The following is a 40,888-nucleotide window of genomic DNA, read 5'->3' as shown; positions in this document are numbered from 1 at the left end:
CCCGCCCCGCCCCGGGGGCGCGCCCCCGCACACCCCACCTACCCCCCCGTGTGGGCGGCCGCGTTTACCCACCCGCGGGCGCCCTCGGTCTGGGGCCCCGTGGTCGCGGCCGGGAGTCACACCCTGCGCCTCTCCCTCGCCGCGCTGCCCTACGTACGGGACCACTGCGTGTACCTGCAGCCCGACGGCTGGCCGGAGGATTCCGACCGGTTCCCCGTCGTGCCCATGACGACCATGCTGGAGCTGGCGGCCGAGGCCGCGCTGCGCGACGCACCGCCCGGCCTGGCCGTCATCGGCTACGAACGGGTACGGGCCCTGCGCTGGCTCCCCGTGGAGCCGGCCCTCGACCTGGAGGTCACCGTCCGGCCCGCCGGACCGGGCCGGGTGCGCGTCACCCTGGGGGAGTACGCCGACGTGTTCGTGCTGCTCGGCGAGCGGTACGAGCCGCTGCCGGGCCCCGATCCCACCCCGCTGAGCGATCCGGGGCCGGCTCCGGTCAGTGCCGAGGCCCTCTACCGGGACCGGTGGATGTTCCACGGCCCCCGCTTCGCCGGGGTGCACGAGGTGCGGGCCGTCGCCGCGGACGGCATCCGCGGTGTGCTGCGGGCGCTGCCCGACCCCGGGGCGCTGCTCGATGCCGCCGGGCAGCTCTTCGGTCACTGGATGCAGCTGAGGCTGCCCGTGGACCGGCTGGTGTTCCCGGCCACGGTGGACACCATTCGCTTCTCGGGGCCGCCGCCCGCCCCGTACGAGCTCGTCGAGGCCACGGCCCGGATCCGCGAGGTCCGCGATGTCACCGTGCGCGGTGACATCGAGCTGCTGCGGGCCGACGGCCGGGTGTGGGCCCGGATCGACGGCTGGACGTACCGCCGCTTCGGCGCCGACGAGCGGGTCTGGCCGATGAAGTTCACCCCGGAGGTCTGCGGCATCGGCGAACCCCGCCCCGAGGGCTGGTGCCTGGCCCGGCGCCGCTGGACCGACCCCGCCTCGCAGGAGCTGGTCATGCGCCGCTACCTCGGCGCCGACGAGCGCACGGCCTACGAGCGGCTGGCGCCGCGTGCCCGGGCGCCCTGGCTGCTGGGCCGGATCGCGGCCAAGGACGCGCTGCGCCACCTGCTCTGGGACGCCGGAGCCGGGCCGGTCTTCCCCGCCGAGGTGCCCATCGGAAACGACCCGGCCGGGCGGCCCCTCGCCGGGGGAGCGCTGGCCGGGGGAGTCCGGCTGACGATCGCCCACAAGGACCGGATCGCCGTCGCCCTCGCCCACCCGCACCTTCCGGTCGGCATCGACGTGGAACAGGTGACCACCGACCCGGACGCGCTGATCCGCATCGCCCTGGCACCGGGCGAACTCGGCCTCGCCGAGCGGCTGGCGGCCCGGGAGGGCACCGGACTGCCGGCCGCGCTCACCGCTCTCTGGTGCGCCAAGGAGGCGGCCGCCAAGGCCGCCGGAACCGGACTCGGAGGCCGCCCGCGCGACTGGCGGACCAGCGGCGACCCGGACTCCGGCGAACTGCGCGTGCTCTCCCCGGACGGGCACCCGTACCCGGTCCGCACCACCATGCTCACGGCCGCGCCACTCGGCCACCCCGGCCACCGGGATCAGCCAGATCACGCAGATCACCCAGATCACGCAGACCGCTCCGGTCACGTCGTCGCCTGGACCGACCGGCCCGCGACTCCGTCCTCCCCCGTCCCCTTCCACCTCACGGAGACCAGTCATGGCAGCTGACATCCTCGCCGAGATCACGAGCATGCTCGTGGAGATCGTCGGCGACGAGCACCTCCTCGCGGACGAGGTCACGATGAAGACGACGTTCAACGAGGACCTCGCCCTGGAGAGCATCGAGTTCGTCGCCCTCGCCGAGCTCCTCCACCACCGCTACGGCGCCGGCGTCGACCTGATGGGCTTCCTGTCCGAGAAGGACATGGACGGCATCCTCGCCATGTCCGTGGGCGAACTCGTCACGCACATCGGCCGGATCACCCACGCCTCCCTGAGCGCCCATGCCTCCCGCACCCCCACCTCCCTCACCCGGGCCCGCACCTCCCTCACCCGAGCCCCGGCGGGAACCCCCGCCGCGACCGGATCGGACGGCTGAGCCCGCCATGGCCTTCGTTCCCGCGGGCACCGTCCGCTTCCACGTCCAGCAACTCCCGGCCACCGCACACGCGGACGGCCCCGACGCCTCCGACCGCCCCGTGGTGGTGTTCCTGCACGGGCTGGTCGTCGACAACCTCTCCTCCTTCTACTGCCCCCTGGCCGTCCCGGTGGCCCGGGCCGGGCACGAGGTGGTCCTCTATGACCTGCGCGGCCACGGCCGTACCGAGCGGCCGGCCACCGGCTACGACAGCCGCACCGCCGTGCGGGACCTCTTCGACCTGCTCGGTGCCCTCGGCCTCGGGCGCCGCCCGGTGCACCTGGTCGGCAACAGCTACGGCGGAACCCTGGCGCTGCACGCCGCCCTGGCCCGGCCCGACCTCGTCGCCGGGCTCACCCTGCTCGAACCCCCGCTCAGCGGGGCCTGGGTGGACAACATGGTGGACACCCTGTCGGCCGCCGCCCTCGGCCTGGAGGACAGCGCGGTACCCGCCGAACTGCTCACCCTGCGGCTGCGCAAGGCGGCCAACCTCACGGCCATCGCCGACGACCTGCTCAACCGCACCACCCTCATCGACGACATCGCGGCGAGCCGCACCTTCACCCCCGCCGACTACGCCGGACTGCGCTGCCCGGTCCTGATCGTCTGCGGCGAGCACTCCGAACTGGTCCCGGGCGCCCTGGAACTGGCCCGCCACGCCCCGCGCGTCACCGCCGTCGAGATCCTGCCGGGCCTCGGGCACGACGTGCTGAAGGAGAGCAGCGGTGCACTGCGGGCGGCCGTACTCGCCCACCTCGACACCACGGCCATGGCGGGAGCACTGGTCCGATGAGGGTGCTCTTCACGGTGCCGCCGCTCGCGGGGCACATCAATCCGACCGTGGCGGTCGGCGCCGAACTGGCCGCCCGCGGACACGAGGTCGCCTGGACCGGCCCGCCCGGGGCCCTGTCCCGGCTGCTCCCCGAGCACGCCCGGATCCTGTCCGCCGGCGCCGAAGCGGGCGGCGACTACGCCCTGTTGCACACCCGCTGGCGCGATCTGCGCGGGGTCGGGGCGCTGCGGTTCCTCTGGGAGGAGGCACTGGTCCCACTGGCCAGGGCGATGCTCCCCGGTGTGGTCCGGGCGGTCGGGACCTTCCGGCCGGACGTGCTCGTCGCCGATCAGCAGGCCCTGGCCGGACCGGTGGCCGCGCGACGGCTCGGGGTGCCCTGGGCGACCTCCGCCAGCACCTCGGCGGAACTCACCCTCCCCTTCGCGGACTTCCCGAAGGTCGGGGAGTGGGTGGCCGCGCAGATCGCCGGACTGCTCGCGGAGTGCGGGGGTGATCCCGGACCGGCCGCGGACCCGTGGGACCCCCGGTTCTCCGAACGGCTGGTCCTGGTCTTCTCCAGCCGCGAACTGGTCGGAGGGGAGCGGAAGTTCCCGCCGCACTACGCCTTCGTCGGCCCGGCCTTCGGGGCCCGGCCGCCCGCTCCCCGCTTCCCCTGGGAACGGCTGGACCCGGAGCGGCGACGGGTGCTCGTCTCGCTGGGAACCCTCAACCAGGAGGCCGGGGGCCGGTTCTACGGCGCCGTCCTGGGAGCCGCCGAACGCCTCGACGCAGACGTCCAGTTGGTCCTGACGGCCCCGGCTCCGCTGGTCGGGGCGGTTCCCGGGAACGTACTGCTGCGCGACAGCGTCCCGCAGCTGGAGCTCCTGCGCCACCTGGACGCGGTCGTCTGCCACGGCGGCCACAACACCGTGTGCGAGACCCTCGCGCACGGGCTGCCGCTGGTGGTCGCCCCGATCCGCGACGACCAGCCGATCGTCGCCCGGCAGGTCGTGGAGGCCGGCGCCGGGGTACGGGTGCGGTTCGGCCGGACCCGGGCCGAGGAACTGCGCGACGCGCTGACGGCCGTCCTGGACGAACCCGGCCACCGCAGAGGTGCCCGGCGGATCCAGGCCTCATTCGCCGCGGCCGGCGGCGCCGCCGCCGCGGCCGACCGGTTGGAGGAACTCCTGTGACGCGCTCCCCGCTCCCTTTCCGTGCCCGGAGCCCCCGTGCCCTGCCCCCGCTCCCGTCCGGCGGCCGGTGGACCTCCGCCCTCCTGCTCGCCGCCCTCGGCGCCGGCACCGTACGCACCGCCCGCCGGCTGCGCGCGGTCCCGGTGCTGCGCACGGTCGCTCCCGCGGACTCCGGGCTGCCGCGCGCCGCGGGCTGGCGGCTGCTCACCGCGGGCGGGGTCGAGGCCGACGCGGCCACCTTCCTCGCCGCCTGCGCGCACGCCGACCGGGAGGGGCTGCGGGTACTGGACCTGCTCCCCGGTGACCTGCCCACCGAGCGGGTGCTCGGTCTGCTGCGCATGGTCGACCCGGCCGGCTACCGGCAGGACCGGCTCGGCGAGGGGCGCGGGGCCGGGTTCGCCGTGCTCGTCGCCGAGGAGGTGCTCGCCCGGGCCGGGGTGGACCCGGCGGGCCCGGACGCCACTCCGGCGGACCTCATGGCCGTCACCCGGCGCGTGAAGGAGTACGCCGCCGACGCCACGGGACTGGCCATCGCACCCACCCTGAGCTGCGGACCGCTCGCCGGCGCGGGCGGACCGGCACGGGCGGCCGAACTACGGGCCCAGGGACTGCCGCCCGGGGCACTCGCCGCCGCCCAGCTCGCCGGACTGGCCCTCCTGGCCGGAGTCGCCCTGCGCCAGGGCCGGTGGGGGGCCGCCGCCGCGGGGCTGTACTGGCTCCAGCCCTCCCTCGCCCTCGGCCGCCCCGGCGCGCCCCTGCGCCCCGGCGACCTCGCCCGGGCCACGGCCGCCCGTCCCGTACGCTCCCTCGGCGCGGCCGTGCGCACGGCCGCCGCGACGGCCCGTACGGCCCGACCCGGTGCCGCCGTACCGGCGAACAGCCCGGCCGCCGCACCCGGCACGACGGCGCGGACCGGCAAGGCGACGGAAACGACGGGCCGGGCAGAAGCAGCCCGCGCAGAGTCCGTCCGCGCAGAGTCCGCCCGCGCCGAGTCCGTCCGGGCGTACCGGGCCGACCTGGCCGCCGGGACCGACCGGTTCCTCGAACCGCGCCGGCCGGACTGCCCCTGGTGCGGCTCCGGGCAACTGACCGTCCGGGTCCGGGTGCCCGATCTGCTCCAGGGCAAGCCCGGCCGGTTCACCCTGGAACAGTGCGGGGCCTGCGGGCACGTGTTCCAGAACCCCCGGCTCTCCCCGGAGGGGCTGGAGTTCTATTACCGCGACTTCTACGACGGCCGCGGCGGCGAGGGCGCCGCCACCGTCTTCGGCCGCCTCGGCGCCGTCTACCGGGCCCGGGCCGAGATGCTCCGCCCGCACACCGACCCCGTGTCCTGGCTCGACGTCGGCACCGGACACGGCCACTTCTGCAACGCGGCCCGCACCGTCTGGCCCGACACCCGCTTCGACGGCCTGGACATGGGCGACGGGGTCCGCGAGGCCGAGCGGCGCGGCTGGGTGGAGACGGGACACCAGGGCCAGTTCCCGGAGTTCGCGGTGAAACTGGCGGGCCAGTACGAGGTCGTCAGCATGTACCACTACCTGGAGCACACCCGCGACCCGCTCGCGGAACTGGACACGGCGGCCGCCGTCCTCGCCCCCGGCGGCCACCTCGCCATCGAACTCCCCGACCCCGAGTCGCGGATGGCCAAGCTGCTCGGACCGGCCTGGCTGCCCTGGTTCCAGCCGCAGCACCAGCACCTGATCCCCTCCTCCAACCTGCGCGAGGCGCTGGCCGACCGGGGCTTCACCGTCCTCGCCGAGGAGCACGGGCCGGCCCACCAGGGCAACGACTTCTTCGGTGCGGTGGCCCTGACCGCGACCCGGCTGGCCCCCGACCCGGACCGGCCCTGGGGTCCCCCGGCCACCACCGCCCGGCGCGCCCTCACCGGCGCCGTACGGCTGGCCTCGCTGCCCTGCTTCGCCGCCGCGGCGGTGCTCGACGGGCTGCGCACCGCCGCGGCTCGCCACACGGACGGCGGCAACGCCTACCGCATGCTGGCCCGCAAGGACGAGCGGTGACGGGCCCCGGCGCACAGACCGGCCCGCCCCCGGCGGAGGCCGGTATCGCCGGAGCCGGCCCCGCCACATCAGGCCCTGCCGCATCCGGCCCCGCCACATCAGGCCCTGCCACATCCGGCCCCGCCGCATCCGGCCCCGCGGCACCCGCCGGAGGCGACCTCGCCCGCCGGGCCACCGCGGACCCGCTCTTCCGCCTGGTCGCCTACGCCCTGGAGGCGGCCCACGGCCGGCCCCCGGCCGCCGTCTGGAGCGCCCCGTACGCCTTCCACCTGGGCTCCCCGGGTCTCGTCGCGGCAGCCGGCTGGCCCGTGGCGGCCGCGGCGGCCCCGCGCACCGACGGCCTGGTCCGCCTCAGCTCCCTGGCCCACCCGGCGGATGCCTGCGACCTGCCGCTGACCCTGACCGGGCCGCCGCCCGACACCCCGGACTGGGCCGCCCGCCCGTACGCCCTGCTGCGCGCGCTGGCCCGGGCCGGGTACGGCCGGGGCGGGACGGACCTGCACGTGCAGGGCTCCCTCACCCCGGCCGCCGGGCTGGCTACCGAGGAGGCCGCCGACTGTGCGGTGGCGCTCGCGTTGGCCGACGTCCACACGCCGGCGGGCGAGGACCCGGACCGGGCGCGCCTGGCCCGGCTGATGGCGGAAGCGCTGCCCGAGGGCGACGACCCGCTGCGCCGGGGCGCCCTCTTCGCCCGGCCGGGCCGGGCCCTGCTGCTCGGCCACGGCACGCCCCGGCCGGAGTCCCGGCGACAGCGGCAGCGGTACGTGGTCTTCGACCCCGCCGGGTCCGGCTCCCGCCTGGTGCTGCTCGCCCTGCGGCCGGGCCCCGACGGCACGCAGGACCGTATGGCCGACCTGGCCCGGGCCGTCGGGTGCGCCCGCCGGGCCGGAGCCCTGAGCGCCTGGCCGCCCGGGCAGCGGCCCGGGCGGAGCGTCCTGGTCCTGCTTCCCGCCGCCCGGCTGACGGCGGTCCGGGCGGCGGTCGCGGAGGACTTCCGCGACCGGGGGCTGCCGGTGCCCCGGTTCCTGAACATCACCGTGGCCGGCGCGGCCCGCCGCGAGGCCTGAGGCCGCGCCCCGAATCCTGACCCCGACCCCGACCCGAGCACCACACCACTCATCCCGAGGAGGAACCACCGATGCCCCTGCCCCTGCCCCTGAGCCCCCCGACAACAGAGAACGCGAGCGGGACCGCTCGCGCGAGACACCGGCTCCACCGCTCCGCCCTGGTCGCCGGCCTCGGCGCCCTCGGACTGCTGGGCGCCTTCACCGTCGCCAACTCCCAGGCGGCCGAGGGTGGTTCGGCGGCGTCTGCGGCCGCGGCCGCCCTGCCCGCGTACGACCACGTGGTCGTCGTCGTGTACGAGAACAAGCAGTACGGCGAGATCATGGGCAGCGCCAACGCCCCGTACATCAACCAGCTCGCGGGCGGCGGCGCGAGCCTGACCGGCATGAAGGCGCTCACCCACCCCAGTCAGCCGAACTACTTCAACCTCTTCTCCGGCGCCACCCAGGGCATCACAGGGGACGGCTGCTACACCCCGCAGTCGATGACCGCCGCCAACCTCGGCCAGGAACTGATCGCGGCCGGCAAGACCTTCACGACGTACAACGAGGACCTGCCCAGCGAGGGTTCCACGGCCTGCACCAACGGCCAGTACGCCCAGAAGCACAACCCGTGGTTCGCCTTCAAGAACGTGCCGCTCAACACCGGCAAGACCTGGGCGCAGTTCCCGCAGAACAACTTCGCGGCGCTGCCGAACCTGTCCTTCGTCGTCCCCAACCAGTGCAACGACATGCACTCCTGCTCGGTCGGCACGGGCGACACCTGGACGAAGAACAACATCGACGCCTACGCGCAGTGGGCGAAGGCCAACAACAGCCTGCTGGTCCTGACCTGGGACGAGGACAACTACCTCGGCTCCAACCAGATCGCCACCGTCTTCTACGGGGCGAACGTCAAGACGGGCACCTACGCCACCGCCTTCAACCACCACCACCTGCTGCGCACCTTCGAGGACCTGTTCGGCACGGCGACGCACGCCGGCAACGCCGCCAACGTCCAGCCGATCACCGAGGTGTTCGGCTCCACGACCCCCACCCCGACCCCGTCGCCCACCCCGACACCCACACCCACGCCGACGCCCACTCCCACATCCACGCCCGGTGATCTGAAGCTGGCCAACCCCGGCCCGCAAAGCTGCAAGTTCAACCAGAACTGCACCATCCAGCTCACCACCACCGGCGGGAACCCCCCCGTCCGCTACACCGCCACCGGACTCCCCTGGGGCCTCACCCTCGACACCGCCACCGGCCGCATCACCGGCAAACCCTGGGCCACCGGAACGATCCAGATCACCGCCACCGCCACCGACACCACCCCGACCACCGCCACCACCACCTTCCCCCTCACCCTCACCTGGTTCTGAAGGAGGCACCCGTGTACCTGTCGACCAGCCGTGCGGCGGACATCGCCGCAGACCCTGCGGCTCCGAAGGGCCCCCTGCGGGCCGTCCCCGGCACGGTGCTCGCCCTCGGCATGGTCAGCCTGGTCACGGATGTCTCCGCGGAGATGGTCACCGCCGTCCTGCCGCTGTACCTGGTGGTCGGACTCGGGATGTCCCCGCTCGCCTTCGGCGCCCTGGACGGGCTGAACCAGGGCGCCACCGCACTGCTGCGCCTCGTGGGCGGACGCGTCTCGGACCGCACGCAGCGCCGCAAGCTCGTCGCGGGCACCGGCTACGCGATCTCCGCCGTCTGCAAGGCGGCCCTGCTCGCGGTCACCACGCCCTGGTCGGTGGCGGCGGTGCTCGCCGCCGACCGGACCGGCAAGGGCCTGCGCACCGCCCCGCGCGATGCGCTGATCTCGCTGTCCTGCCCGCCGGGGGAGCACGGCCGCGCCTTCGGCGTGCACCGCGCGCTGGACACGGCCGGGGCCCTGCTGGGGCCGCTGGCCGCCTTCGGGGTGCTGTGGGTGGCGGTGGACGGATACGCGGCCGTCTTCACCGTGAGCTGCTGCCTCGCGGTGCTGGGGGTGCTGGTCCTGGCCCTGTTCGTACGGGAGAGCCCCGCGCCCGCACCGGCGGCCGGGACGCCTTCGGCCCGGAGCCTGCTGCGGATCCCGGGCCTGCGGCGGCTCTGCCTCACCGCCGCCGCGCTCGGCCTCTTCACCGTGGGGGACGCCTTCCTCTACCTGCTGCTCCAGCGGCGCCTGGACCTGCCGGCCGCCTGGTTCCCGCTGCTGCCGGTCGGCACCGCGGCCGTGTTCCTGCTCGCAGCCGTGCCCGTGGGACGCCTCGCCGACCGGCTGGGCCGCCACCGGGTCTTCCTCGGCGGCCACCTGCTGCTGCTCGGCGCCTGTCTGCTGCTCCTGGCTCCGGTACCGCCCGGGCCCCCGCTCGTGTTCGGCGTGCTGGGCCTGCTCGGCCTGTTCTACGCGGCCACCGACGGGGTGCTGATGGCCGCCGCCGGGCCGCTGCTGCCCCCGGGGCTGCGCACCACCGGGCTGGCGGTGCTCCAGACGGCGCAGGCCCTGGCGCGGTTCGCGGGCTCCCTGCTCTTCGGCGCCGCCTGGACGCTGTGGGGCCCGGGCCCGGCGCTGGCCGCGGCGGCTGGCGGACTGCTGCTGGCCCTGACCGCCACGACCCTGACCGCCAGGACCCCGGCCGCCACGACCCCGGCCGCCCGGAAGGGGAGCTGACGAGGTCAGGCCTTGACCCCGCTCGGCTGCGGCTCCTTCGCGGCCCGCTGCCGCAGGGCGTCCTCGTCGGTGTCCGCGTCGTAGGAGATCAGCTTCGGCAGCAGGGCGGCCAGCACCGCCACCGAGGCCACGCAGGCGAGCCCGCCGCTCCAGAAGGCCGGGCGGGTACCGGTCCAGCCGGCCATCGTGCCCGCGCGGACCTGGCCCAGCTGCGGGCCGACGGTGTACGAGAGCACCTCGATGCCCGCCAGCCGGCCCCGCAGCTCCTCGGGGATCGTCTGGTTCCAGATCGTGGCGCGCCCCAGCCCGCTGAGCATGTCGCCCGCGCCGGCCACCGCGAGGCACAGGAGCACCAGCCAGATGTTCCCCGACCAGCCGGCGGCCGCGATGGCCAGGCCCCACACCCCCGCGCCGCACACCACCAGCAGCCCGTGCCGGCGTACCCGCGAGGCCCAGCCGCTGGTCAGCCCCAGCAGGAGCGAGCCCACCGCGCCCCCCGCGTACATCAGCCCCAGCGCCCACACGGCGTCGAGTTCGTCCGCGAGGAAGGGGAGGATGGCGTTCGGGAAGGCGAAGAACATCGCCGCCAGGTCCACGGCGTACGTGCCGAGCAGCACGGGCCGGCTCCACGCGTACCGGGCCCCCTCGGCGATCCCGCGCAGCGAGGGCCGCTCGGCGTCCCGCGCGGGCGGGGCCGGACGCAGCCGCAGGCACAGCAGCACCGAGACGAAGAACCCCGTCACGGTGACCGCGTACGCGGGCGCGTACCCGGCGTAGGCCACGACCAGCCCGGCCACCGCGGGCCCCGCGATGGCCCCGAGCTGGTAGCGCAGCCCGTTCAGCGCGGCGGCGGCGGTCAGCTGGTCGTGCGGCACGATCCGCGCCATGAGGGAGTCCATGGCCGGCCGCTGCAGGCCGGTCAGCGCCGATACGCAGGCCGCGACCACGTACAGCGGCCACAGCAGGGGAGTGGGCAGGGCCGAGTTCACCAGGAGCACCAGGGCGAGCACCCCGAGCCCGGCCTCGGTCAGCAGGATCAGCCGCCGCCGGTCCACGGCGTCGGCGAGGGCGCCGCCGTAGAGCCCGAAGACCACCAGCGGGAGCAGCTCCACCGCGCCCATCGCACCGACCGCGAGCGGCGAGTCCGTCAGGTGCTTGATCTGCAGCGGAAGCGCGATCATGGCCATGAAGGAGCCGAAGTAGGTGACCGTGCCCTGGTAGAAGAGCAGCCGGAAATCGGGGCTCGACCGCAACGGGGACAGGTCGGGCAGTACGGAGGCGAAACGGGATCTGCTCACGAGGGGCCATCGTCGGCGCCCGCCCCTCCCCGGGCAACCGAATTTCGGTCCCGCCCGGGCCGGGCAAGAGCGACTCGCGACCGCCGCCCGATCCTGCACAATCGGCGGATGAGCGATGAAGACCCCTACCTCTGGCTGGAAGACGTGACCGGCGAGGCCGCCCTCTCCTGGGTGCGCGAGCGCAACGAAGAAACGGTGTCCGCGCTCGCCTCGGACCCCGGGTTCAAGGTGCTGGAATCGGAGGTCCGCGAGGTCCTCGACGACGACGGCAGGATCCCGTACACGACCCGGCGGGGACGCCACCTCTACAACTTCTGGCAGGACGCCGACCACGTACGCGGTCTGTGGCGGCGCACCACGCTGGAGGAGTACCGCAAGGACCGGCCCGACTGGGAGCCGGTCCTGGACCTGGACGCGCTCGCCGAGGCCGAGGGCGAGAAGTGGGCCTGGGCGGGCAGCGCCGTGCTGGCCCCCGATCACCGCCACGCCCTGGTGATGCTGTCCAGGGACGGCGCGGACGCCTGCGTGGTGCGCGAATTCGACCTGGAGGAGCGGGAGTTCGTCGCCGGAGGCTTCGAAGTCGCCGAGGCCAAGACCCGGATCGGCTGGATCGACCGGGACCGGGTCTGGATCGGCACGGACTTCGGCCCCGGCTCCATGTCCGCGTCCGGCTACCCCCTCCAGGTCCGCCGGTGGCGCCGCGGCACCCCCCTCGCGGAGGCGGAACCGGTCTACGAGGGCAGGCCGACGGACCTGTCCGCCTCCGGCTGGCACGATGACACCCCCGGTTTCGAACGGGACTTCGTCCACCGCCAGATCGACTTCTGGCAGGCGGAACTGCTCCTCCTCCCCGGAGACGGAACCGGGGATCCGGCTGCCGCGCCCGAGAAGATCGACGTCCCCGACGACGCCGGGGCCTCCGTCCACCGCGAGTGGCTGATCGTCGCGCCGAAGTCCCCGTGGCTCGGCCACGTCGCGGGCAGCCTGCTCGCCTTCGACTTCGAGGCCTTCCGGGCGGGCGCGCGGGAGGCGGCGGTGCTCTTCACCCCGGACGAGCACACGGCCCTCGCGGGCTGGAGCTGGACCCGCCACCACCTGATCCTCACCACCAGCGCCGACGTCTCCTCCCGGCTGGAGATCCTGACCCCCGGGCCGGGCCCCGACGGCTGGAGCCGCACCCCGCTGTCCGGGGTTCCGCCGCTGTCCACGGCCTCCGTCACCGGAACCGACCCGGACGTGAGCGACGAGTTCTTCCTGAACGTCGCGGGCCACCTCCAGCCCTCCACCCTCTACCGGGGTACCGCCCCGGCCGGCGCCGACGAGACCGTCAAGCAGGGCCCGGCCCTGTTCGACACCGCCGGCCTCACGGTCCACCAGCACTTCGCGCGCTCCGCGGACGGCACGCGGGTCCCGTACTTCGTCGTCGGCCCCGAGGACCGCACCGGCCCCGGCCCCACCCTGCTGTACGGCTACGGCGGCTTCGAGATCTCCATGGTCCCCGGCTACAGCGCGGTCACCGGCCGCGCCTGGCTGGCGCGCGGCGGCACCTACGTGGTGGCGGGCATCCGGGGCGGCCACGAGTACGGGCCGCAGTGGCACAAGGCCGCACTCGGTGCGAACCGGGTCCGGGCCTACGAGGACTTCGCGGCCGTGGCCCGGGACCTCATCGCCCGGGACGTCACCACCCCCGCCCAGCTCGGCATCGAAGGCGGCAGCAACGGCGGCCTCCTCATGGGCGCGATGCTCACCCGCGACCCCGAGCTGTTCGGCGCGGTCGTCGCCCACGTGCCGCTGATGGACATGCTCCGCTTCCACAAGCTGCTCGCCGGGGCCAGCTGGACCGCCGAGTACGGGGACCCCGACAACCCGGCCGACCGGCCCCACCTGGAGCGGATCTCCCCGTACCACCAGGTCCGGACCGACGGGTCCCCGTACCCGCCGCTGCTCCTGCTGACCTCGACCCGCGACGACCGCGTCCACCCCGGGCACGCCCGCAAGATGGCCGCCCGGCTGCGGGAGGCGGGACACCCCGTGCTCTTCCACGAGCACCTCGGCGGCGGCCACTCCGGCGCCACCGACCACGGCCAGACCGCCTTCAACGAAGCGCTGGTCCATACCTTCCTGTGGGACCGGCTGACCCCGAAGAGGTGACCGCGCGGGCTCCGGCCCGGCGGGTGAGCGGGTGCACGCGGCCCGGGACCAGGTACGTCACCTGATCCCGGGCCGCGCCGCGTTCCCGGGAGGACCTGCGCGGGTCAGGCCCCGCGCAGGGAAGCGACCCGGTTCTCGATCGCGGTGATCAGCGCCTCGACCCTGGCCTCGAAGATCTGCTCGTCCGTGACCTCGGCCAGCCGGGAGCCGAGCCGGGCGATGTGGGGGAAGCCCGCCGGGTCGACCAGGCGGTACTCGCGGTTCCACGAGGACTCGTCGGCGGCCCGGACCTCCGGGTCGAACAGCAGGTAGGCGGCGCGCTGGCCGACGTAGGCCAGGAGGGAGTCGCCGACCATCCGGTAGTGGACGGCCGCCTCCGCCCCGTCGAGGCCGGCCTCCGTCACCGCGCCCAGGATCAGCTCCACGACCCGGAACTCGTTGGGCCTGCGGGTGGTCCGGCTGGCCATGGTCGAGCCGACCACCGGGTACCGGAGCGCGACTTCGAGGGAGCCGTCGGCGAGCGCCCGCAGCCGGTCCTTCCAGTCGAGCCCCTCGGGGATGCTGTCGAGCACCTCGCCGAGCGTGCGGTCGGCGACCGACAGCAGCAGCTCGTCCTTGTCGCGGAAGTGCCGGTAGATCGCGGTCGGGTCGGCGCCGAGCTCCTCGCCGAGGCGCCGCACGGTGAAGGCGTCCTCGCTGCCGCGAGCCGCGATGCGCAGGCTCGCTTCGATGATCGCGTCGGGTGTGAGCTGGCTGCCCGCGCGCTTGGACCGGGCGGGTGTGTCGGATGACTTCGGCATGGTGGGGCCAGTGTAACGATGTGGAACAGAGCCAGCGCAACACCGTTGACAACATTGTTGCGCTCCCGTTCACTCCTCCTCAACGAACCAGCCGTGCGGGCCTCACCCGCCGAGCCGAAGGATGCGTCGATGGGCAACACCAGGCAGCCGACCGGGCAGCGTGCCGACATCGTCTTCGTAGGGGGACGGGTCTTCACCGGCACCTCACCCACCCCGATCGACGCCGACGTCGCCGTCGCGGGCGGCCGGATCATCGCCGTGGCCGACGCGGCCGCCGTCCGCTCGCTCGCGGACGCCGACACCGAGGTCGTCGACCTCGCGGGAGGACTCCTCGTCCCCGGATTCCAGGACGCCCACGTGCACCCCGCGGTGGCCGGCGTCCAGATGCTCGGCTGCGACCTCAGCGAGGAACGCACCATCGAGGGCTACCTCGCGGTGGTCGCGGAATTCGCCGGGGCCCACCCCGGCGCGGCCTGGATCCGCGGCGGCGGCTGGTCGATGGACGTCTTCCCCGGCGGCACGCCGACCCGCGCCATGCTCGACGCGGTGGTCCCGGACCGCCCCGTCCTGCTCACCAACCGGGACGGCCACGGTGCCTGGGTCAACACCAGGGCGCTCGACGTCGCCGGCGTCGACCGCACCACCCCCGATCCGGCCGACGGCCGGATCGAACGGGAGGAGGACGGCAGCCCGGCCGGCACCCTCCAGGAGGGCGCCGTGGAACTGGTGGCCCGCCACGTGCCCATCGCGACCCCGGACGAGGCGCTCGCCGGGCTCCTCGCCGCACAGGAGCACCTCTTCTCCCTCGGCGTCACCAGCTGGCAGGACGCCATGATCGGCTCCTTCCCCGGCAACCCCGACAACTACGGCGTCTACCTGCGCGCCGCCCGCGAGGGCTCCCTGCGCGCCCGCGTCGTCGGCGCCCTGTGGTGGGACCGCGAACGCGGCCTGGAACAGATACCGGACATCGAGGAGCGCCGCCGCACCGGACGGGTCGGCCGCTTCAACGCCACCAGCGTCAAGATGATGCAGGACGGCATCGCCGAGAACTTCACCGCCGGCATGCTGGAGCCCTACCTCGACGGCTGCGGCTGCGCCACCAACAACTCCGGCCTCAGCTTCATCGACCCGAAGGTGCTCACCGCGGCCGTGGCCCTGCTCGACCGCGCGGGCTTCCAGATCCACTTCCACGCACTCGGCGACCGGGCCGTGCGCGAGGTGCTCGACGCCCTCGCCGAAGCCCGCGAGGCCAACGGGACCAACGACAACCGCCACCACCTCGCCCACCTCCAGGTCGTCCACCCGGACGACATCGCCCGCTTCGCGAGCCTGGACGCGGCCGCCAACATCCAGGCCCTGTGGGCCGCCCACGAACCGCAGATGGACGAGCTCACGATCCCCTTCCTCGGACCGGAACGGGCCCGCCTCCAGTACCCGTTCGGCGACCTCCAGCGCGCCGGAGCCCGCCTCGTCGCGGGCAGCGACTGGTCGGTCAGCAGCCCCAACCCGCTGTGGGGCATCCACGTCGCCGTCAACCGCTCCGTACCCGACGAGGCCCCCAATGCCGCCGAGACCTTCGAACCGGCGCCGCCGTTCTTCCCCGAGCAGGCGCTCACCCTCTCCCAGGCGCTCACCGCCTACACCGCCGGCAGCGCGTGGGTGAACCACCTCGACGAGGTCAGCGGCACCGTCGAGGAGGGCAAGTACGCGGACCTCGTCGTCCTCGACCGCGACCCCTTCGCGCACCCCCCGCTGGAGATCGCCGACACCCGCGTGCTGCGCACGTACATCGACGGCGAACTGGTCTTCGCCGCCACCGACTGAGCGACGGCCACCCCGGTACGGCCCTCGTACAGCCCCCGCACCAGCCCCCGCACCGCCCCGCACCGTCACCCGCACAGCCACCGGCCGGGCCGCCACCGGCCGAGCGTCACCCACCCCACCGAGCTCATCCCTCAGGGAGTCAGACGATGTCACCCACCCGATCGGGATCCCCGCTGCGCCCCGGCCGCCGCACCCGCCGCCTCCGCAACGGCGCCGCCGCCGCCCTCGCCTCGGCCGCCCTGCTCGTCACGAGCGCCTGCACCGGCGCCGCCCCCGGCAAGGACGCGGACCGGACCACCGCGTACAAGATCACGGACAGGACGCCCGCCGCCACCGGGAACCTGGACTCCTTCACCTGGTCCGTCTACGCGGAGCCGACCACCATCGACTACGCCTACTCCTTCGACTTCCCGCCCAACCAGATCCTCTCCAACGTCTGCGAGAGCCTGCTGCGCTGGAACCCCGACCTGACGACCTCCCCGGGGCTCGCGGCCTCGTACACCAACCCCACCCCCACCACCTGGGTCTACCAGATCCGCCCCGGCGTGCACTTCCACGACGGGACGGCGCTCACCGCCGACGACGTCGTCGCCTCCCTGAGCCGCAACCTCGACCCGGCGACCGCCAGCGTCTGGGCGAACCAGTACAAGAACGTCAAGTCCATAGACAAGACCGGCCCGATGGAAGTCACCGTCACGCTGACCAAGCCGGACTCCACCTTCAACAAGTACCTGGCCGCCGGACCCGGCACCGTGGAGTCGGCCGCCACGCTGGCCAAGTCCGGGAAGGACTACGGCAGTCCGCAGACCGGCGTGAACTGCACCGGCCCCTTCTCCTTCGGCTCCTGGACCTCCGGCCAGTCCCTCACCCTCAAGCGGTTCGACGGGTACTGGAACCAGGAGCTGAAGGCCAAGTCCGGCGAGGTGAAGTTCGTCTTCCTCGCCGACGCCACCACCCGCGTCAACGCCTTCCAGAGCGGAGAGGTCGACGGCGGCTGGATGGTCCCGCCCAACGCCTACGCCCAACTCGGCTCCACCCAGGCCGGGAAGCTCTACTTCGGCCGCAACACCACCGTCGCCGACGAGGTGGTCGCCAACCTCAAGGGCCCCCTCGGCAACCCCAAGGTCCGCCAGGCCCTCCTCATGGCCACCGACCGCAAGGGCATCGTCAAGGCCGGCGCCGGCGGGGTCGGCGAGGTCTCCGACTCGCTCGTCACCGACAACCTGTGGGCCGACGCGCCCCCCGCGACCCGCGAAGCGCTCCTGAAGGACCTGCCGAAGTACCCGTACGACCCGGCCAAGGCCAAGGCGCTCGCCGCCGAGGCCGGAGTGAACGGCCAGGAGATCGTGATCGCGACCAGCCCGCTGGACTCGCAGACCACGATCATCACCCAGGCCGTCGCCCAGGCCGCCACCGCCATCGGACTGAAGCCGCGGATCGACTCCCTCTCCGCGGAGAAGTACACCACCCTCTTCACCGACCCCGCGGCCCGCGAGGGCATCGACCTCTTCCTCACCTTCTGGTACACGTCCATCACCGACCCGCTGGACATGTTCGCCTCGCTGGAGACCGGAGCCTTCAGCAACTACGGCAACTGGTCCGACCCGGCCTTCGACGCCGCCGTCGAGAAGGCCGTCGGGGCCTACGACCCCGCCGAGCACGCGGCCGCCAACGCCGAGGCACAGAAGGTGGCCTCGCGCGAACTGCCCTGGCTGCCCCTCTACACCCTCCCCGTCAGCGTCTTCATGGGCAAGAAGATCACCGGCGTCCAGCCCTCCATCGCCTACCTCTACTACCCGTGGGCGGCCGAGATCGGAGCCAAGGGATGACGGCCGCGGCGACGCCCGCGGCGACGCCCGGGGCGACAGCCGGGGCGAAGGCCGCGACGGCCCGCGCCGTACGGGTCCTGCGCCGCCTGGCCGGAATGGCGGCGACCCTGCTCGTCACCTCCTTCCTCGTCTTCTCCTCCCTCTTCCTCGCCCCCGGCGACCCGGCGAGCTTCCTCATCAAGGGGCGCAGCCCCAGCCCCGAGGACCTCGCCGCCCTGCGCAGCCAGTACGGCTTCGACGAACCCTTCCTGGTCCGGTACTGGAACTGGCTCGAAGGGGTGCTGCACGGCGACTTCGGCCGCTCCTACCTCTTCCACCAGGACGTCTCCTCCGTCATCTGGTCGCGCCTGCCCTCCTCCATGCTGCTGATCGCCGTATCCGGCCTGATGATCGCCGTGTTCGGCATCGGCTCCGGCATCATCGGCGCGCTGCGCCGGGGTTCGCGCACCGACCGCTCCCTGATGCTGCTCGTCACCGTGGGCGCCGCCGCACCCGCCTTCGTCGCCGCCCTGCTGCTCAGGTCGGTGTTCGGAGTGCAGCTGGGCTGGTTCCCCACCATCGGCAACGGCGAAGGCCTCATGGACCGGCTGCACCACGTGATCCTCCCGGCGGCCGCCCTGTCCGTCACCTTCACCGCCCTGGTGACCCGGGTGACCCGCTCGGCCATGCTCGACGAACTGGGCCGCGACCACGTGGAGGTGGCGCTGAGCCGCGGAGCGCCACGGCGCACCGTCATCCGGCGCCACGTGCTGCGCAACGCGCTCGGACCGATCGTCACCGTCTCCGCCCTCCTCGTCTCCGGCATGCTGGTCAGCACCGCGATCGTCGAGACCGCCTTCGGAATGTCCGGCGTGGGCTCCCTGCTGGTGCAGTCCGTCGACCAGCTCGACTTCCAGGTCGTCCAGGCCATCGTGCTGCTGGTGGTCGCCGCGTTCGTCGTCGTCAACGCCCTCGTGGACCTGGTCCAGCCACTGATCGATCCGCGCACGGCCGCGGCGGGGAGCGCCCGATGAGCACCCTTCCCGAAGCGGGCGCCACGACCCGTACCCCGAGCACTTCCCGTACCCCGAGCACTCCCCGCCCCCCGTCCACCCCCCGTACCCGGCGCGACCCGCTCGCCCGGCTGCGCCGCCTCGGCGGCAGCCGCCTCCAGCGGACCTGCCTGACGCTCCTCGTCCTCTTCGTGCTCATCGCCCTGCTCGGACCCTGGATCGCCCCGTACGACCCCACCTTCGGACAGCTCGGCGACACCCTCCTGGGGCCGAGCGCCCAGCACTGGCTGGGCACCGACCAGGGCGGCCACGACACCCTCTCGGCGCTGCTCGTCGGCACCCGCACCAGCCTGGCCGGACCGCTCGCCGTCGTCCTGTTCTCCACCGTCCTCGGCGTCGCCGTCGGCCTGTTCACCGCCTGGCGCGGAGGCTGGATCGACACCGCCGTCGGCCGGGTCCTCGACGTCATGTTCGCCTTCCCCGCACTGCTCCTCGCGATCCTCGCGGTGGCCCTGTTCGGCAAGGGGATGACGGCCCCGGTGATCGCCATGGCCCTCGCCTACATGCCGTACACCGCACGCCTCGTACGGGGCCTGGCCGTCCGGGAGAAGTCCCGGCCCTACGTCGCCGCCTACCAGGTGCAGGGCCACTCGCCCCTGTACGTCACCGTCCGCAGACTGCTGCCCAACATCGCCCCGACCCTGCTCGCCCAGTCGACGGTGAACTTCGGCTACGCGCTCCTCGACCTCGCCGCCCTCTCCTTCCTCGGACTCGGCGTCCAGCCGCCCACCCCCGACTGGGGAGCCATGATCAACCAGGGGCAGGCCGCCGTCCTGCAGGGGCAGCCGCTCTCCGCGATCGCACCGGCCGTGGCGGTCGTCCTGGTCGTCGTCGCCTTCAACGTAGTCGGGGAAGACCTCGGCGACCGGCTCGCGGGGAGGGACTCCCGATGACACTGCTCCACTACGAAGACCTGCGCGTCACCCTCCCCGCGATGGCCCGCCCCCTCCTCGACGGCGTCAGCCTCACCGTCGCGGCCGGCGAGGTCGTCGCCCTGGTCGGCGAATCCGGCTCGGGCAAGTCCGTCACCGCCCGCGCCGCCCTCGGCCTGTTCCCGCAGGGCGCCGAGATCGGCGGCCGGGTCCGGGTGGCGGGCACCGACCTGGTCGGCGCCGCCCCCGAGCAGCTGCGCGAGGTGCGCACCAACCAGGCGGCGATGATCTACCAGGACCCGCGGGCCGCCATCAACCCGGTGCGCCGCGTCGGGGACTTCCTCACCGAACCGCTGCGGCTCGTACACGGCTGGTCCAAGGCCCGGGCGAACGTCAGGGCCGCCGAACTGCTCGACGCGGTCGGCCTGCCCGATCCCGTCCGCCACCTGAACCAGTTCCCGCACGAGCTCTCCGGCGGCATGCTCCAGCGCGTGGTCATCGCCGCCGCCCTCACCGCCGAGCCCCGGCTCCTGCTCTGCGACGAGCCGACCACCGCCCTCGACGTCAGCACCCAGGCCGAGATCCTGGCCGTCCTCGGCCGGCTCCAGCGCGAACGCGGACTCGGACTCCTCCTCATCACCCACGACATCGAGCTCGCCGCCTCCGTCAGCGACCGGATCTACGTCATGTACGCGGGCCGGATCGTCGAAACGGCGCCCGTGGCGGAACTCTTCGCCTCCCCACGGCACCCCTACACGGCGGGCCTCCTCGGCTCCTCCCCACCGCTCGAAGGCCCCCTCGGCCGCCTCACCCCCATCCCCGGCGCCCCCATGGGCCTGCTGGAGTCGGCCCCCGGCTGTGCCTTCGCACCCCGCTGCCGGTTCGCCGAACCGGGCCGCTGCGACCAGTCCCCGCCGCAGCTCCTGCGGCACGGCCCGGCCGAGGTCGCCTGCCACCGGGCCGCCGAACTCATGCCCGACCCCACCCCCGCGTCGGAGGAGGACCGTTGACCACAGAGTCCGGCACGAACACCGAGTCCGGCAGGAACACCGAGTCCGGCACGGACACCGCCCCGGAACTGCTCCGGGTGACCGGACTGCGAAAGACCTACCGGACCGGCGGGACGGAGGTCGTCGCCGTCGACGACCTGTCGTTCTCCGTGCGGGCCGGCGGTGCGCTCGGCATCGTGGGGGAGTCCGGTTCGGGCAAGACCACCACGGCCCGGATGCTGATCGGCCTGGAACGCCCCGACGCGGGCGAGATCCTGGTCCAGGGCCGGCCGCTGGCGGCCTCCGTACGGGGGAGGCCGGCCCGGCTGGCCCGCGCCAAGGCGGTCCAGATCGTCTTCCAGGACCCCTACCTCTCCCTGGACGCGCGGCTGAGCATCGGGGAGACGGTCGACGGTGTGCTCCGGCTGCACGGGATGTCCGACCGGACGGCCCGGGCCGCACGGGTACGGGAGCTGCTCGCCCAGGTCGGCCTCGGCGACCGGGAGGCGGCCGCCCTGCCCCGCCGGCTCTCCGGCGGGCAGCGCCAGCGCGCCGCGATCGCCCGGGCGCTGGCCGTGGAACCGGCCGTCCTGGTGCTCGACGAAGCGGTGTCCGCCCTGGACGTCTCCGTCCAGGCGCAGGTGCTCAACCTGCTCTCCGACATCCGGCGCGACACCGGGATCGGCCTGGTCTTCGTCAGCCACGACCTGGCCGTCGTCCGCTACGTCTGCGAGGAGGCGCTGGTCATGTACCGGGGCCGCACGATGGAACACCGCCCGGTCGACGAGCTCCTCACCGACCCCCGCCACCCCTACACCCGGCTGCTGCTGGCCTCCGTACCCCGTCCGGGCTGGGATCCCGACTCGATCAGCCGGCGCCGCCGCGAGCTGGACCCCCTCACGGCGGAGGCAGCGGCGGGGGCGTGAGACCGGGCGGGTCCGTACGGACCCGGACCCCGCCACGGTCGCCGGACCCGCCACGGTCGCCGGACCCGCCACGGTCGCCGGACCCGCCACGGTCGCCCGGGAGCCGGACGCACCGGCTGCTCCGGGCGGCCGGGCGATCATGGCCGGATCCGCCCTGGCGCACCCCGGAACGCATGGCGGAAGATCCCTCAGCGGGCACCGCCCGTGGCTTACGATCGCCGCGGACGGTCCCGTTCCGTGATCGCCGCTCGACCCGCACTCGTGGAGGTCCACCGTGTTCCGGACGGCCAGAGGAAACCGCAAGCGCCCCGGCAGCTTCCGAATCCGCGGCGCCGCCGCGGCCGCGGCGGCGGGTGTGTTCCTCGTCGCGGGATGCTCCTCGGGCGGTGACGGCCCGAGCGAGGCGGCCGGCGGCGTGCCCGTGGTGGAGAAGGGCAAACTGACGACCTGCACGCACCTGCCCTATCCGCCGTTCCAGTTCGAGAAGGACGGCAAGGTCGTCGGCTTCGACGTGGCCCTGGTCGACCTCGTGGCGGGCAAGCTCCAGGTCGAGCAGAAGGTCCTCGACACCCCCTTCGAGAACTTCAAGACCGGAGCCTTCCTGAACTCCGGCGAGTGCGACCTCGCGGCCGCCGGCATGACGATCACCGACGAGCGCAAGAAGAACGTCGACTTCTCCGTCCCCTACTTCGACGCCACCCAGGCGCTGCTCGCCACCAAGAAGAGCGGCGTGACCTCGCTCGCCGACCTCAAGGCGAAGTCGAAGAAGCTGGGTGCGCAGGCCGAGACCACCGGCGAGAGCTACGCCAAGGCCCAGGGCTTCGACCCCGTCGCCTTCGAGAGCTCGGACGCGGTCATCAACGGCCTGCGCACCGGCCAGGTGGACGCGGTCGTCATCGACTACCCCGTGGTCCAGGGCTGGCTCAAGGACCCCAAGAACGCGGCCGAGTTCACCCTCGGCCAGAACATCGAGACCGGTGAGCAGTACGGCTTCTCGGTGAAGAAGGGCAACACCGCCCTCCTCGCCGCCATCGACAAGGCGATCACCGAGGCCAAGGCCGACGGCACCTACAAGAAGCTCTACGAGCAGTGGATCGGCCCGCTGCCCCAGACCACCCCGTGACCTCCCGGCTGACCCGGCGCCAGCGCCGCCGGGTCTCGCAGGGACTGCAGTACGCGCTCTTCGCCGCGGTGCTGGTCCTGATCGCCGTCTCCGCGGACTGGGGGAGACTGCAGAACCAGTTCGCCCAGAAGGACCTGGCGCTGCGGCTCTTCCCCGACATCATCACCACGGCCCTGCGCAACACGGTGATCTACACGACGTCCGGGTTCCTCCTCGGCCTGGTCCTCGGTCTGGTCATCGCCATGATGCGGCTCTCCTCCGTGGCCCCGTACCGGTGGGTCGCGAGCGTCTACATCGAGCTGTTCCGGGGGCTCCCGGCCCTGCTGATCTTCATCTTCGTGGGCGTGGCGGTTCCCCTGGCCTTCCCCGGTACGGAGATCCCGGGCGGCACGTACGGCAAGGTCGCGATCGGGCTGGGACTGGTGGCCGCCGCCTACATGGCGGAGACGATCCGGGCCGGCATCCAGGCGGTGCCCAAGGGGCAGATGGAGGCCGCCCGTTCGCTGGGCTTCTCGCACGCCCGCGCCATGGTCTCGATCGTCATCCCGCAGGCCTTCCGCATCGTCATCCCGCCCCTCACCAACGAACTCGTCCTGCTGTTCAAGGACTCCTCGCTCGTCCTGTTCCTCGGCGTGACGCTGTCCGAGCGCGAGCTGACGAAATTCGGCCGGGACCTCGCCAGCCAGACCGCCAACTCCACCCCGATCCTGGTCGCGGGCCTGTGCTACCTCCTGGTGACCGTGCCGCTGAGCTTCGTGGTGCGCCGCCTGGAGGCCCGCGCGGACAAGGCCGCGTGAGGAAGACATGCGACAGGAGGCCCCAGCGGTGGACACCACGGCCACGGACGGACCGGAGATCGAGATCCGGGGACTGCACAAGTCCTTCGGCGCCAACCACGTCCTGCGCGGCATCGACCTCGACATCGCCCGGGGCGAGGTGGTGTGCGTCATCGGCCCCTCCGGCTCGGGCAAGTCGACGCTGCTGCGCTGTGTGAACCTCCTCGAAGAGCCCAGCGAGGGACGGGTCTTCGTCGGCGGCACCGAACTCACCGACCCGGACGTCGACATCGACGCCGCACGCCGCCGCATCGGGATGGTCTTCCAGCAGTTCAACCTCTTCCCGCACGTGAGCGTGCGCGACAACCTCACCCTGCCGCAGCGCCGCGTCCTGGGCCGGGGCAGGGCCGAGGCCGAGGCCGTGGCCCGGAAGAACCTCGAACGCGTCGGCCTCTCCGACAAGTCCGATGCGTACCCCGCCCAGTTGTCCGGCGGCCAGCAGCAGCGGGTGGCGATCGCCAGGGCCCTGTCGATGGGCCCGGAGGTGATGCTCTTCGACGAGCCGACCTCGGCGCTGGACCCCGAACTCGTCGGCGAGGTACTGGCGGTGATGCGGGTCCTGGCGGGCGAGGGCATGACGATGATGGTCGTCACCCACGAGATGAGCTTCGCCCGCGAGGTCGCGGACCGGGTGGTGTTCATGGACGGCGGAGTGATCGTCGAGCAGGGACCGGCGGCCCAGGTGGTCGGCGCTCCCCTGCACGAGCGCACCAGGGGCTTCCTCAACCGGATCCTGGACCCGGCCGCGACCGAGGCACCGGGCCCACCCGATCCGCCGCGTTGATCATGGGGCAGGATGGCACCCCGTTCCGCATCGTACGCATGCGCGAACGGGGCCCCATGTGCGACGAACTGACAGGTGACAAGGTGACCACACCCCTCATCCGGCGGCCCGCAGGGCCAGCCTCGGCTTCCCCGGTCCGGCAAGGGGCGGAGGACGTCCGTTGACCCGGGAACTCGTCCTGCACGACTGGCTGGTCGCCGGCATCGCCCTCGCGGCGGGCGCCCTGGCCGGGCTGCTCCTGCGCGCCCTCGTGCGCTGGCTGGCCAAGCACGCCCTCAGGACCCGGTGGAGCGGAGACGACATCATCGTCGACGCACTGCGCACCCTCGCACCGGCGGCGGCCGTCATCGCGGGCACCGCCGTGGCCGCCTCGACGCTGCCCCTCGGACCGCGCGCCTCCGGGTGGGTGAACCACTCGCTGACCGCGCTGCTCATCCTCGTGGCCACGATCGGCGCGGCCCGCGTCGTCGCCGGGCTCGTCCAGTCCGTGGCCCAGGCCCGGACCGGAGTGGCCGGATCGGCCACCATATTCGTCAACATCACGCGCGTCCTGGTCCTCGCGATGGGGCTGCTCGTCGCCCTCGAAACCGTGGGGGTGTCCATCGCGCCCCTGCTCACCGCCCTCGGCGTGGGTGGTCTCGCGGTCGCCCTGGCGCTTCAGGACACCCTCGCCAACCTCTTCGCGGGCGTGCACATCCTCGCCTCGAAGACCGTGCAGCCCGGCGACTACATCCGCCTGACGAGCGGCGAGGAGGGGTACGTCGTCGACATCAACTGGCGCAACACCGTGGTCCGCAACCTGTCCAACAACCTGGTGATCATCCCCAACGGACGTCTCGCGCGCACGAACATGACCAACTTCACCCAGCCCGAACAGCAGTTGTCGATCCTGGTCCAGGTCGGAGTGGGCTACGAGAGCGACCTGGAGCACGTCGAGCGGGTGACCCTGGACGTGGTCGACGGGGTGATGGCGGACATCAACGGCGCGGTCCCCGACCACGAAGGGGCCGTACGGTTCCACACCTTCGCGGACTCCAGGATCAACTTCACGGTGATCCTCGGCGTCGGCGAGTTCAGCGACCAGTACCGGATCAAGCACGAGTTCATCAAGCGGCTGCACGCCCGGTTCCGGGCGGAGGGCATCTCGATCCCCGCCCCCACGCGGACGGTGGCGCTCCGGCAGCAGGAGGACCTCCGGTCCGCGCCGCTCGCCGGGGCCCCGCTGCCGGCGCCCCTGCCGCAGCAGCGCGAGGCTCCCGTCGCGGTCCTGGCGGACGGCGTGCGGTAGCGGGGGACACCGGCCGAGGGCGGCGCGGAGGCGGGTCATAAGCTGACCGCCCGGGGCCCGCGCCCCGCCGTCGCCCGCACAGCGCCGCCCATCGAAAGGACCTGTCATGAGTGAGAAGGCCCGCAAGCTCTTCGACGCGCTCGACCTGAACAGCGACGGGGTGCTGACCAGGGTCGAGGTGATCACGGCCCTGCGCAGCAAGGGCCCCACGCTCGCCGCCCAGGGGGACCTGCCCTTCTGGGCCGTGGGCGACGTGGACACCTCCTCGGCCCTCTTCGACCGGGCGAACGCGGACGGCGACGACGTGCTGAGCTTCGAGGAGTTCGAGCGCGAGGTCGACCGCCGCTTCGGCTGGTAGCCGCGAGCGGGGCCCGGACCGTGACCGGTCCGGGCCCCGCTCAGGGCTCGCTCAGGCGCGGATCCCGTCGCAGGCGATCCGCAGGTGCCGGGGCCCGCGCAGGACCGCGTTCTGCCGGTAGGGCGGCGGATCCTCCAGCAGCCGCGGGTTCTCCAGCCGCCGGGCCAGCTCGCTCAGCGCCAGCTGGGCCTCCAGCCGGGCCAGCGGGGCGCCGAAGCAGCTGTGGATGCCGCTGCCCAGCCCCAGGTGCTGGATGTCCTTGCGGTACGGGTCGAAGCGGTCCGGGTTCTCGAAGCGGTTCGGGTCCCGGTTGCCGGAGGCCAGGATCAGCCACATCGAGGACCCCTTCGGGATGGTGATCCCGCCGACCTCGATGTCCACCAACGGGGTGCGCTGCGGCAGCAGTTGGACCGGGGGCTCGAACCGCAGCAGCTCCTCCACCAGCGGCACCGCGAGCCCGGGCTCCTGCCGCAGGTGCGCCAGCACGTCCGGGTTGCGCAGCAGGGTCAGCATCCCGTTGGTGATCAGGTTGACCGTGGTCTCGTGGCCGGCGATCAGCAGCAGGGCCGCCGTGCTCAGCAGCTCCATCGTGGACATGGACTCGTCCGGGCCGTGCCCCACGGCCAGCTGGGAGAGCATGTCCTCGCCGGGATCCTTGCGGCGCTGCTCGATCAGCCCGGCCAGGTACATGCCCAGCTCCATGCGGGAGTCGTGGGTCTTGCGCTGCCGCTCGGCCGGATCGGCGTCCGGATCGGGGTCCAGGCTGGCGGCGAGCGTGTCGGCCCACACGTGGAACTTGGGCTCGTCCTCGCGCGGTACGCCGAGCAGCTGGCAGATCATCGTCACCGGGAACGGGTACGCGAACTGGTCGACCAGGTCGATGTCCTCCGTGTCCCCGAGGTTGTCGATGAGACCGGTGACGATGTCCTGCAGCCCCCCGCGCATCCCGTCCACGCGGTGCGGGGAGTGCGGCGGCCCGAAGGGCCGGTTGGTCATCCGGCGCAGCCGGTCGTGCTCCGGCGGGTCCAGCTTCAGGAAGCTCGGCGGCAGCGCCGTCTCCTCCGCCTCCCCGCCCTCGGCCAGCGGGTCCCCGGCCGTGGCGGCCAGGTTGCGGGCGTCGGAGCTGAGCCGCGGATCGTGCAGCAGGCTCTGGATGTCGTAGTAGGTGCTGATGACGTAGGGGCCGGTCCCGTCGTGGAAGACGGGGGTCTTGCGCAGCTCCTCGTACAGCGGGTACGGGTTCGCGCGGCTGGAATAGTCCAGGATCTGGCTCAGGATGCCGTGGGCCATGGGGGTCCTCCGGGAACGTGCGGGTCAGTGCCCGGCGGGGGTGAAGGTGGCGATCCGGCGGTCTGCCGGCGAGTACCCGCTGAGGGTGATGGTCGGGCCGTGCGTGGGCACCGAGGGGTCCGGGAAGTCGGCCGGGATCGGCCGCTGCCCGTCGGGGCGGCGGTCCACCGTGGTGAACGGGGGCGGGAACGGCGCCGTGCTCTCGATCTGCTTCTCGTAGAACTGCAGCCAGCGCCCGTTGTCGAAGGTGACGGCCCCGATGACCCGGCCCTGGTAGCCGTAGACCCCGGTGAACCGGCGCTCGGACCGGGACCCCTGGGTGATCATGATCTCGGTGCCCATCGAGGGAACGCCGACGGACTTGATGTTCACGCCGAACTGGGAGGACCAGAACGCCGGCACCCACAGGTGCGGCCGGCGGTCGGTGCTCTCGCTCATCATGTTGTGGGCGGCGGTCTCGGCCTGCGCCACGGCGTTGCCCCAGTGCTCCAGGGAGAGGAACTGGTACCCGAACAGCGCGTGCGGGGAGCGGGCCACGTCGCCCGCCACGTAGATGTCGTCGGTGACGATGCCGCGCAGGTCGAAGGCCCGGCAGCCGGCGTCGCAGGCGATGCCGCGCGGACCCGCGCCGAGGCCGGAGCCCAGCAGCCACTCGGTGTTGCGCTGGGCGCCGAGCCCGACGACCACCACGTCGCATTCCAGCGTGGTGCCGTCGGAGAGGTGCGCGGCGCGCACCCGGCCCGTGGAGTCGCCCTCCAGGGCGGTCACCGAGATCCCGGTCCGCAGGTCCACGCCGTTCTCCCGCTGGAGCTCGGCGGCCACGGCCCCGATCACCCCGCCGAGGGCGCCGACCAGGGGGCCGTTGCCGCGTTCGGCGACGGTGACCTCCAGCCCGCGTTCGCGGCAGGCCGAGGCGATCTCGGAGCCGGTGAACCCGGCGCCGATGATCAGGACCCGGCGCGGTCCGGCGGCCAGGGCGCGGGCCAGGCCCGCCCCGTCCTCGCGGGTGCGCAGGGTGAAGACCCCGGTGAGCTCACCCTCGGCCTCGTTCGGCCAGGGCCGGGCCCGGACCCCGGTGGCGATCAGGAGCCGGTCGTACGGAACCTCCTCGCCGTCGGCGAGCTTGACCGTACGGGCCGCCATGTCGAGCCCGGTGGCCGCGACGCCGAGGCGCCATTCGGCGTCGATGTCGCGCCGCCGGGGGAGCAGGGTGCGCTCGGCGTCGGCCTTGCCCAGCAGCACCTGCTTGGACAGCGGCGGCCGGTCGTACGGCTCGTGGGGCTCGTCGCCGATCATGGTCAGGGTGCCGGCGAAGCCCTTTTCCCGGATGACCTCGGCGGCGCGCAGGCCGGCCAGTGAGGCGCCGACGACCACGATGCGGCCGGAGCGCTTGAGCTGGTCCAGGGCGGTGTCAGCCATCGGAGGCCTTCCCTCCGGAGCGGGCGGGGGCCGGGGCGGGGGCGGCCAGGTCCAGATCGTCCACGAGGATCGCCTGCACGGGGCAGGCGGCCGCGGCCTGGGCCACGCGCTCGCGCTGGGCGTCCTCGGCCTGCGGATCGTAGAGCAGCCCTTCGTCCCCGTGCATCGCGAAGACGTTGGGGGCGAGGAAGGCGCACTGCGCGTATCCCTGGCACCGGTTGAGATCGACGACGAGCCTCAGCAAGGTGTGTCCTTTCGGTGCCCCCCTGGGCCTACCCGCACCAGCGTGCGCGCGATGGCGCTAAGGAGCGCGTCAGGTACCGCCATCGGAGTGGTTCGCGGTCGCCCTCAGGAGGCGGGCCGGCGACCCCGCCCCGACCGCAGGATGTACAGGCTCACGAGCAGGGCCCAGGCCGGGAAGACCAGCTCGGACCAGGGCACGGAGGAGCCCGCCACCAGCAGCACCAGGCCTACGAGGTACCCGGTCACGGCCAGCGGGCGCGGGAAGACCCCGAGCCGGCGGCCGATCGTGGAGGTCGCGAACACGAACACGGCGGCCATCCGCATCCCGTAGGTGGTCAGCAGCGTGTAGGCGAAGTGGCGGCCGAACTCCTGGGGCGCATCGGCGTCCAGCACCGTCCCCGCGGCCGCGGCGGCGCCGAAGAGGCTGGCGACGAAGATCAGCCCGCTGCCCAGGAAGACGGTGGTGACGAACCGGTCCTCCGCTTCGCCGGAGTGCTCCCGCAGCGCACCCATGAACCACAGGAAGGCGATGCCCGCGAAGGGGACGAGCTCCAGCGCGGTGGTCACCGCGTCCCGCTGCCCCGAAGTGACCTTGAGGTCGGCGGCGCCGCCCCCCTCCGGCAGCCCGATCCGGGCCAGCACGATCGCCGCCGCCATGAGGACGGCGAAGAGGACCCCCGCGAGCCCCGCGGCCCTGGGAGTGCTCAGGCTCTGTCCCGGGGGCGTCCCCGGTGCTTCTGGTCTCATTCGTCCAGCAAGCCCGGGGTACGGCCGTGGTGCCAGCGGGGCCGCGCGCCCGGGTGACACGGGGCCCGGGCCGCGGACCCCGGAGCCGCATGTAAGAGATTATTGACACGAGGTATGGATTCTTTTACCTTCGTGATGTCAAAGTTCTTTTACATGGGAGCGGGTGCGGGTCGTGGCCTTCGAAGAGAAGCGCGCATGGATCATGGGGGTGGTCGCGGTCGTCGGATACGCGGTCTACCTGGCCCTCGTCCTGGGCCGGTCCGGCGACGGGGTCCCCCTCACGGAGGTCCCGTACGTCACCGCGCTGCTCTGGACGGTCGGCGGCGCCATCGCCGCCGCGATCCTCCTCAACATCGCGGTCGCGGTGGCCAAGCCCGGCGAGGCCGACGTGAAGGACCAGCGGGACAAGGAGATCGGCCGCCTCGGCGAGCACGCCGGGCAGTCCTTCCTCGTCATCGGCGCCGTGGCCGCGCTGATCCTGTCGATGGCCGGCGCGGACCGCTTCTGGATCTCGAACGCCCTCTACCTGGGCTTCGTCCTCTCGGCGGTGCTCGGTTCGGCCGTCAAGCTCGCCGCCTACCGCTGGGGGTTCCAGCCGTGGTGAAGCCGACCGGCATCACGAACCGGATCAGGATCCTGCGCTTCGAGTGCGGGGAGATGACCCAGGCGGAGCTGGCGGAGCGCATCGGGGTGACCCGGCAGACCGTCATCGCCATCGAGAAGGGCCGCTACTCGCCCTCGCTGGAGACGGCCTTCAGGATCGCCCGCGTCTTCGCGGTATCGCTCGAACAGGTCTTCCAGTACGGAAACGACGCAGACGACGCAGACGACGCAGACGAGGAAGGGACGGCGCCGTGAAGGCGATCGCGCAGGACGCGTACGGCAGCAGCGAGGTACTGGAGCTCCGGGACGTCGAAACGCCGGGACCGGGCACGGGAGAGGTGCTCATAGCCGTCCGGGCCGCCGCCCTGGACGCGGGCGTGTGGCACCTCATGACCGGCAAGCCCTACCTGCTGCGGCTCCTCGGATACGGGCTGCGCGCACCCAAGGTGCCCGTACGCGGCCGGGAGGTCTCCGGGCGGATCGAGGCGGTCGGCGAGGGGGTGAGCGCCTTCGCGGTGGGCGACGAGGTGTTCGGGATCTGCGAGGGCTCCTTCGCGCAGTACGCGACCGCCCGCCAGGACAAGCTGGCGCACAGGCCCGCGGGGCTGCCGCTGGCCGAGGCGGCCGCCCTCCCGATCTCCGGCCTCACCGCCCTCCAGGCGCTGCGCGACGCGGGGCGCGTACGGCCGGGGCAGCGGGTCCTGGTCATCGGGGCCGCGGGCGGCGTCGGCACCTTCGCGGTGCAGCTGGCGAAGGCGTACGGGGCGCACGTCACGGGAGTGTGCAGCACCGGGAAGACGGAGCTGGTGCGGGCGCTCGGCGCGGACGAGGTCATCGACTACACCCGCGAGGAGTTCGCGGACGGAGTCCGCCGCTACGACCTCATCCTGGACACCGCGGGCAACCGGCCCCTGTCCCACCTCCGGCGCGCCCTGACCCCGCGCGGAACCCTCGTCATCGTCGGCGGCGAGGGCGGCGGCCCCTTGCTGGGCGGCATGGGCCGGGTCCTGTGGGCGGCGCTGCTGAACCCCTTCGTACGGCACGGCCTGAAGGGGTTCGTCGCCGCCGAACGTCAGGCCGACCTGGAGATCCTGGGACGGCACGTCGACGAAGGCACCCTGTCCCCGGCCGTCCACCTCACCTGCCGGCTCGCCGAGGCCCCGGCCGCCATCGACCGGCTCCACCGGGGCGAGGTGCGCGGCAAGATCCTGATCGTGCCGTGACCCGGCGGCGCGGCTCCCGGCTACTTAGGGTCGTAGTAGCCGAGCAGGTCGACGACCAGATCGGCCGATTCCCAGCCCTGGTTCCAGAAGTCGAGGATCTGCCCCTTCCCGGCCGCCGCCTGGACCAGGTTCGGGACGGTCGTGCCCCGCGTCCAGTTCAGGGCCGAGGAGACGGGCCGCTCCGGCGTGAGGGCGCTTCCTGTCTCGTAGTCCTCCCACTCGTTGGGATCCGCGGCGACCGACAGGAAGCCCGACCCGGCCGTGTTGGTGATCGTGCTGTTCAGCACCACGGCCTCGAGCGAATCCGACCGGCCGAAGACCGGAACCGTAGCGAAAGCGCGTCCCTTCAGTGGTCCACGGGACCGGAACCAGGAGTCCGTGCGGCTGTCGAAGATCCGACGCGGCTCCTCGGGCCTGAAGGCGGCCTGGCTGTCGGGGCTGTAGTAGCCGGCGACGTCGATCACCACATCGGCCGGTTTCCAGCTGCCGTTGCGGACGGTGATCTTCCCGTCGGGACCGATCGGGACGATCACCGCGTTGGCGACGGTCTGACCGGCGGAGAAGTTCACGTTCGACGTGGCCGGTACCGCGTGCCCGCTGGGGTAGGCGGTCAGGTGACCGGACTCCTGCGGGTTCGTGGCGGTCAGGTTGAGAGCAACGGCGGTGGCGCCCTTGGGGACGCCCCTGCGCCCGGCCATCGCGACGTCGAAGGTGCCGTAGCCGGGGACCTGGCCCTTCGGCGTGCCGAGGCCCTCGCGGGTGTCGACGGCACGGACCGGGGACAGCGAGGTGTAGCCGCTGGCCGCTGAGGCCTTGAAGTAGCCGGTGACGTCCGCGATCAGGTCGACGGGCTGCCAGCCGCCGTTGAACATCTGCACGTGTCCGTCACGAACCGGCACGATCACCAGGTTCGGAACCGACTGGCCCGCTACGTAGTTCAGGTTCGAGGTGCGTGCTTCGTGGGGCGTCCGGCCGGGCTGGACCGCGACGTGACCCGCGTCGACGGTGTTGGTGACCGTGACGTTGAGCGCCACGGCGACGACGTCGGCGGGGATCGCGGCGTTGCCCGCGACCTTCAGGGCCACGGACTGGCGACCGCCGACCTTGGCCTTCGCCGCGCCGAGGCCCGAACGGGTGTCCAGCAGTCGGGTGGGCGCGTGCGGGGTGTATTCGGTACCGTCCGTGACGGTCTTGACCGTCTGCACGGCCTGTGCGCCGGTCGTGGTGTCCGTCGCCGTGACCGTGACGGTGTACGCGCCGACCTCGGCGTACGTGTGGTACTCCCAGGTGGCGTCGAGGCCGGCGGAAGGCGCCTTGGTGGTGGTCCCGTCGCCCCAGTCGTAGACGAGCTCGTACGAGCGGAGCCGGTCCAGGGTCTGGACGATCACCTGAACGCGGTGCGCGGTGATGGGGGCGGCGAACAGGGAGATCTCGAAGTCCGAATTCTTCGGGCCGGCCTCCGTCCGGGTGTCGCCGGCCGGCGCGTCGTCCGCGCGGGCAGCCGGGGTGACGGGATCTGCTGCGTGAGCCGTGCCGGGCACGAGCCCGACGGAGGCCGCCACCAAGGCGGCGGAGAGGATGAATCGGTGATGGCGCATGGGCCCCCCATTGCGTGTCGTGCTTCGTGTGACGTGCAGCGCCGCCACCCCGGGAACGGCCCGACGGCCGGTCCCGGAGCGGCGGCGCACGCAGATCAGTTGGTCTCGTAGTAGCCGAAGATGTCGACGATCAGGTCCGTGGGTTCCCACCCCTGGTTCCAGAAGTCGACGATGCCGTTGGTTCCCGAGCCCGCCTGCGCGAGGTTCGGGACGGTTGCGGCCTTGGTCCAGTTCAAGGTCGAGGAGACGGGCCTCTCGGGCCAGACGTTGGTGCCGTTCTCGTAGTCCGCCTCCGAGTTCGGGTCCGGAGCGACGGAGAGGAAACCGGCGCCGCGCGTGTTGGTGACCGTGGTGTTCAGGACGTAGCCGGAGATGCCGGGCTCGTCCGGGGAGAACGGGAAGGCGTAGTACCCCCGTGCGGGGACCGGGCCGTCGGAGTTCGCGGCACGGGTGTCGACGGCACGGCCCGGCTCGTCGAGCGTCATGAGGGAACCGGAGCTGTCCGTGCTGTAGTTGCCGACCATGTCGACGACGACGTCGGCGGGCTGCCAGGATCCGTTGCGGATGGTCACCGAGCCGTCGGCGGCGACCGGGACGATCACCGAGTTGGCGATCGTCTGCCCGCCGAGGAAGTTCAGGTTCGAGGTCGTGGGCGCCGGCTGGTCGCCCGGGTAGGCCGTCAGGTGACCGGCGTCGCGCGGGTTGGTGACGGTCACGTTGAGCGCGACGGCCGTGTACAGACCCCGCGGGAACTGGATCGTGAAGGATCCCTGGCCCGCCACCTGGCCCCGCTTGCCGCCCCGCCCCAGGCCCTCGCGGGTGTCGACGATGCGCACGGGAGCGCTCGGCGTGTAGCCACTGGCCTGCGTCCGGCTGAAGTAGCCGGTGACGTCCGCGATCAGGTCGATCGAGTCCCAGCCCCCGTTGTACAGCTCCACGAAGCCGTCCTTGCCGACCGGAACGATCACCAGGTTCGGCACCGTCTGGCCGGGGGCGAAGTTGAGGTTCGACGTGGCCGGCCGCTCGCGGCCCGAGGCGAAGGCGATCACGTGGCCGCCGCTGCGGGCATTGGTGACGGTCACGTTCAGGGCCACCGCGGTGACCCCGGCCGGGATCTTGCCGTTGCCGGCCACCTTCACGCGGACGCTCTTGTACGCGGGCACCTTGGCCGCGCCGCCACCGATGGCGTTGCGGGTGTCCAGCAGGCGGGTCGGCCCGTACGGGGTGAAATCCGAGCCCACGGCCAGGAGCGGCAGCTCGTTGACGATCTGGGCCTGGTTCACGGGGTCGCTCACCGAGACCTTGACCTGGTGCTCACCGGCCTCCGCGTAGACGTGCTCGGTGGTCAGGACCTCGTCGCCGAAAGCGTCGGCCCGGTCGGAGGTCCCGTCGCCCCAGTCGATGACGACGTTGAGCGAGACGTCCGCGCTCCCGATGGTGGTGACCAGCCGGAACCCGTGCGCCGAGGTGGCCTCGGCACCCAGGACGAGTGACAGGCCCGGGTTCCCGTCGGCGCCCTGCGGAGCCGAGGCCTTGGCCCCGGAGCCGCGCAGCGTCGACCGCACCGCCTTGCCGGCCGGACTGGCGAACTTCTGGGCTTCGGCCCGCCCTGCCTTCTTCACATCGAAGCCCGGCTGGATCAGCCCCTGGACGCCCGGCGGCACCGGATCGGCGGCGTTCGCCGAACCCGGTACGAAACCCACACCGGCCGCGGCGATGGCGACGGCTGACACTACGAGTCGGCGATTGCGCACCGGCCCCCCTTTTTTTCTGCTGCTGTCCACGCCTTCGATCTTGTCGGGGGGTTTGACTTGCGACCGGGCTCGGGGGTTGTAGAGATCCGCAGACCAATTTTGCGCTCAGGGGCCGCAGGTGCTCAGGACGCGGAGGAGGAGGCGGAGGGGGAGGCAGAGGGGGAGACGAGTGCAGAGGGGGAGGCGGGGGCAGAGGCGGAAGGTGCGGATGCGGGGCCGGACTCCGCGGGCGTCGTGCCCGTGGACGGGGTCGGTGTGCCGGGCGTGGCCGTGGGGGACTCCGGGGCGCAGACGATCTCGTCGCGCGGAGTGTAGTGCGTACGGAACGTCTCGCGGCCGACCTCGTAGCCGCCCCGGACGAAGACGCGGTCGACGGAGACGTCGAAGCCTTCCAGCGGGGTCTGCGGCTCGCAGGTGGGGCCGGTGACGGTGCGCTTCACCGGCGGGGTGACGTGGGTGCGCGGGCCCTTGGTCGCGCGGACCTCGTCGTACTGCTTCGTGCCGAGCAGGGTGACGGTCACCGAGGTGGGGGTGGAGGTGGCCCGGATGGTCACGGGGTGCCCCGAGTCGTTCTGCCAGCGCAGGTCGAGGGTGCCCCAGGCAACGGTGGCCTCGCGGCCCTCCGGGTAGCGCTCGATGTAGAAGGAGTGCGCCCCGTGCTCCAGCGGCTTCAGGCCCGCGAAGAACATGGCGTTGTACATGGTCGTCGCGACCGCGGAGATCCCGCCGCCGGGGGCCTTCACGTAGCGGCCGTCGTTGATCATGATGCCGTCGACGAAGCCGTTCGCCTCGGTCCGCTCGCCCACCGCCCGGTTGAGGCTCCAGCTGTCGCCCTGCTCGACGACGGCCCCGTTGATCAGTTCCACGGCGCGCGCGATGTTGTGCGTGCGGTAGGGCGCGGCGGGATAGGCGACGGTGAAGGTGGAGAGGACCTGCTGCCCGGCGGGCGCCGGGGCTGCCGCCGGGGCCGCCGAGGTGGGCGCTGCCGTCCGGTCGGGGGCGGGCGTGCCCGTGGCTGCCGCGGAGCCGGCGGTGATGCCGCCGAGGCCGAGGACGGCGGCCGTACCGGCCGATATCAGGGCGATCCGCGTGGTGGCCGTACGGCCGTGGGCGCGTCGCATGTCTCTCCCTGTCGCTTCGGAATCCGAACCACACAAGTCTGGTCCAAATCGGACAAAAAGGGTGAGAAATGTGCCAGGGCTCACGCGGAGGGGTCCCGGCGGCCCGGCCCGCCCACGAAGCCCCACGAAGGCCTACGGAACCGAGCGGATCCTCCTGACCAGCAGCGATCCCGCCAGCGCCAGGGCTCCGGCCAGTGCGTACAGGGCCGTGTACCCGCCGAGGTGGGTGACGACCGGGGCCGCGATCACCGGGGCCAGGACCTGGGGCAGCGCGTTCGCGATGTTGATCACCCCAAGATCCTTGCCCCGGTCCTCGGCGGTCGGCAGCACGTCCGTGAGCAGGGCGAAGTCCACCGCCGTGTACACACCGAAACCCAGGCCCAGGACGAGCGAGGCGACGACCGCGCCGGTCCAGGTCTGCCACACGGCGAGCAGCAGCGTGGCCGCCGCGATGACCAGCCCCGACCGGATGACGTAGGACTTCCGGCGGCCGCTGCGGTCGGAGCGGATGCCGCTGATCACCACCGTGGAGAGCAGGGTGAGGGCGTTGAGCGCCGTGAGGATCAGGACCCCGGTGTCGGCGTCGCCCCGGTAGCGCACCGCGTCGGTCAGGTAGTACAGCAGGTACATCGTGCTGATCGAGTACGAGAGGTTCATCAGGAACCGGGTCAGCCAGGCCCAGCCGAAATCGGGATGGCGGCGCGGGTCGATCCAGAAGCCGGTCAGGAACCCGCGCCGGCGGAAGGCCGGCCGCGCGGCGGGGGCGAGCACCGAATCCCGCCGCATCAGCACGTACGGCACGGCCGCGAGCACCGAGAAGGCCGCACAGGCCAGATAGCCGGCGGTGATTCCGCCCGCGACCGTGGCCAGCGCCGTGCCCACCAGGATCCCGATGACCTGGGAGACGCCGAGCCAGCCGCCGACCAGCCCGCGCTGCCGGGCCGGGACCTGGTCGGGGACGGCCGCGGTGAGAGCGGCGAAGGCGGCGTTGAGGGCGAGCTGCACCAGGCACCAGCCCGCGATCACCACCGCGAGGCTCTGCGCCAGCCCGAGCACCACCAGGCCGGCCGCCCCGCCCGTCACCCCGGCGACCACCCAGGGGATCCGGCGGCCCGCACGCGCCGTCGTACGGTCGGACAGTGCTCCGAAGACGGGATTGGCGACCATCGAGACGGCCGCCCCCAGCCCCGTCACCAGGGCGAGGGTGGAGGCCTTGTGGTCCGGGGTGAGCTGCTCGGCCTGGCGGGCCAGCAGCAGCTGGAGCGGGCCGAACCAGCCGACCCACACCCCGAGGTTGGCCAGGGACAGCGCACTCACCCAGCGGCCGCCGGGCGGGGTGCCGGCCTCCTGCTCCGCCTCGGCCTTCGGCCCGGCGGTCACCTGCCGCTCTTGATCAGGTCGCGGTACCAGGCGTAGGACTCCTTGGGGGTCCGGGCCAGGGTCTCGTAGTCGACGTGGACCAGGCCGAACCGCTGGCGGTAGCCCTCCGCCCATTCGAAGTTGTCCAGGATCGACCAGATGAAGTAGCCGCGGACGTCGGCCCCTTCGGTCATCGCCTCGTGCAGGGCGCGCACGTGACCCTCGTGGTAGGCGATCCGGCGGGCGTCCTCGATCCGGCCCGTGCCCGGGTCCGGCCCGTCCCCGTACGAGCAGCCGTTCTCGGTGATGTACAGCGGCGGCAGCCGGTCGCCGTAGCGCTCGCGCAGGGTGGCGAGCAGTTCGCGCAGCCCGTCCGGGACCACCGGCCAGTCGAAGTCGGTGCGCTCGTACCCCTCGATCTCCCGGAAGCCGAAGGGGAGCCCCGAGGGGATCTCGATCCCGCCGAAGGCGGAGGTGCCCGCCGGGGTGGGGGCGCCGACGAGCATCGGGTTGTAGTAGTTGACCCCGTACCAGTCCAGCGGCGCCGAGATCGCCCGGAGGTCCTCGGCCACCGGTCCGGGCAGCAGGGACTCAAGGCCGTCCGGGTAGGCGCCGGTCAGGATCGGGTCGGCGAAGAGGCGGTTGGTGAGGGTGTCGTACAGCGCGGCGGCGGCCCGGTCCTCCTCGCTCTCGCCGGCGGCCCACACGGGGCTGTGCGAGGCGGCTATGCCGATGTGGCGGGCGCCGGCCGCGCGCAGGGCCTGTACGCCCAGCCCGTGGGCCAGGAGCTGGTGGTGGGCGGCAGGCAGGGCGTCGAAGACCAGCTGCTTGCCCGGGGCGTGCTCGCCGAGGCCGTACCCCAGGAGGGTCACCTCGGCGGGCTCGTTGATGGTGATCCACATGGGCACGCGGTCGGCGAGCCGCTCCGCCACCACCGAGGCGTACGCCGCGAACCGCTCGGCGGTGTCGCGCTCCAGCCAGCCGCCCCGCTCCTCCAGGGCGAGCGGGGTGTCCCAGTGGAACAGGGTGGGCACCGGATCGATCCCCGCGGCGCACAGCTCGTCGACGAGCCGGTCGTAGAAGTCCAGCCCCGCCCGGTTGACGGCCCCGTGCCCGTCGGGCAGGACCCGCGACCAGGAGACGGAGAACCGGTAGGCGTCCACGCCCAGTCCGCCCATCAGGGCCACGTCCTCGCGGTAGCGGCGGTAGTGGTCGGTGGCCACCTCCGCGTGCGAGCCGTCCTTGACGCGCCCCGCCTCCCGGGTGAAGGCGTCCCAGGAGGAGGGCCCCCGGCCGTCGGCGGTGGGGGAGCCCTCGATCTGGAACGCGGAGGCGGAGACCCCCCACCGGAAACCGGCCGGGAAACGCGGAACGGGCGGCGAGGGCGGTACGGACGCTGTCATGCGGACTCGCTTCGGTCGGGGACGTTCACGGCACTTTCGGGTCCCCGGACCCGCCCTGTCAATGGAAAGTGAACAATTCTCAACTTTTGCCGGGGCGTGCCGCGTCGAGCAGGGCCAGCTCCTGCGCGCCGGCCTTCTCCACCTCCCCGGCGAGCTCCCGCGCCGCCCCGGCCCCGCCCGAGGCGCGTTCGCCCGCGCAGAGCAGCAGGGACTGCGTGAGGTGGGCGCGCAGGGCTTCGGCGAAGACCCGGTCGAACTCCTCCCCGGAGAGCGCTCCCGCCCTGCGCAGCGTGTCGGCGGACACCATGCCCGGCATGTCGTGCCCCTCGTGCGGCCGGGTGTCGGGCGCCGCGGACAGGACCAAGAGCGTGCGGAGCCGGGCGAGTTCGGCCTCCTGCCGATCCGCCGCCCGCTCCGCGAACCGCACCAGCGCCGGATCCCCGCCCCGCCCCGGGGCCAAGCCGGTCAGCAACCGCGCCCGCTCGTCCATGGGGATCATCAGCTGGATCCAGGCGACGTCGGTGGGGTTGAAGACCGCCGCCCGCGGCGTCCCGGCCACCGGCTGCGCGCCGCAGCCGGTGACCAGGAGCGCCGCGAGCAGCGCCCACGCGGGCCGCCGGGTCAGAACGTACCGGCGGAGTTGCACTTGGCGCTCTGCACGACGCAGTCCTTCACGCGCTGCCCCAGGGCCGCGTCGTCCCAGGCGTTGAAGAAGTCCCCGTGGATGGAGGAGGCCATGCCCGAGGACAGCGAGAGGCCGTCCGGGCCGCCGCCCGTCGGGTAGCCGATGACGAAGGAGACGGAGGGGATGGCCACCGGATAGGCGCCGCCGCACGTGCCGTTGACGGTGGTGAAGGACACGTGCGACTTGTGGTCGGGGCTGTCGAGGTGCTTGCCGTCCCAGCAGTCGGGAAAGACCAGCTGGTACACGAGCTTGGCGTTCGGCGCGCACACCGGCCAGTTGCCGTCGGCGCTGCGGCCGATCTCGCCGCCCTCGCCCGCGCACCAGAACTGGTTCACCGAGCCGGCCGGAGTGGGCACTTGCGACTTGGCGTTGCCCGCGATCATCCGGAACCCCCGGGGGAAGGGCACCGTCGCCGAGGGGTCGGGCAGCCGGGACCCGTAGTAGACGATCATGCCCTCGGGTTCCACGGCCCTGCCGTGGTCGTAGAGGGTCGGAATCCAGTAGCTGGAGAGGTCCTTGGCCGGGGTGCAGCTCGTCGCGGTGTGCGCGGCGAGCGACTCCGCCGTGCTGAAGGCGTCCGTGCTGCGGTTGCCGAAGAAGCTGTGCATGTGGGACGCGCCCGGCAGGCCCGGGGCGACGATCGGGTCGTCGGGCTTGGAATGGCTGTAGACGCAGGTGGCGTTGAACTCCGGCACCCGGACCGCGTTCGCGGGCACCGGAGCGGGGGTCATCGCGCGGAACCCGGCCAGCTGGGCGTCCCACTTCGCCTGGTCCACCTTCACCCAGCCCGGCGAGGAACCGGCCGCGAACGAGAACCAGTTGATGTTCACGAGGTCCCCGGCCCCACTGCTGCGCAGGACCGCGAACACCGTCTGCGGGCCGGCCGGGTGGGCGGCCACGTCGGCGGTCCGCGTCGCCCAGCTCTGCCAGCCGCCGGTGGCGGTGATCTCGAACTGCGCGAGCAGCGGGCCCGTCACGGACCCCGTGCGCAGCTCGACGGCGCCGGGTCCGCCGACCGCGGAGGCCACCCGGGCCGAGACGCTCAGCGGACCCGAGGCGCCCAGGTCCACGCCGTCGAAGCGCATCCAGTCGCCGTTGGCGAGGTACGCGGCGTTCTGGCCGCCGCCCGTGTCGCCGGTCGTCTCGACCTGGACGCCGGACTGCGCCGCGTACGACTCGGCCTGGACGAGCACCGTGTCCGCGGCCCGCGCCGGTGCGCTGGTCACCGTGGCGCCGAGGCTCGCGGCCAGGACGGTGGCCAGGGCTCCCGCGAGGAGGGCGTGGAGCGTGAAACGGGGTTTTCGCATGACGATTCCTTGCCTGCCGGTGGGGGTGCGGGGAGGGAGGAACGGAGGAGGGGGGAACGGAGGAGGGGGGGGGGCCCGCCGGGAAACCGGGAGCCCCCACCCGGAAAAGGTTGACCCGGAAGTAATAGAAGAGCCACACCCCGGGGGACGCAGATCGCGGCAAACGAGGACCCGGGCAGTCAGC

The 40,888-nt window shown here is 72.9% G+C and carries 36 protein-coding genes; 23 read left to right on the top strand and 13 right to left on the bottom strand.

The genetic code is table 11. The features are described 5' to 3' along the window. From ACFWNV_RS20040 to ACFWNV_RS20005, 8 genes are all read left to right on the top strand, one after another. A partial coding sequence (locus ACFWNV_RS20040) for a 4'-phosphopantetheinyl transferase superfamily protein (RefSeq protein WP_383948540.1) occupies positions 1–1,731 on the top strand: 1,731 nt, incomplete at its 5' end. Next, positions 1,721–2,101 (top strand): acyl carrier protein, encoded by a 381-nt coding sequence (locus ACFWNV_RS20035; protein WP_383948538.1) that lies wholly within the window; start codon positions 1,721–1,723, stop codon positions 2,099–2,101. The genes ACFWNV_RS20040 and ACFWNV_RS20035, both read left to right, overlap by 11 nt. A 7-nt stretch (positions 2,102–2,108) precedes the next feature. Next, positions 2,109–2,933, top strand: coding sequence for an alpha/beta fold hydrolase (locus tag ACFWNV_RS20030; protein ID WP_383948535.1), 825 nt, complete (start codon positions 2,109–2,111; stop codon positions 2,931–2,933). Beyond that, positions 2,930–4,105 (top strand): glycosyltransferase, encoded by a 1,176-nt coding sequence (locus tag ACFWNV_RS20025; protein ID WP_383948533.1) that lies wholly within the window; start codon positions 2,930–2,932, stop codon positions 4,103–4,105. Before ACFWNV_RS20030 ends, ACFWNV_RS20025 begins: the two co-directional genes overlap by 4 nt. Beyond that, entirely contained in the window at positions 4,102–6,123 is a 2,022-nt protein-coding gene (locus ACFWNV_RS20020; protein ID WP_383948530.1) for a methyltransferase domain-containing protein, read from the top strand. Before ACFWNV_RS20025 ends, ACFWNV_RS20020 begins: the two co-directional genes overlap by 4 nt. Continuing rightward, on the top strand, positions 6,120–7,190 hold the full coding sequence (locus ACFWNV_RS20015; RefSeq protein WP_383948527.1) for a galactokinase: 1,071 nt from the start codon (positions 6,120–6,122) through the stop codon (positions 7,188–7,190). The genes ACFWNV_RS20020 and ACFWNV_RS20015 overlap by 4 nt, the downstream gene beginning before the upstream one ends. Before the next feature lie 71 nt (positions 7,191–7,261). Next, the gene (locus ACFWNV_RS20010; RefSeq protein ID WP_383948525.1) at positions 7,262–8,551 is read left to right on the top strand and encodes an alkaline phosphatase family protein; all 1,290 of its coding nucleotides are present in this window, start codon (positions 7,262–7,264) and stop codon (positions 8,549–8,551) included. Positions 8,552–8,562: 11 nt separating this feature from the next. After that, the gene (locus tag ACFWNV_RS20005) at positions 8,563–9,822 is read left to right on the top strand and encodes an MFS transporter (RefSeq protein ID WP_383948522.1); all 1,260 of its coding nucleotides are present in this window, start codon (positions 8,563–8,565) and stop codon (positions 9,820–9,822) included. A 5-nt stretch (positions 9,823–9,827) separates the two neighbouring features. Here ACFWNV_RS20005 and ACFWNV_RS20000 read toward each other — a convergent pair whose 3' ends face one another. Beyond that, the gene (locus tag ACFWNV_RS20000) at positions 9,828–11,120 is read right to left on the bottom strand and encodes an MFS transporter (RefSeq protein WP_383948519.1); all 1,293 of its coding nucleotides are present in this window, start codon (positions 11,118–11,120) and stop codon (positions 9,828–9,830) included. A 108-nt stretch (positions 11,121–11,228) separates the two neighbouring features. On the opposite strand from ACFWNV_RS20000, the gene ACFWNV_RS19995 reads away from it, so the two are divergent. Continuing rightward, positions 11,229–13,271 carry a prolyl oligopeptidase family protein gene (locus ACFWNV_RS19995; protein WP_383948516.1) on the top strand — a complete coding sequence of 681 codons (2,043 nt, stop codon included), beginning with the start codon at positions 11,229–11,231 and terminating at the stop codon, positions 13,269–13,271. 104 nt (positions 13,272–13,375) lie between these two features. Here the strand turns inward: ACFWNV_RS19995 and ACFWNV_RS19990 are convergent, their stop codons facing one another. After that, the gene (locus tag ACFWNV_RS19990) at positions 13,376–14,071 is read right to left on the bottom strand and encodes a TetR/AcrR family transcriptional regulator (RefSeq protein WP_383948514.1); all 696 of its coding nucleotides are present in this window, start codon (positions 14,069–14,071) and stop codon (positions 13,376–13,378) included. 129 nt (positions 14,072–14,200) lie between these two features. Between ACFWNV_RS19990 and ACFWNV_RS19985 the strand changes: the two genes are divergently transcribed. From ACFWNV_RS19985 to ACFWNV_RS19935, 11 genes are all read left to right on the top strand, one after another. Beyond that, the gene (locus ACFWNV_RS19985; RefSeq protein ID WP_383948511.1) at positions 14,201–15,895 is read left to right on the top strand and encodes an amidohydrolase; all 1,695 of its coding nucleotides are present in this window, start codon (positions 14,201–14,203) and stop codon (positions 15,893–15,895) included. 146 nt (positions 15,896–16,041) lie between these two features. Further along, positions 16,042–17,724, top strand: coding sequence for an ABC transporter substrate-binding protein (locus ACFWNV_RS19980; RefSeq protein WP_383948508.1), 1,683 nt, complete (start codon positions 16,042–16,044; stop codon positions 17,722–17,724). Beyond that, positions 17,721–18,737 carry an ABC transporter permease gene (locus tag ACFWNV_RS19975; protein WP_383948505.1) on the top strand — a complete coding sequence of 339 codons (1,017 nt, stop codon included), beginning with the start codon at positions 17,721–17,723 and terminating at the stop codon, positions 18,735–18,737. Before ACFWNV_RS19980 ends, ACFWNV_RS19975 begins: the two co-directional genes overlap by 4 nt. Then, a complete protein-coding gene (locus ACFWNV_RS19970; protein ID WP_383948502.1) occupies positions 18,734–19,669 on the top strand; it encodes an ABC transporter permease in 936 nt (311 codons plus the stop codon). Before ACFWNV_RS19975 ends, ACFWNV_RS19970 begins: the two co-directional genes overlap by 4 nt. Beyond that, positions 19,666–20,658, top strand: coding sequence for an ABC transporter ATP-binding protein (locus ACFWNV_RS19965; RefSeq protein ID WP_383948499.1), 993 nt, complete (start codon positions 19,666–19,668; stop codon positions 20,656–20,658). Before ACFWNV_RS19970 ends, ACFWNV_RS19965 begins: the two co-directional genes overlap by 4 nt. Further along, a complete protein-coding gene (locus ACFWNV_RS19960; protein ID WP_383948496.1) occupies positions 20,655–21,563 on the top strand; it encodes an ATP-binding cassette domain-containing protein in 909 nt (302 codons plus the stop codon). The genes ACFWNV_RS19965 and ACFWNV_RS19960 overlap by 4 nt, the downstream gene beginning before the upstream one ends. Positions 21,564–21,837: 274 nt before the next feature. Beyond that, complete coding sequence (locus ACFWNV_RS19955) at positions 21,838–22,686, top strand: ABC transporter substrate-binding protein (RefSeq protein ID WP_383948493.1); 849 nt, start codon at positions 21,838–21,840, stop codon at positions 22,684–22,686. Further along, entirely contained in the window at positions 22,653–23,483 is an 831-nt protein-coding gene (locus ACFWNV_RS19950; protein WP_383948490.1) for an amino acid ABC transporter permease, read from the top strand. The genes ACFWNV_RS19955 and ACFWNV_RS19950 overlap by 34 nt, the downstream gene beginning before the upstream one ends. A gap of 7 nt (positions 23,484–23,490) precedes the next feature. Beyond that, positions 23,491–24,306: an amino acid ABC transporter ATP-binding protein gene (locus ACFWNV_RS19945; RefSeq protein ID WP_383948487.1), complete on the top strand. Its 816-nt coding sequence runs from the start codon at positions 23,491–23,493 to the stop codon at positions 24,304–24,306. Positions 24,307–24,466: 160 nt separating this feature from the next. Then, entirely contained in the window at positions 24,467–25,594 is a 1,128-nt protein-coding gene (locus ACFWNV_RS19940; RefSeq protein ID WP_383948484.1) for a mechanosensitive ion channel family protein, read from the top strand. Between the two features lie 106 nt (positions 25,595–25,700). Further along, entirely contained in the window at positions 25,701–25,952 is a 252-nt protein-coding gene (locus ACFWNV_RS19935; protein WP_327250773.1) for an EF-hand domain-containing protein, read from the top strand. A gap of 51 nt (positions 25,953–26,003) precedes the next feature. Here the strand turns inward: ACFWNV_RS19935 and ACFWNV_RS19930 are convergent, their stop codons facing one another. The 4 genes from ACFWNV_RS19930 to ACFWNV_RS19915 form a co-directional block, all read right to left on the bottom strand. Beyond that, complete coding sequence (locus ACFWNV_RS19930; RefSeq protein ID WP_383948480.1) at positions 26,004–27,242, bottom strand: cytochrome P450; 1,239 nt, start codon at positions 27,240–27,242, stop codon at positions 26,004–26,006. Positions 27,243–27,266: 24 nt separating this feature from the next. Beyond that, positions 27,267–28,661: an NAD(P)/FAD-dependent oxidoreductase gene (locus ACFWNV_RS19925; RefSeq protein ID WP_383948477.1), complete on the bottom strand. Its 1,395-nt coding sequence runs from the start codon at positions 28,659–28,661 to the stop codon at positions 27,267–27,269. Next, entirely contained in the window at positions 28,654–28,902 is a 249-nt protein-coding gene (locus tag ACFWNV_RS19920; RefSeq protein WP_383948546.1) for a ferredoxin, read from the bottom strand. Before ACFWNV_RS19920 ends, ACFWNV_RS19925 begins: the two co-directional genes overlap by 8 nt. 107 nt (positions 28,903–29,009) lie before the next feature. Further along, complete coding sequence (locus ACFWNV_RS19915) at positions 29,010–29,651, bottom strand: hypothetical protein (RefSeq protein ID WP_383948475.1); 642 nt, start codon at positions 29,649–29,651, stop codon at positions 29,010–29,012. 172 nt (positions 29,652–29,823) lie between these two features. Here ACFWNV_RS19915 and ACFWNV_RS19910 point away from each other — a divergent pair, with 172 nt between their 5' ends. Genes ACFWNV_RS19910 through ACFWNV_RS19900 form a run of 3 tightly spaced genes read left to right on the top strand, consistent with a single transcriptional unit; the run spans position 29,824 to position 31,477 of the window. After that, the gene (locus ACFWNV_RS19910) at positions 29,824–30,255 is read left to right on the top strand and encodes a hypothetical protein (protein WP_383948472.1); all 432 of its coding nucleotides are present in this window, start codon (positions 29,824–29,826) and stop codon (positions 30,253–30,255) included. Further along, positions 30,249–30,509 (top strand): helix-turn-helix transcriptional regulator, encoded by a 261-nt coding sequence (locus ACFWNV_RS19905; protein WP_383948469.1) that lies wholly within the window; start codon positions 30,249–30,251, stop codon positions 30,507–30,509. The genes ACFWNV_RS19910 and ACFWNV_RS19905 overlap by 7 nt, the downstream gene beginning before the upstream one ends. Continuing rightward, entirely contained in the window at positions 30,506–31,477 is a 972-nt protein-coding gene (locus ACFWNV_RS19900) for an NAD(P)-dependent alcohol dehydrogenase (RefSeq protein ID WP_383948466.1), read from the top strand. The genes ACFWNV_RS19905 and ACFWNV_RS19900 overlap by 4 nt, the downstream gene beginning before the upstream one ends. Before the next feature lie 20 nt (positions 31,478–31,497). Here the strand turns inward: ACFWNV_RS19900 and ACFWNV_RS19895 are convergent, their stop codons facing one another. The 7 genes from ACFWNV_RS19895 to ACFWNV_RS19865 form a co-directional block, all read right to left on the bottom strand. After that, positions 31,498–33,075, bottom strand: coding sequence for a PKD domain-containing protein (locus ACFWNV_RS19895; protein ID WP_383948464.1), 1,578 nt, complete (start codon positions 33,073–33,075; stop codon positions 31,498–31,500). A gap of 95 nt (positions 33,076–33,170) precedes the next feature. After that, complete coding sequence (locus ACFWNV_RS19890; RefSeq protein WP_383948461.1) at positions 33,171–34,829, bottom strand: PKD domain-containing protein; 1,659 nt, start codon at positions 34,827–34,829, stop codon at positions 33,171–33,173. Positions 34,830–34,951: 122 nt separating this feature from the next. Next, entirely contained in the window at positions 34,952–35,950 is a 999-nt protein-coding gene (locus tag ACFWNV_RS19885; RefSeq protein ID WP_383948458.1) for a VanW family protein, read from the bottom strand. A gap of 132 nt (positions 35,951–36,082) precedes the next feature. Continuing rightward, positions 36,083–37,330 carry an MFS transporter gene (locus tag ACFWNV_RS19880; protein WP_383948455.1) on the bottom strand — a complete coding sequence of 416 codons (1,248 nt, stop codon included), beginning with the start codon at positions 37,328–37,330 and terminating at the stop codon, positions 36,083–36,085. Next, the gene (locus ACFWNV_RS19875) at positions 37,327–38,712 is read right to left on the bottom strand and encodes a GH1 family beta-glucosidase (RefSeq protein ID WP_383948452.1); all 1,386 of its coding nucleotides are present in this window, start codon (positions 38,710–38,712) and stop codon (positions 37,327–37,329) included. Before ACFWNV_RS19875 ends, ACFWNV_RS19880 begins: the two co-directional genes overlap by 4 nt. Positions 38,713–38,791: 79 nt before the next feature. Continuing rightward, positions 38,792–39,358, bottom strand: coding sequence for a DUF305 domain-containing protein (locus ACFWNV_RS19870; protein ID WP_383948450.1), 567 nt, complete (start codon positions 39,356–39,358; stop codon positions 38,792–38,794). Continuing rightward, positions 39,334–40,704 (bottom strand): DUF1996 domain-containing protein, encoded by a 1,371-nt coding sequence (locus tag ACFWNV_RS19865; protein WP_383948447.1) that lies wholly within the window; start codon positions 40,702–40,704, stop codon positions 39,334–39,336. The genes ACFWNV_RS19870 and ACFWNV_RS19865 overlap by 25 nt, the downstream gene beginning before the upstream one ends. Between the last annotated feature and the right edge of the window lie 184 nt (positions 40,705–40,888).

Origin of the sequence: Streptomyces sp. NPDC058401 (assembly GCF_042722885.1) — a bacterium.
Taxonomy (GTDB): Bacteria; Actinomycetota; Actinomycetes; order Streptomycetales; family Streptomycetaceae; genus Streptomyces.
This window is presented reverse-complemented; position numbering and strand designations above follow the sequence as displayed.

Excerpts from the sequence above, each read along its gene's own strand:
- ACFWNV_RS19895 (WP_383948464.1), bottom strand. The coding sequence starts at position 33,075 with ATGCGCCATCACCGATTCATCCTCTCCGCCGCCTTGGTGGCGGCCTCC.
- ACFWNV_RS19985 (WP_383948511.1), top strand. The coding sequence starts at position 14,201 with ATGGGCAACACCAGGCAGCCGACCGGGCAGCGTGCCGACATCGTCTTC.
- ACFWNV_RS19975 (WP_383948505.1), top strand. The coding sequence starts at position 17,721 with ATGACGGCCGCGGCGACGCCCGCGGCGACGCCCGGGGCGACAGCCGGG.
- ACFWNV_RS19925 (WP_383948477.1), bottom strand. The coding sequence starts at position 28,661 with ATGGCTGACACCGCCCTGGACCAGCTCAAGCGCTCCGGCCGCATCGTG.
- ACFWNV_RS19995 (WP_383948516.1), top strand. The coding sequence starts at position 11,229 with ATGAGCGATGAAGACCCCTACCTCTGGCTGGAAGACGTGACCGGCGAG.
- ACFWNV_RS19930 (WP_383948480.1), bottom strand. The coding sequence starts at position 27,242 with ATGGCCCACGGCATCCTGAGCCAGATCCTGGACTATTCCAGCCGCGCG.
- ACFWNV_RS19915 (WP_383948475.1), bottom strand. The coding sequence starts at position 29,651 with ATGAGACCAGAAGCACCGGGGACGCCCCCGGGACAGAGCCTGAGCACT.
- ACFWNV_RS19875 (WP_383948452.1), bottom strand. The coding sequence starts at position 38,712 with ATGACAGCGTCCGTACCGCCCTCGCCGCCCGTTCCGCGTTTCCCGGCC.
- ACFWNV_RS19935 (WP_327250773.1), top strand. The coding sequence starts at position 25,701 with ATGAGTGAGAAGGCCCGCAAGCTCTTCGACGCGCTCGACCTGAACAGC.
- ACFWNV_RS19990 (WP_383948514.1), bottom strand. The coding sequence starts at position 14,071 with ATGCCGAAGTCATCCGACACACCCGCCCGGTCCAAGCGCGCGGGCAGC.
- ACFWNV_RS19970 (WP_383948502.1), top strand. The coding sequence starts at position 18,734 with ATGAGCACCCTTCCCGAAGCGGGCGCCACGACCCGTACCCCGAGCACT.
- ACFWNV_RS19980 (WP_383948508.1), top strand. The coding sequence starts at position 16,042 with ATGTCACCCACCCGATCGGGATCCCCGCTGCGCCCCGGCCGCCGCACC.
- ACFWNV_RS20030 (WP_383948535.1), top strand. The coding sequence starts at position 2,109 with ATGGCCTTCGTTCCCGCGGGCACCGTCCGCTTCCACGTCCAGCAACTC.
- ACFWNV_RS19885 (WP_383948458.1), bottom strand. The coding sequence starts at position 35,950 with ATGCGACGCGCCCACGGCCGTACGGCCACCACGCGGATCGCCCTGATA.
- ACFWNV_RS20035 (WP_383948538.1), top strand. The coding sequence starts at position 1,721 with ATGGCAGCTGACATCCTCGCCGAGATCACGAGCATGCTCGTGGAGATC.
- ACFWNV_RS19945 (WP_383948487.1), top strand. The coding sequence starts at position 23,491 with ATGCGACAGGAGGCCCCAGCGGTGGACACCACGGCCACGGACGGACCG.
- ACFWNV_RS19965 (WP_383948499.1), top strand. The coding sequence starts at position 19,666 with ATGACACTGCTCCACTACGAAGACCTGCGCGTCACCCTCCCCGCGATG.
- ACFWNV_RS19865 (WP_383948447.1), bottom strand. The coding sequence starts at position 40,704 with ATGCGAAAACCCCGTTTCACGCTCCACGCCCTCCTCGCGGGAGCCCTG.
- ACFWNV_RS20025 (WP_383948533.1), top strand. The coding sequence starts at position 2,930 with ATGAGGGTGCTCTTCACGGTGCCGCCGCTCGCGGGGCACATCAATCCG.
- ACFWNV_RS20010 (WP_383948525.1), top strand. The coding sequence starts at position 7,262 with ATGCCCCTGCCCCTGCCCCTGAGCCCCCCGACAACAGAGAACGCGAGC.